Source organism: Herbiconiux sp., assembly GCF_023264855.1.
GTDB lineage: Bacteria > Actinomycetota > Actinomycetes > Actinomycetales > Microbacteriaceae > Herbiconiux.
In genome coordinates, this window is record NZ_JAHFUW010000038.1 from 1 (window position 1) to 44408 (window position 44408).

Annotated in this window: 39 protein-coding genes, 4 tRNA genes and 2 pseudogenes; 32 read left to right on the forward strand and 13 right to left on the reverse strand. The window is 68.9% G+C overall.

All coding sequences use genetic code 11. The features are described from left to right. Positions 1–682, forward strand: a pseudogene (locus Q0D75_RS14710) (ammonia channel protein); the annotation flags it as partial. A gap of 53 nt (positions 683–735) precedes the next feature. Here Q0D75_RS14710 and Q0D75_RS14715 read toward each other — a convergent pair. Further along, a complete protein-coding gene (locus Q0D75_RS14715) occupies positions 736–1506 on the reverse strand; it encodes an EI24 domain-containing protein (protein ID WP_291054896.1) in 771 nt (256 codons plus the stop codon). Between the two features lie 55 nt (positions 1507–1561). Then, a tRNA-Val gene (locus tag Q0D75_RS14720) sits at positions 1562–1634 on the reverse strand. 151 nt (positions 1635–1785) lie between these two features. On the opposite strand from Q0D75_RS14720, the gene Q0D75_RS14725 reads away from it, so the two are divergent. The 17 genes from Q0D75_RS14725 (at position 1786) to Q0D75_RS14805 (ending at position 19601) form a co-directional block, all read left to right on the forward strand. Then, positions 1786–1857: transfer RNA gene (locus Q0D75_RS14725), tRNA-Gly, on the forward strand. A gap of 51 nt (positions 1858–1908) precedes the next feature. Next, a tRNA-Cys gene (locus Q0D75_RS14730) sits at positions 1909–1982 on the forward strand. A gap of 33 nt (positions 1983–2015) precedes the next feature. Beyond that, positions 2016–2087 (forward strand) — tRNA-Val (locus Q0D75_RS14735). 73 nt (positions 2088–2160) lie between these two features. Further along, positions 2161–2664: an alpha/beta hydrolase gene (locus Q0D75_RS14740; RefSeq protein ID WP_291054898.1), complete on the forward strand. Its 504-nt coding sequence runs from the start codon at positions 2161–2163 to the stop codon at positions 2662–2664. Between the two features lie 57 nt (positions 2665–2721). Beyond that, positions 2722–4692: a threonine--tRNA ligase gene (thrS, locus tag Q0D75_RS14745; protein ID WP_291054901.1), complete on the forward strand. Its 1971-nt coding sequence runs from the start codon at positions 2722–2724 to the stop codon at positions 4690–4692. Continuing rightward, on the forward strand, positions 4692–5264 hold the full coding sequence (locus tag Q0D75_RS14750) for an HIT domain-containing protein (protein WP_291054904.1): 573 nt from the start codon (positions 4692–4694) through the stop codon (positions 5262–5264). The genes thrS and Q0D75_RS14750 overlap by 1 nt, the downstream gene beginning before the upstream one ends. A gap of 35 nt (positions 5265–5299) precedes the next feature. Continuing rightward, complete coding sequence (locus tag Q0D75_RS14755; RefSeq protein WP_291054907.1) at positions 5300–6766, forward strand: DUF3375 domain-containing protein; 1467 nt, start codon at positions 5300–5302, stop codon at positions 6764–6766. Continuing rightward, positions 6756–7418, forward strand: a complete 663-nt coding sequence (locus Q0D75_RS14760) for a DUF4194 domain-containing protein (protein ID WP_291054910.1) — start codon at positions 6756–6758, stop codon at positions 7416–7418. The genes Q0D75_RS14755 and Q0D75_RS14760 overlap by 11 nt, the downstream gene beginning before the upstream one ends. After that, positions 7415–10774 (forward strand): SbcC/MukB-like Walker B domain-containing protein, encoded by a 3360-nt coding sequence (locus Q0D75_RS14765; protein WP_291054912.1) that lies wholly within the window; start codon positions 7415–7417, stop codon positions 10772–10774. Before Q0D75_RS14760 ends, Q0D75_RS14765 begins: the two co-directional genes overlap by 4 nt. 58 nt (positions 10775–10832) lie before the next feature. Continuing rightward, complete coding sequence (locus Q0D75_RS14770) at positions 10833–11591, forward strand: YebC/PmpR family DNA-binding transcriptional regulator (RefSeq protein ID WP_291054914.1); 759 nt, start codon at positions 10833–10835, stop codon at positions 11589–11591. Between the two features lie 77 nt (positions 11592–11668). Further along, positions 11669–12289 (forward strand): crossover junction endodeoxyribonuclease RuvC, encoded by a 621-nt coding sequence (gene ruvC / locus Q0D75_RS14775; protein ID WP_291054916.1) that lies wholly within the window; start codon positions 11669–11671, stop codon positions 12287–12289. After that, a complete protein-coding gene (gene ruvA / locus Q0D75_RS14780) occupies positions 12286–12918 on the forward strand; it encodes a Holliday junction branch migration protein RuvA (protein ID WP_291054919.1) in 633 nt (210 codons plus the stop codon). Before ruvC ends, ruvA begins: the two co-directional genes overlap by 4 nt. After that, positions 12915–13964 carry a Holliday junction branch migration DNA helicase RuvB gene (ruvB, locus tag Q0D75_RS14785; RefSeq protein WP_291054921.1) on the forward strand — a complete coding sequence of 350 codons (1050 nt, stop codon included), beginning with the start codon at positions 12915–12917 and terminating at the stop codon, positions 13962–13964. Before ruvA ends, ruvB begins: the two co-directional genes overlap by 4 nt. 78 nt (positions 13965–14042) lie before the next feature. Next, the gene (gene yajC, locus Q0D75_RS14790) at positions 14043–14465 is read left to right on the forward strand and encodes a preprotein translocase subunit YajC (RefSeq protein WP_291054924.1); all 423 of its coding nucleotides are present in this window, start codon (positions 14043–14045) and stop codon (positions 14463–14465) included. Positions 14466–14535: 70 nt separating this feature from the next. Further along, positions 14536–16251, forward strand: a complete 1716-nt coding sequence (gene secD, locus Q0D75_RS14795) for a protein translocase subunit SecD (protein WP_291054927.1) — start codon at positions 14536–14538, stop codon at positions 16249–16251. Next, the gene (gene secF / locus Q0D75_RS14800) at positions 16251–17252 is read left to right on the forward strand and encodes a protein translocase subunit SecF (RefSeq protein ID WP_291054930.1); all 1002 of its coding nucleotides are present in this window, start codon (positions 16251–16253) and stop codon (positions 17250–17252) included. The genes secD and secF overlap by 1 nt, the downstream gene beginning before the upstream one ends. Positions 17253–17342: 90 nt before the next feature. Continuing rightward, entirely contained in the window at positions 17343–19601 is a 2259-nt protein-coding gene (locus Q0D75_RS14805) for a bifunctional (p)ppGpp synthetase/guanosine-3',5'-bis(diphosphate) 3'-pyrophosphohydrolase (protein WP_291054933.1), read from the forward strand. Here Q0D75_RS14805 and Q0D75_RS14810 read toward each other — a convergent pair. The 3 genes from Q0D75_RS14810 to Q0D75_RS14820 form a co-directional block, all read right to left on the reverse strand. Then, positions 19588–20184, reverse strand: a complete 597-nt coding sequence (locus Q0D75_RS14810; RefSeq protein ID WP_291054936.1) for a hypothetical protein — start codon at positions 20182–20184, stop codon at positions 19588–19590. The genes Q0D75_RS14805 and Q0D75_RS14810 overlap by 14 nt on opposite strands. A 111-nt stretch (positions 20185–20295) precedes the next feature. Then, positions 20296–21525, reverse strand: a complete 1230-nt coding sequence (locus tag Q0D75_RS14815; protein WP_291054939.1) for a DUF349 domain-containing protein — start codon at positions 21523–21525, stop codon at positions 20296–20298. Positions 21526–21618: 93 nt separating this feature from the next. Next, on the reverse strand, positions 21619–22428 hold the full coding sequence (locus Q0D75_RS14820) for a peptidylprolyl isomerase (RefSeq protein ID WP_291054941.1): 810 nt from the start codon (positions 22426–22428) through the stop codon (positions 21619–21621). Positions 22429–22489: 61 nt separating this feature from the next. Here Q0D75_RS14820 and Q0D75_RS14825 point away from each other — a divergent pair, with 61 nt between their 5' ends. From Q0D75_RS14825 to Q0D75_RS14860, 8 genes are all read left to right on the forward strand, one after another. Beyond that, the gene (locus Q0D75_RS14825; protein WP_291054944.1) at positions 22490–23899 is read left to right on the forward strand and encodes a replication-associated recombination protein A; all 1410 of its coding nucleotides are present in this window, start codon (positions 22490–22492) and stop codon (positions 23897–23899) included. A gap of 192 nt (positions 23900–24091) precedes the next feature. Beyond that, complete coding sequence (gene rpsD, locus Q0D75_RS14830; RefSeq protein ID WP_291054947.1) at positions 24092–24721, forward strand: 30S ribosomal protein S4; 630 nt, start codon at positions 24092–24094, stop codon at positions 24719–24721. 109 nt (positions 24722–24830) lie between these two features. After that, entirely contained in the window at positions 24831–25238 is a 408-nt protein-coding gene (locus Q0D75_RS14835; RefSeq protein ID WP_291054950.1) for a DUF948 domain-containing protein, read from the forward strand. 84 nt (positions 25239–25322) lie between these two features. Beyond that, positions 25323–25541, forward strand: coding sequence for a hypothetical protein (locus tag Q0D75_RS14840; protein ID WP_291054953.1), 219 nt, complete (start codon positions 25323–25325; stop codon positions 25539–25541). A 79-nt stretch (positions 25542–25620) separates the two neighbouring features. After that, entirely contained in the window at positions 25621–28287 is a 2667-nt protein-coding gene (alaS, locus tag Q0D75_RS14845) for an alanine--tRNA ligase (RefSeq protein WP_291054956.1), read from the forward strand. Between the two features lie 3 nt (positions 28288–28290). Beyond that, entirely contained in the window at positions 28291–28770 is a 480-nt protein-coding gene (ruvX, locus tag Q0D75_RS14850; RefSeq protein ID WP_291054958.1) for a Holliday junction resolvase RuvX, read from the forward strand. Further along, positions 28770–30098 carry an endolytic transglycosylase MltG gene (gene mltG, locus Q0D75_RS14855; RefSeq protein WP_291054960.1) on the forward strand — a complete coding sequence of 443 codons (1329 nt, stop codon included), beginning with the start codon at positions 28770–28772 and terminating at the stop codon, positions 30096–30098. The genes ruvX and mltG overlap by 1 nt, the downstream gene beginning before the upstream one ends. Positions 30099–30102: 4 nt before the next feature. Further along, positions 30103–30981 carry a shikimate dehydrogenase gene (locus tag Q0D75_RS14860; RefSeq protein ID WP_291054963.1) on the forward strand — a complete coding sequence of 293 codons (879 nt, stop codon included), beginning with the start codon at positions 30103–30105 and terminating at the stop codon, positions 30979–30981. Positions 30982–31012: 31 nt separating this feature from the next. Here the strand turns inward: Q0D75_RS14860 and Q0D75_RS14865 are convergent, their stop codons facing one another. The 8 genes from Q0D75_RS14865 to Q0D75_RS14900 form a co-directional block, all read right to left on the reverse strand. After that, complete coding sequence (locus Q0D75_RS14865) at positions 31013–32449, reverse strand: aldehyde dehydrogenase family protein (protein ID WP_291054966.1); 1437 nt, start codon at positions 32447–32449, stop codon at positions 31013–31015. A 27-nt stretch (positions 32450–32476) separates the two neighbouring features. Next, positions 32477–33250, reverse strand: a complete 774-nt coding sequence (locus Q0D75_RS14870; RefSeq protein WP_291054969.1) for an SDR family oxidoreductase — start codon at positions 33248–33250, stop codon at positions 32477–32479. Beyond that, positions 33250–34185, reverse strand: coding sequence for a dihydrodipicolinate synthase family protein (locus Q0D75_RS14875; protein WP_291054972.1), 936 nt, complete (start codon positions 34183–34185; stop codon positions 33250–33252). Before Q0D75_RS14875 ends, Q0D75_RS14870 begins: the two co-directional genes overlap by 1 nt. Next, positions 34182–35030, reverse strand: coding sequence for an enoyl-CoA hydratase-related protein (locus Q0D75_RS14880; protein ID WP_291054976.1), 849 nt, complete (start codon positions 35028–35030; stop codon positions 34182–34184). The genes Q0D75_RS14875 and Q0D75_RS14880 overlap by 4 nt, the downstream gene beginning before the upstream one ends. Beyond that, positions 35027–36256: a CaiB/BaiF CoA-transferase family protein gene (locus Q0D75_RS14885; protein WP_291054979.1), complete on the reverse strand. Its 1230-nt coding sequence runs from the start codon at positions 36254–36256 to the stop codon at positions 35027–35029. The genes Q0D75_RS14880 and Q0D75_RS14885 overlap by 4 nt, the downstream gene beginning before the upstream one ends. Next, positions 36253–37620, reverse strand: coding sequence for an FAD-dependent oxidoreductase (locus Q0D75_RS14890; protein WP_291054981.1), 1368 nt, complete (start codon positions 37618–37620; stop codon positions 36253–36255). The genes Q0D75_RS14885 and Q0D75_RS14890 overlap by 4 nt, the downstream gene beginning before the upstream one ends. Positions 37621–37631: 11 nt before the next feature. Beyond that, complete coding sequence (locus tag Q0D75_RS14895; RefSeq protein WP_291054984.1) at positions 37632–38930, reverse strand: MFS transporter; 1299 nt, start codon at positions 38928–38930, stop codon at positions 37632–37634. Between the two features lie 97 nt (positions 38931–39027). Further along, positions 39028–39564, reverse strand: a complete 537-nt coding sequence (locus Q0D75_RS14900) for an XRE family transcriptional regulator (RefSeq protein WP_291054987.1) — start codon at positions 39562–39564, stop codon at positions 39028–39030. A 161-nt stretch (positions 39565–39725) separates the two neighbouring features. Between Q0D75_RS14900 and Q0D75_RS14905 the strand changes: the two genes are divergently transcribed. The 6 genes and pseudogenes from Q0D75_RS14905 to Q0D75_RS14930 form a co-directional block, all read left to right on the forward strand. Beyond that, positions 39726–40850: a hypothetical protein gene (locus Q0D75_RS14905; protein ID WP_291054990.1), complete on the forward strand. Its 1125-nt coding sequence runs from the start codon at positions 39726–39728 to the stop codon at positions 40848–40850. Between the two features lie 50 nt (positions 40851–40900). Then, entirely contained in the window at positions 40901–42103 is a 1203-nt protein-coding gene (aroC, locus tag Q0D75_RS14910) for a chorismate synthase (protein WP_291054992.1), read from the forward strand. A gap of 9 nt (positions 42104–42112) precedes the next feature. Beyond that, the gene (locus Q0D75_RS14915; RefSeq protein ID WP_291054995.1) at positions 42113–42664 is read left to right on the forward strand and encodes a shikimate kinase; all 552 of its coding nucleotides are present in this window, start codon (positions 42113–42115) and stop codon (positions 42662–42664) included. After that, entirely contained in the window at positions 42661–43746 is a 1086-nt protein-coding gene (aroB, locus tag Q0D75_RS14920; protein ID WP_291054998.1) for a 3-dehydroquinate synthase, read from the forward strand. The genes Q0D75_RS14915 and aroB overlap by 4 nt, the downstream gene beginning before the upstream one ends. 10 nt (positions 43747–43756) lie before the next feature. After that, on the forward strand, positions 43757–44221 hold the full coding sequence (locus tag Q0D75_RS14925; protein WP_291055001.1) for a type II 3-dehydroquinate dehydratase: 465 nt from the start codon (positions 43757–43759) through the stop codon (positions 44219–44221). A gap of 67 nt (positions 44222–44288) precedes the next feature. Next, positions 44289–44408, forward strand: a pseudogene (locus tag Q0D75_RS14930) (elongation factor P); the annotation flags it as partial.

Genomic DNA, 44408 nt, shown 5'->3' on the forward strand with positions numbered 1-44408 from the left:
TCTGGCCCTGGTTCTCGGCAAGCGCGTCGGATTCCAGAAGGGCATCCAGAAGCCGCACAACGTGCCGCTCACCCTGCTGGGCGCCGCACTGCTGTGGTTCGGCTGGTTCGGCTTCAACGCCGGTTCCGAGGCCGCGGTCGACGGCGTCGCCGCCATCGCCTGGATCAACACCCTCGCGGCTCCCGCCGCCGGTATCCTCGGCTGGCTCATCATCGAGAAGATCAAGGACGGCAAGCCCACCTCGATCGGTGCCGCATCCGGTGCCGTCGCGGGCCTGGTCGCCATCACCCCGGCCTGTAACATCCTGACCCCGGGCTGGGCGATCGTGCTCGGCATCCTCGCCGGTGCCGTCTGCGCCCTGGCCGTCGAGCTCAAGTTCAAGCTCGGCTTCGACGACTCGCTCGACGTGGTGGGCATCCACCTGGTCGGCGGCCTCATCGGAACGCTCTACATCGGTATCTTCGGCGCCGGCATCGGCCTCATCGACACCGGCTCGCTCGAGCAGCTCTGGAAGCAGTTCGCTGCCGCCATGGTCGTGCTGATCTACTCCTTCGTGATGGCCTTCATCATCGGGTTCGTCATCCAGAAGACCATGGGCTTCCGGATCAAGAACGAAGACGAGGTGGCCGGCGTGGACACCACCGTGCACGGCGAAGAGGGCTACGTGCTCGAGACCGTCTAGGTCTCCGCACCCTCCGCGCACACGCGCCGGAGTCACACGAACACAGCGGGGCGTCATCCTTCGGGATGGCGCCCCGTTTGCGTGTTCGGCCCGATCGCGTCGCGGGCGAGGAGAGTGGCGCCCACGACGGCGCTCGGCATGGCGAGCACCGCGCCGAGCGGGATCAGGAACGTCAGGTAGCACAGGATGCCGAAGCCGAGCGTGCGGGCGCGACGCGCGCCGAGCATCCGTCGCCGGTCGCGCAGGGTCAGGCCGCGGGCGTCGAAGGCGAAGCCGGTGAGCTCGAGTGCCAGCACCCACCCGCCGAACACCGCGGCGAGCACGGGGGAGAGGATCGGGCCCAGCAGGGGGATGAGACCCACCACGAAGAGCAGCAGGGCGACTCCGAGCGTCAGCACCAGGATGCGCAGCCCGGTGCCGATCCCGCGCAGCAGGAGCCGCCAGAAGCCGCCTGACGCCTCGTCGGGCGCCTCGCCGAGGGTCTCTTCGGAGGCGCGCCAGATGCGCTCGTAGAACACGTCGCCGACCGCGAGGGTGATGGCGGTGAAGGTGAACACGACCAGTAGCACACCGGCCGCGACGAGTGCGAGGGCGGCGGAGACCCGCACGATGCTGCGCCACGGTTCGTCCCATCCGTCGGCGAACGGTGTGGCCCACTCGGCCAATCCGGGGGAGTTGACCGCGAGAACGACCAGTCCGGTCCCGTAGACAGCGGCCACGATCAGCGCCGGTACGGCTCCGAGCAGCATCAGCCGGGGCCTCGTGCCCCACATCCGCACCCCGCGCCAGAACAGCCCGGCCCCACCCAGCAGCTCACGCACCATCCCCGAAGCGTAAACGACGAAAGGCCCCCTGGAGAGGGAGCCTTTCGAAAATGCGTGGGCGATACCGGACTCGAACCGATGACCTCTTCCGTGTGAAGGAAGCGCGCTACCAACTGCGCCAATCGCCCGCTGGGGTGTGAGCCCTGAACAGTTATCGATAGTACCGGATGCCGAGGGGTGCTTCGTACACAGAAACCGTGCGACACGCCATGACCATGTCGATTTGGCTAACGCCGAATGAATCGGATAGAGTCTCTCCCGTTGCAGAAATGCAGCGGTGCGGATGTGGCGCAGTGGTAGCGCATAACCTTGCCAAGGTTAGGGTCGCGAGTTCGAATCTCGTCATCCGCTCGAGTGAAGTTACTCGTAGTGAGAATCGCCAGTTCTCACATGCACGAACTGGGTGGCGTGGCCGAGAGGCGAGGCAGCGGCCTGCAAAGCCGTCCACACGGGTTCAAATCCCGTCGCCACCTCCACTCTCGTCAAAGAATTTTGGCACCACCACCATTGGGCGATTGGCGCAGCGGTAGCGCGCTTCCCTGACACGGAAGAGGTCACTGGTTCGATCCCAGTATCGCCCACACACGAGAAAGGCCCCCGAGAATGCTCGGGGGCCTTTTCCGATTCCGTCCCCGACGAGGAAGGTGTTCAGTGATGGTTGCTTCTGCCGAAGAGGGAAACGGCCCGGCCGTGGTGCTGGTCCCGGAGCAGGGCGAGGGCATCGCTCAGCTCGCCGGGCTGGCGCACTCGATCGCCCAGGAGGATTTCCGGGTCGTGCGGATCGCGGCGGAATCCGCTCAGCACGTCGTCGAGGTGCTCGACGAGCTCGGGGTGACGGATGCCTGGATCGGCGGCCACGGGTACGGCGGTTCGATCGCGCGTGAGGTCGCGACGGCGCACCACGATCGCGTGAACGGCGTGATCCTGCTCGGGGTCGAGTCGGGCGAGACGGTTCCGGCGCTGGCCGAGGGCATCCCGGTGCTCGTCATCCAGGGTGCCGACGACGACGTCACCCCTCCGGCCAACGGCGACGCCCTGCGCGAGGCCGCCCCCGGCCTGGTGAGTGTGGTGACGATCGACGCCGCAGGTCATGGTTTCCCCTCGACCCACGCGGGTGAGACGGCCTGGGCGATCGAGGACTACCTCGACTGGGACTGATCGCATCCGCCGGTAGGCTTGAGGGGTTCTCTTTCACCTAGGCAGGAGCCCTCACCCGTGGCAACAGGATTCGATCTCTTCACCGACCGGGCCGTCGTGGCCCTGCGGGTCAACGGCGAACTGAAAGATCTTGCGACCACGGTGACCGACACGGATGCCGTCGAGCCCGTGACGATCGACAGCCCCGATGGCCTCGCCATCCTGCGCCATTCCGCTGCGCACGTGGCCGCGCAGGCCGTGCAGGCGATCAACCCGGAGGCGAAGCTCGGTATCGGCCCGCCCGTCACCGACGGCTTCTACTACGACTTCGACGTGGCCGAGCCCTTCACCCCGGAGGACATGAAGGCGATCGAGAAGGGCATGGAGCGCATCGTGCGGGCCGGCCAGCGCTTCGTGCGCCGAGTCGTCACCGAAGACGAGGCGCGCGCCGAGCTCGCGAATGAGCCGTACAAGCTCGAGCTGATCGGCCTCAAGGGCGGCAGCGCCGATGAGGGTGGCGACAACGAGTCGGTCGAGGTCGGTGGAGCCGAGCTCACCATCTACGACAACGTCGACCCGAAGACCGGCGAGACGGTCTGGAAAGACCTCTGCCGTGGCCCTCACCTGCCGAGCACGCGGATGATCGGCAACGGTTTCGCGCTCACCCGACTGGCCGCCGCCTACTGGCGCGGCTCGGAGAAGAACAAGCAGCTGCAACGGGTCTACGGCACCGCCTGGCCCACGAAAGACGAGTTGCGCGCCTACCAGGCCCGCATCGAGGAGGCCGCCAAGCGCGACCACCGCAAGCTCGGCAACGAGCTCGACCTGTTCTCCTTCCCCGACGAGATCGGATCGGGCCTCGCGGTCTTCCATCCCAAGGGCGGCATCATCCGGGCCGAGATCGAGAACTACCTGCGCGAGCAGCTGATCGCGAACGACTACGAACTGGTGAACACGCCGCACATCACCAAGGCGCACCTGTTCGAGACCAGCCAGCACCTCAACTGGTACAAAGACGGCATGTTCCCGGCGATGCACCTCGACGAGGAGCAGGATGCCGACGGCAACATCACCAAGCAGGGCCAGGACTACTACCTGAAGCCCATGAACTGCCCGATGCACAACCTGATCTTCCGGGCGCGCGGCCGCAGCTACCGCGAGTTGCCGCTGCGGCTGGCCGAATTCGGCACGGTCTACCGCTACGAGAAGAGCGGAACGCTCTCGGGGCTCACCCGAGTGCGGGGCCTCACCCAGGACGACGCCCACATCTACGTGTCCCAGAGCGAGGTGCGCGAAGAGCTCACCCGGCAGATCGACTTCATGCTCGACGTGCTGCGCGGCTACGGCCTCGACGACTTCTACCTCGAGCTGTCCACCCGCGACCCCGAGAAGTCCGTCGGCACCGACGAGATGTGGGAGACCGCCACCGAGACCCTGCGCGAGGTGGCGATCGCCTCCGGTCTCGAGCTCGTGCCCGATCCGGGGGGAGCGGCCTTCTACGGGCCGAAGATCTCGGTTCAGGCGCGCGACGCGATCGGCCGTACCTGGCAGCTCTCCACCATCCAGCTCGACTTCAACCAGCCCGAGCTGTTCGAGCTGGAGTACACGGCGCCGGATGGCACGAAGCAGCAGCCCGTGATGATCCACCGCGCGCTGCTCGGCTCGATCGAGCGGTTCTTCGCCATCCTGCTCGAGCACTACGCCGGGGCGTTCCCGGTGTGGCTGGCTCCGGTGCAGGTCGTGGCGATCCCGATCTCCGACGACCACGCCGACTACCTGAACGAGATCGTGTCGCGGCTGAGGAAGCGCGGCATCCGGGCCCAGCTCGACGACTCGTCCGACCGCATGCAGAAGAAGATCCGCACCCACACCAAAGACAAGGTGCCCGTGTTGCTGATCGCCGGCAGCGACGACCTGGCGGCCGGTTCGGTTAGCTTCCGCTTCCGCGACGGCTCGCAGGAGAACGGTGTCGCGGCCGACGAGGCGATCGAACGCATCGTGCGGAGCGTTCAGAATCATCTGCAGGTGAGCACCGCGGGGCAGCTCTGATGGAGCGCCCGATCGAGGAGTCCGGCGACTTCGCCGGGATCCCGGATGCCTTCCAGCGGCTCTGGACGCCGCACCGGATGGTCTACATCCAGGGCGGCGAGCAGCCGCACATCGACGAGTGCCCGTTCTGCCGGGCGCCCTCGCTGAGCGATGAAGAGGGGCTGATCGTGGCGCGCGGAACGCACGCCTACGTGCTGCTGAACCTCTTTCCGTACAACTCCGGTCACCTGCTGGTGTGCCCGTACCGTCATGTCGCGACCTACGATCTGGCGACGCCGGAGGAGACGCAGGAGATCGCCGAGCTGACGCAGACCGCGATGCGCGTGCTGACGACGGTGGCGCGCTGCGACGGCTTCAACATCGGGATGAACCAGGGCCGGGTCGCCGGCGCGGGAGTGGCCGGGCACCTGCACCAGCACATCGTGCCGCGCTGGATGTCGGACTCCAACTTCTTCCCGGTGATCGCCCGCACGAAGGCGCTTCCTCAGCTTCTGGGCGAGGTGCGGGCCGAGATCCAGGCGGCCTGGCCCGCTTCCGGATCGGCCCCGGCCGGCGGCGTCCCGGCTCTGTGACGGCCGGTGTCGGTGGCACCGCTTAAGTTGAGGATATGACAGGATCACGAGCCGAAGCCGCGTATTCCCGCGCGGTGACGGCCTTCACCACGCCCACACTCGACCTGCTGCACGGCCGGTTCGCCCCGTTCGTCGTGGCCGCTCTGTCGATCGTGTTCACCGCCGACCGCGCATCCGTGGCGATCGCCGACGGGCATGCGGAGCTGTCGGAGATCCTGGACGAGTTGCGGGCGGCCGGCTATGACGACGACGGTCGCAAGATCCCGGCGGGAACCGGTCGCGACGTCTGCCGCAACTGGGTGCGACTGGGGTGGCTGGTGCAGCAGATCGACGACGACGTCGAGGTCTACCGTCTGTCGGCGCACGCCGTCGAAGCGCTGGAGATCGCTGGTCGCACCGGGGCCGGCCGTACACGGGTGTCGAACTCGCGGGTGCGAACGCTGCTCGAGGCCGTGGAGCATCTCACCGACAGCGCGGAGGCCGATCCGGTGCGCCGGCTCGTCCGCCTGGGCGCCGAGCGCGATGTGCTCGACGCCGAGATCGCGCGCATCCAGGCGAGCGGATTCGCCGACCCGCTCGACGACGACGAGCTGCTAGAAGAGGCCGAGAACGTCTTGCACCTGGCCCGCGAGCTCCCCGCCGACTTCACCCGGGTGGCGGAGTCGCTCAGGGCGATGCAGCGGGATGTGGTGGCGTACCTCAGGCGCGACGAGCGACCGACGGGCGAGGTGCTGCGGGAGTACCTGCAGCGCGCGCAGGACGTCATGCAGGCGACCCCCGAGGGCCGGGCTTTCGCGGGTGCTCTGCGGCTGATCGGCGATCCGGATCGCATCGACGCGCTCACCGAGCAGCTGCACGGCCTGCTCCGGCAGCCTTTCGCGCGGCTGCTCGACAGCACCCAGCGCGCCGAGCTCGATGCCATCGGGCGACGGGTGGAGCTCGGGGTCGAGGAGGTCCTCGCGGCGCAACGCCGGGCCTCGCACGTCATCACCGGTCAGGTGAAGACGCACGATCCGCTGCGCGACCGCCAGATCGACGACCTGCTGCGCGACGTCATCGCCGGGCTGCACGCCTGGAGCGGTGCGGGTGCCGTGGAGCCCGTGCGCAGCATGCCTCTGCTGGATCTCGGGCATCTGCGCCAGGCCGTGAGCGACATCCGGCCGCCCGGGTCGCCGGCACCGCTCACCCAGGCCGTCGACGTCGAGTTCGCCGACGTCGACTCGAGAGCCTGGGGCGGGCCGCGGTACGCCGAACTCGAGGCGTACGTCGCCGGTCTCGGCGAGGTCTTCGATCTCGCCGCCGCGTTCACCGACGCCGCAGCCGACACCCGCCGCCCCGTCGACCTCCTCGGACTACTCGAGATCGCCCACCGCAACGGGATGAGCGAGAGCGCCGAGGTGTCGATGGTCGAGGCCGTGCGACCCGACGGCACCACGCGCCGATTCGCCTTCGCCGCGGTGACGGCACGCACCACGAAAGAGGACGATGAGCATGATGGATGACGACTTCGGGTCCGAACCGGCGACCGACGACCCGTTCATCTCGCCGGTGGCGATGGAAGACGATCTCGAGGAGCATTTTCCCGGTGACCGGGGAACCCTCGATCCGGAGGTGCGGCGTGTGCTCGTCCATCTGCTCCAGCGCCGGTTCCTCGCGGCCGAGCGCCACAAGGCCGAATGGAAGCTGATGCTCGATCACCAGCAGATGATCGAGTCCCGGCTGAACGACCTGTATCTGCGGCTCGTGATCGACCACTCCCGCGGGTTCGCCTACAAGCAGCAGCTGCGTTCCGACGAGGTCGACATGCCGGTCCTGCTCAAGGATGCTCCCTACTCCCGGGCGGAGACGCTCGTGCTCGTGCACCTGCGCACCGTCTACCAGCGCGAATCGGCCGCTGGCGAAGCCTCCGTCCGGGTCGACATCGAAGACGTGGAGCAGACCGTGCTGAGCTACTTCACCGAGGCCGACGGCAGCACCGCCCGGCACCAGAAGGCGATCAGGAACGCCATGGAGCGACTGGATCGCGAAGGCATCGTCGGCGAGGAGACGAGCGGGCGCTATCGGATCAGTGCTCTCGTCGAGGTCGTCCTCAGTGCGGAGACGCTCAAAGAGCTGCGGGATTGGCTGCGCGAACAGGAAGTGGTCGCACGATGACGATGATCGACACGCTCTTCGGTCTCATCCCGGCGGCGTCGCGCGGGCAGCAGTGGATCGTCGAGGATCTGCAGCTGATCAACTGGGGCGGCTACGACGGCGGCCCGCATCTGGTGCGGTTCTCGCCCGGTGCGACGCTGCTCTGTGGCGGGTCGGGCTCCGGCAAGTCGACCATGATGGACGCCTACATCGCCCTCATGATGCCCCACACCACGCCGTTCAACGGGGCCTCGAACGGCGGCGTGACCGGCCGGCCCCGCGGCGACGACCAGCGCAACATCCTGTCGTACGGCCGCGGCAAGATCGACGAGTCGCGCACCGAAGACGGCACGAAGCTGCGCGTGCTCCGCGGCGACGGCGAAGACACGTGGAGTGCGATCGCAGCCACCTGGCTCGATCACGACGGGTCGCGTTTCACGGCCATCAGGGCCTGGTACATCCCCACCGACGCGCGCACGCTCGACGACACGATCCGGGTGCGCGCCACCGTCACCGGCGCCTTCGATCTCGGCCGCCTGGAGCAGGCGGCGGCCCAGCGGCTCTCCGATGCCGCCGTTCGAGCGGCCGGCCTGGAGACGCTGGCCACCGACCGCGAGTTCTCTGCCCGGCTGCATGCGGTTCTCGGGATCGGCGCGGCCGGCTCCGGCGCGAAGGCGATCAGTCTCCTCGCCCGGATCCAGGCCGGCCAGCAGATCACGACCGTCGACGATCTGTACAAGCGTCTCGTGCTCGAGGAGCCGGAGACGATGGCCATCGCCGATGCGGTGGTCTCCCACTTCGACGAACTCGAGAGCACCCGCACGCGGATGCTCACGGCCAAGCAGCAGGTGAACGCGCTCGAGCCGATCCGGGGGATCACGGCGAAGATCGAGGCCGCGGCGGAGCGCGTGCGCCTGATCGACGAGGTCGGGGTCTTCTCCGAGCCGAGCTCGCCGGCGTCTCTCTGGAGCGCCGAGCGCCGCCTCGGCCTGCTCCGGGAGGTCGAGATCGAGCTGCGCGCTCGAGCCCGATCCCTGGAGCTCGCGGTGCGCGAGAAGCATGCTCTGATCGAGGCGGCGGATCTCGAGCGCGAGGGACTGCTCGACGTGCTGCGGCTCTCCGGCGGCGACCGGCTCGAAACCGCCCAGCGCGAGCTCCGGCTGGTGGAGCGCCGTCTCGACGAGGTTCGGCGGGAGCGTGCGAAGTTTGAAGAGGTCATCCGGGAGCTCGGCGTCGACGTGCAGTCCGCCGCGCAGTTCGAGCGCCTCGTTGCAGGAGACCTGGTGGCCCGGCCGGGTTCCGGGGTGCGCCAGGCCCGGGCCGTGTTCGCCGAGGCGGAATCCGAACGCCGGGCGGCCGACGCGGAGCGGCTGCGTGTGCAGAAGGAGCGGGACACCGCCAGCCGGATGCGGGGCAGCATCCCGCCCGCGCTCGACGAGACACGCAGGCTCCTGGCGCACGCGGCCGGGCTCGACCCCTCCGACCTCCCGTTCGTGGGCGAGCTGGTCGAGGTGCGCACCGAGTTCGAGCCGTGGCGGGAGGCGTTCAACCTCGCCCTCGGGGGATTCGCCAGAACCCTGCTGATCGATGCCTCCCAGCTCGACGCCTTCCGGGCCGCCATCAACTCGGTCCGCACGCAGGAGAGGCTGAACTACGAGGGAGTCCACACCGGGCTCGCCGAGATCACGACCCTCGACGCGAGCACGCTGCCGGGGCGCCTCGACTACCGGTCGACGCCTTTCACCGGGTGGCTCCAGCAGCGGCTCACCGATCGCTTCGGGTTCGTCTGCGTCGACGCCTCGTCGCAGCTCGGCCGGCATCAGAAGGCGCTCACGATCACCGGGCAGGTCTCGCGCGGGAGCCGGGGCGCGCACGGCGGTCAGGGGCGCGGCAACGTGCTCGGCTTCTCCAACGTGCGCCGCCTCCGCGAGCTCGACGACCACGTGCAGCGCCTGACCGACCGTCTCGACACCGCCGCGCGCGCCGCGCACGACGCCGACATCGCGCTGGACCACCTGGCGGCTCGCTCGACGGCGTTCGCGAAGATCGAAGACCTCACCTGGGAACAGATCGACGTCGACACGGTCGTGGCCGAACGCGAGCGCTGGCTCGCCGTCGAAACCGAGGTGACGGCGGCCAACCCCGAGATCGCCCACCTCACCGAGCAGGCCGAGGAGTGCAAGACCCGGGCCGCACGGCTCCGCGCCGAGGAGGCGCGACTGGCCGCCGACCTCGCTCAGAGCAAGGAGCGCTGGGGGTCCGTGACGGATGAGGTCGACGCCTGCCAGCGTGTGATCGACGACGCCGACGCCGGGGGAGTGACGCTCGGCGACGGGCACGCCTCGTTCCTCGACGACCGTTTTCTCGACGTGGCCGCCGACGGCACCTCGTCCGCGGGGGAACGGCTCGCCCACCTCGACACCGCGCTCCGCACGGCGGCGCAGCGGCTCGGCGACGATCGCCGGGCCGCCTCCGACGCCCACCAGGAACAGCGCGAGAGCATGCGCCGGCTGATGAGCGGATTCGTGGAGCGCTGGGACAGCCTGACCGTCGTGCCCGATCCCGACGAGTCGGTGGCCGAGTTCGAGAGCATCCTCGAAGCCCTGGAGACCAGCGGGCTGCACGAGCTCGAGACCGAATGGCGCGACAGCCTGCTGAAGCTGTCGGGCAACGATCTCACCAGTCTGGATTCCACCCTCGCCCGCTCGCTGCGGGAGATCAAGGACCGCATCGATCCGATCAACCGCATCATGGAGGAACTGCCCTTCTACGACGATCGCCACCGGCTGCAGATCGCGCCGCGCGAGAACCAGTCCGAGGCCCGCAAGCGCTTCCGGCGGGAGCTGCGCGAGGTGCGCGCCCTGATCGAGGCCGCCTCGACCGACACGGATCGCGAGAACGCCTACCGGCGGATGAGCCGCCTGATCGGCCGGATGCGGCGCTCGGCGCCCGACTTCGCCGAACTCATCGACGTGCGCAACCACGTGCGCGTGAGTGCGGAGCGGATCGACGCCCAGACGCGGGAGCACGTCGCGCTCTATGACCACATCGGCGAGAAGTCCGGCGGCGAGTCGCAGGAGCTGGTCGCATTCATCGTCGGCGCCGCGCTGCGCTACCAGCTCGGTGACGCGGGGGCGCCCCGGCCGCGCTACGCGCCGGTGTTCATGGACGAAGCGCTGATCAAGGCGGATGCGCACTTCACAAAGCGGGCGATCGGCGCCTGGCGCGGCCTCGGCTTCCAGCTCGTCATCGGCGCCCCGAACGACAAGTACAGCGCCATCGAGCCGCACGTCGATGTGGAGTACACCATCCTCAAAGACACTCAAGGTCGCTCCTGGGCGAAGGCCAAGGTCGGTCTCCCGGAGCCCGCGCGCTGAAACGGGCGCGGGCGGCCTTCTCGCGTAGACTTGACCGAGATTCCTGAAGGAGATTTTCGTGTCCGGACATTCCAAGTGGGCGACGACCAAGCACAAGAAGGCGATCATCGATTCGCGCCGTGCCAAGTCGTTCGCGAAGCTGATCAAGAACATCGAGGTCGCAGCCAAGATGGGCGGCGCCGACATGGCCGGTAACCCCACCCTGGTCGACGCGGTGCAGAAGGCGAAGAAGACCTCTGTTCCGATCGACAACATCAATCGCGCGGTCAAGCGCGGCGCGGGGCTCACCGGTGAGTCGATCGATTACCAGACGATCATCTACGAGGCCTACGGCCCGAACGGCATCGCGCTGCTGGTGGAGTGCCTCACCGACAACAAGAACCGTGCGGCCGCAGACGTCCGTACCGTGATGTCGCGCAACGGCGGCACCCTGGCCGACCCCGGCAGCGTGGCCTACAACTTCGCCCGCAAGGGCGTCATCACCGTCGCGCACGCCGACGGCATCACCGAGGACGACGTGCTCGCCGCCGTGCTCGACGCCGGGGCCGAAGAGGTCACCGACCGCGGTGAGTCCTTCGAGGTGCTCACCGAGCCCTCCTCGATGGTGGCCGCCCGTGCCGCCCTGCAGGAGGCCGGGATCGACTACGACTCCGCCGACGTGGAGTTCGTGGCGAGCCTGCAGGTCGAGGCCGACGCCGAGACCGCACGCAAGGTGTTCCGCCTGATCGACGCCCTCGAAGACTCCGACGACGTGCAGAACGTGTACACGAACATCGACATCACGCCCGAGGTGCAGGCCGAGCTCGAACAGGACTGAGCTCCGCACCCCACCTCATCACCCAGCACCTCACCACATCGATCAGACGCAGGCCGGCGCGAGAAAGAAGAGAGTGGATGCGAGTCCTCGGAATCGATCCTGGCCTGACCCGCTGCGGCGTGGGCATCGTCGACGTCTCGGCGACGCGCAAACCGGTGCTGGTGCACGTCTCGGTCATCACGACCGGCACGGAACTCGCGCTCGAGGAGCGCCTGCTGATCGTCTCCCGGGGGATCGAGGCGCTGCTGGACGAGCACCGGCCCGACACCGTCGCGGTCGAGCGCGTCTTCGCGCAGCACAACGTGCGCACGGTGATGGGCACGGCCCAGGTGAGCGGGATCGCGCTGCTCGCCGCCGCGCGCCGCTCACTGCCCGTGGGGCTGCACACGCCCAGCGAGGTGAAGGCCGCGATCACCGGGTACGGGCAGGCCGACAAGAAGCAGGTCGGCGCGATGGTGGCCAAGGTACTGCGGCTCGAGAGCGTTCCCAAGCCGGCGGACGCGGCCGACGCGCTGGCTCTGGCGATCTGTCACGCGTGGCGGGTTCCGCTCGGCGCGGCCGTCACCGGAGCGACCAGCGGATCGACGCTGCCGCGCACCGCGGTCGACCGTTCGGCGCTCACTCCGGCACAGGAGGCGTGGCGCGCCGCCGAGCAAGGCACAGCCCGGCGCACCGCCGCCCATAGGCTGGTTCGATGATCTCTGCGTTGCGCGGCACCGTCCTCTCCATCGCGGGAGGCACGGCCGTGATCGACGTCGGCGGCGTCGGCTACGCGGTGGCCGTCACCGGCCGGCACGCGCTGACGCTGCGTACCGGATCCGAGGCGGCTGTGCTCACCTCGCTCATCGTGCGGGAAGACAGCCTCTCGCTGTTCGGCTTCCCCGACCAGGATTCGCTCGACATCTTCACGCTCCTCATCGGCGTCACGGGCGTGGGCCCGAAGTCGGCCCTCGGCGTTCTCGCCGAACTCACGCCGGGCGAGGTCGCGCTGGCGGTCGCCCGGGAAGACGACGCCGCCTTCCGCAAGGTCACCGGCATCGGGCCGAAGACGGCCAAGCTGATCGTGCTGCAGCTCACCGGCAAGATCGCGGCGCGACCCGTCGCAGCCGGAGCATCCGTGACCGGGGCGCCCGCTGCGGCCCCCCACGTCCGCGGCAATGTGGAGCGCGCCCTCGTGGGCCTCGGCTGGCCCGAGCGCAGCGCGACCGCCGCCGTCGACGAGGTGCTCGAGACGGCGTCGCCGGTCGAGGCCGGCGACGTGCAGGCGCTGCTCCGGCTCGCTCTGGCCGTGCTCGGTCCGGCCCAGAACACCGGGAGCACGCGGTGAGCGAGCGTTACGACGGCGAGGCCCTGGTCAATCCCGAGGTCGAGTCCGAGGCCGAGGTCGCCTTCGAGGGCGCCCTCCGCCCGAAATCGCTCGCCGAGTTCGTGGGGCAGCGGAAGGTGCGCGGCCAGTTGCAGCTGCTGCTGGATGCGGCCGCCATCCAGAGCCGCACGCCCGACCACATCCTGCTGGCCGGCCCTCCCGGCCTCGGCAAGACCACGCTCGCCATGATCGTCGCCCACGAGACCGACCGTCCCCTGCGCCTCACCAGCGGTCCGGCCATCCAGCACGCCGGTGACCTCGCGGCAGTGCTCTCCTCCCTGGTGCCGGGGGAGGTGCTCTTCATCGACGAGATCCACCGGATGGCCCGCCCGGCCGAGGAGATGCTGTACCTCGCGATGGAGGACTTCCGCATCGACATCATGGTGGGCAAGGGTGCCGGGGCGACATCCATTCCCCTTGATCTCTCCCCGTTCACCCTGGTGGGAGCCACCACACGGGCCGGTCTGCTGCCGAACCCGTTGCGCGACCGTTTCGGCTTCACCGCGCACCTGGAGTTCTACGAGACCGAAGAACTCGTGCGGGTGCTGCACCGGGCCGCGCAGTTGCTCTCGGTGCAGATCGACGAAGAGTCGCTGCGTGAGATCGCCTCCCGCAGCCGGGGCACGCCCCGCATCGCCAACCGGCTGCTGCGCCGGGTGCGCGACTACGCACTGGTCACCGGGGGAGGCGCGACGCTGACCGCGGTGCGGGCAGCGCTCGAGCTCTACGACGTAGACGCCCTCGGGCTGGACAGGCTCGACCGGGCCGTCATGCAGATCCTTCTGGAGCGATTCAACGGCGGGCCGGTCGGCCTCAACACCCTCGCCGTGTCGGTCGGTGAGGAATCGGAGACCATCGAGGCCGTCGTGGAGCCCTTCCTGGTGCGCATCGGTCTGATCTCCCGAACCCCGCGCGGCCGGATCGCCACCAATGCCGGCTGGCAGCACTTCGGGATGCGACGCGATAATCCGCCCGGCGCCCCTGCGCTTTTCGGCGATGGCCTATAATTCAAGCTGGTCTACAGGAGACACCCCTAGGATGATCTCCGACCATCACCCCCACCCTCTTGGAAGGCGCCCTTTTTCATGGCTCTCGATCCGTTAACAATCATCATGCTGGTCGTTCTGGCCGTGCTGGTGATCTTCATGTTCCGCAACAGCCGCAAGCGCCAGGCGCAGGCTCGCGAACTGCAGAGCAAGGTGGCGGTGGGCGCTGAGGTCATGACCAACTTCGGCCTGTACGGCACGATCCTCGAGATGGACGAGGAAGAGAACCAGGTTCTGCTGGAGACCACCCCCGGCACCGTGCTCAAGGTGCACCGCCAGACCGTGACCCGCGTGGTCACCCCCTCGCCCCTCGAAGCCCTCGACGACGAGACCCCCGCCCTCGACGGCGAGCCCGCCTATGGCGAGCGGATCGACGAGCCCACCACCTCCCACGAAGACATCGCCCCTGCCGCTGTCGACTCCCCGGTCGAGAAGAAGACCGAGAAAAAGGGCGACGAGTAACTTCGTCCTCCTTTCCGACCCACGCTCGCCGCACCGGCGCCCGAGCGGCACAGAAAGCTGAGTAACTCAGGTGGCACAAACTACCGCGGTCAAAAAGGCGTGGAAGACGCTGATCTGGCTGGCCGTCATCTTCGCCGTCCTGGCGGGCACCATCGCCGGAGGCGTGATTTTCAGCACGGCCACCTGGACGCCGAAGCTCGCCCTCGACCTCGAGGGCGGAACGCAGATCATCCTGACCCCGAAGCTCGAGTCGGGCCAGCAGGTCTCGTCCGAGCAGCTCGACCAGGCGGTCTCGATCATCCGTCAGCGTGTCGACGCGAGCGGCGTGTCGGAGGCCGAGGTCACCACCCAGGGCGGCACGAACGTCGTGGTGTCGATCCCCGGTTCGCCGGATCAGGCCACCCTCGACCGCATCGAGTCCTCGGCCAAGCTCGACTTCCGCGCGGTGTTGCTGGCGGATGTCGCGACTCCGAGCGCCTCGACGTCGCCGGCTCCCACTGTCGATCCGAGTCTGTCGACCACGCCGACCGCGAGCCCCACCAACGGCAGCGACCTGGCCTACGTCACACCGGCTCTGCAGGCGCAGTTCGACACCTTCGACTGCGGTTCGACCGAAGCCGAAGACGCCGGCCAGGCTCCCGCCGACCAGCCACTGGTCACCTGTGACGAGAACGGCGTGAAGTACCTGCTCGGCCCGGTCGAGATCGAAGGCGCCGACATCGCCGATGCGTCCAGCGGGGTGGCTACCACCCAGCAGGGCTCGTCCACCGGCCAGTGGGTCGTCGACATCTCGTTCAACGACGAGGGAACCGCCAAGTTCGCCGACGTGACCACCCGCCTCTACGGCCTGACCGGCGTGCAGAACCAGTTCGCCATCGTGCTCGACGGCAAGGTCATCACGGCGCCGACCACCGGCGGATCCTTCACCGACGGCCGGGCCCAGATCTCCGGATCGTTCACGCAGGACTCCGCCAAGACGCTGGCCGACCAGCTGAAGTTCGGCGCACTACCGATCGGCTTCACCACGCAGTCCTCCGAGGCCATCTCGGCGACCCTCGGTTCGACCCAGCTCCTGTCGGGACTGATCGCCGGTGCGATCGGTCTGCTCCTGGTCGTCATCTACTCGCTCATCCAGTACCGCCTGCTCGGACTGGTCACCATCGCCTCGCTGATCGTGGCGGCGGCCCTGACCTATCTGCTGGTCACGCTGATGTCGTGGCGCATCGACTTCCGTCTCTCGCTCGCGGGTGTCGCCGGTCTGATCGTGGCGATCGGTATCACCGCCGACTCGTTCATCGTGTACTTCGAGCGAATACGTGACGAGCTGCGTGACGGCAAAGCCCTCACGTCGTCGGTACAGGCCGGCTGGAAGCGGGCCATCCGCACCATCACCGCCTCGGACGCGGTGAACTTCCTCGCCGCCGCCGTGCTGTACGTGCTCGCCATCGGCAACGTGCGCGGGTTCGCCTTCACCCTCGGCCTGACGACCATCGTCGACATCATCGTCGTGATCTTGTTCACGCACCCGTTGATGACGCTGCTGGCCGAGCTGCCGTTCTTCCGCGACGGCCACAAGCTCAGCGGGCTCGATCCGCGCGCTCTCGGGGCGGTCTACCGTGGTCGTGCCCAATTCCGGGCTCCGGCCGCGAGCGTCTCCTCCGCCAAGCGAGGCTCGTCGAGCCGTGAGGTCGCCAAGCGGCAGACCATCGCGGAGCGCAAGGCCGCCGAGCTCTCGGGCGCGCCGTCTGATTCGAAACGCTCCAGCGACGAGGGGAAGAACTCCTGATGGCCAGCTTCTCCCAATTCGGAAACGACCTCTACTCCGGAAAGCGCTCGATCGACTTCGTCGGCCGTCGCAAGCTCTGGTACGCCATCTCGGCGGTCCTCATCCTGATCGCCCTCGTGGGCCCCTGGTTGCGCGGCGGATACGAGTTCGGCATCGAGTTCCGCGGTGGATCCGAGTTCACTGTCTCCCAGGTGACGACCCAGGACCAGACCCTCGCCACCGACGCCGTCAACCAGACCGCTCCCGGATCGAACCCCAAGGTCACCACGCTGGCGCAGGATGCGGTGCGCGTGCAGACCGACGAGCTCGACAAGACGCAGAGTGCGGCGGTGGCCGAGGCGCTGGCCACGGCCTACGACGTGCCGGTCGCCGACGTGACCACATCGTTCATCGGCGCCACCTGGGGTGCCGACATCACCACGCAGGCCATCCGGGGTCTGATCATCTTCCTCGTGCTGGTGGCGATCTTCATGGCCATCTACTTCCGCACCTGGAAGATGGCGGCGGCGGCGCTGATCGCGCTGCTGCACGACCTCGTGATCACGGCGGGTGTGTACGGGCTCACGGGGCTTGAGATCACCCCCGCGGCGGTGATCGGCTTCTTGACCATCCTCGGCTACTCGCTGTACGACACCGTGGTGGTGTTCGACAAGATCCGGGAGAACACGGCGAGCATGGGGGAGCGCGGATCCCAGACCTTCCCCGAGATGGTGAACCTCGCGATCAACCAGACCCTGGTGCGCTCGATCAACACCTCGATCGTGGCCGCCCTGCCCGTCGCCTCGATCCTCATCATCGGATCGTTCGTGCTCGGCGCCTCGACGCTACGCGACATCTCGCTCGCGCTGCTGATCGGAATCATCGTGGGAACGTATTCCACGATCTTCGTGGCGGCTCCGCTCTACGTGCAGTTCCGTCAGAACGAAGCGAAGATGAAGAAGCACGACGCCCTGGTGCGCTCCGATCGCGAGCGCGCGGCGAAGGCCACGGTCTCTGCCTGATCCGATGCGGAGGGTCCTGCTCGCGCACAGCGCAACGCGCGCGTACGGCAGGGCCCGCCCGCTGGGGGATAATCGTGGTGGAGGCCTGACATGACCGAGACCAGCACCAACTCGACTGCGTCGCTGCGGCGACTGGTGCCGCGTCTGTTCTCGCGGGCTCAGCCCGTGGGCGCGGTCGACACGCTGATCCGCACGGTGCGGGCCAACCACCCCAAGGCCGACCTCACCATCCTCGAGCGGGCCTACGCCTCGGCCGAGCGCGCGCACGACGGTCAGAAGCGTCGCAGCGGCGAGCCGTACATCACGCACCCGGTCGCCGTGGCGCAGATCCTCGCCGAGCTCGGTCTCGGCTCGAAGGCCGTGGCCGCCGCTCTGCTGCACGACACGGTCGAAGACACCGAGTACTCGCTCGACATGCTGAGGCACGACTTCGGTGACGAGGTGGCGATGCTGGTCGACGGCGTCACCAAGCTCGACAAGGTCAAGTACGGCGACAGCGCGCAGGCCGAGACCGTGCGCAAGATGATCGTGGCGATGTCGCGCGACATCCGCGTACTCATCATCAAGCTCTGCGACCGCCTGCACAACGCGCGCACCTGGGGCTTCGTGCCCGCCGAATCGGCGCAGCGGAAGGCCAAGGAGACCCTCGAGATCTACGCGCCGCTCGCACACCGGCTGGGCATCCAGTCGATCAAGTGGGAGCTCGAAGACCTCTCGTTCGCCGTGTTGTACCCCAAGCTCTACGTGGAGATCGAGAACCTCGTGCGCCAGCGCACGCCGCAGCGCGAGGAGTACGTGCAGCAAGTCATCGACGCGGTCGGCGACGACCTGAAGTCGGGCCGCATCCGGGGCAAGGTCGTGGGCCGCCCCAAGCAGTACTACTCGATCTACCAGAAGATGATCGTGCGCGGCCGCGAGTTCGACGAGATCTACGACCTCGTCGGCATCCGTGTGCTCGTGAACACCGTGCGCGACTGCTATGCGGTGCTCGGATCGATCCATGCGCGCTGGAACCCGATCCCGGGCCGCTTCAAGGACTACATCGCAACCCCCAAGTTCAACCTGTACCAGTCGTTGCACACCACGGTGATCGGCCCCGGCGGCCGCCCCGTGGAGATCCAGATCCGCACCAACGAGATGCATCAGCGCGCCGAGTTCGGTGTGGCGGCGCACTGGAAGTACAAAGAGCGGATGAACGGCGGCAAGGCCTCCACCGCCGTGACCACCACCTCCTCCGACACCGACATGGCGTGGCTGGCCCGCATCTCCGACTGGCAGGCCGAGACGGTCGATCCCGGGGAGTTCCTCGACTCCCTGCGCTTCGAGATCGGCGCCAAAGAGGTCTACGTCTTCACCCCGAAGGGCAAGGTCGTGGGCCTTCCCGCGGGAGCGACGCCGGTCGACTTCGCCTACGCCGTGCACACCGAGGTGGGGCACCGCACGATGGGCGCCAAGGTCAACGGCCGTCTCGTGCCGCTGGACTCGACGCTCGGCTCCGGCGACGTCGTGGAGGTGTTCACCTCCAAGAACCCCGACTCCGGCCCCTCGCAGGACTGGCTGAGCTTCGTGCAGAGCCCGCGCGCCCGCAACAAGATCCGCCAGTGGTTCACGAAGGAGCGCCGCGACGAGGCCATCGAGCAGGGCCGGGATGCGATCGCCCGGGCGATGCGCAAGCAGAACCTGCCCCTGCAGAAGCTGATGAGCCAGGACTCCATCGCCGATGTGGCCTCGCAGCTGCACTACGACAACGTCTCCGGCCTGTACGCGGCCATCGGCGAGGGCCACATCTCCACCCAGTCGGTGATCGAGAAGGTGCTCGCCTCGCTGCAGACCGAGGTTGAGAGCGAAGACTCCGATCTCGACGTGTTCGTGGGCAACCGCCCCCGGGTCACCCACAGCGACTCCGGCGTTCTCGTGCGCGGGGCTCCCGACATCCTGGTGAAGCTCGCGAAGTGCTGCACCCCCGTGCCGGGTGACGACATCGTGGGCTTCGTGACCCGCGGATCCGGCGTGTCGGTGCACCAGTCGGACTGCCACAACGTGGCCTCGCTGATGAACGAGCCCGAGCGGATGATCGAGGTCGAGTGGGCTCCCTCCTCCAAGAGCGTCTTCCTGGTGCAGATCCAGGTCGAAGCCCTCGACCGCTCCGGACTGCTCTCCGACGTCACGCGCGTGCTCTCGGAGCATCACGTGAACATCCTCTCGGCCTCGGTGAACACCTCCAGCGATCGTCTCGCGCTCAGCCGCTTCGTGTTCGAGATGGGCGACACCACCCACCTCGACCGCGTTCTGAACGCCGTGCGGCGGATCGACGCCGTGTACGACGTGTACCGCGTCAGCGGCGGTTGAGCCGGGCGAAACCCGCCAAGGCCGGCTGCGTGCCGAACCCGGGCAGCTCGTCGAGCCGCCTCAGCGCTCTCTGCTTGTGCGCGAGGTGGGGGACGGCGCGGAGGCGAGCCCGGCACTCCCGCCCGTCGGCGCCTGCGGCGAGCAGCAGCGTGCGGATGCACAACGCCAGCTGCTCGTCGAACTCCGGCTCCCAGCGCAGCAGGTCGATCGCCGTGCGGAAGAACGTGGTGACGCCCAGAGGCCCCGCCCTGGCCAGCTCGGAATCGGCCAAGACGACCTGACGCACCGATCGCTCCGCACACTTCGGCGTGTGGATGCGGCTGGTCGAACGGACGCAGAGCTGCAACGGCATCGGAAAGCGGCTGGAGGCTCCGTGCAGCCAGGCCGCCGTCATCCGCTCGGCGATGAGACCGCGGGGGATGGATGGCGCCAGCGCCTCGGCGCGCAGCTGCGCCGAGGGATGCACATCGATCGAGCAGTACGCCGCGGCGAGCGGGCGCACGTCGCCGTCGAGGGCGGCCGCCCGGAGTTCGGCATCGGGAAGTGACCGGTCGTCGAGGATGAGCGGAAGCGAGGGTGTCATGCCTCGAGAATGGCCCCCACCGCCGCACGCAGAACGGGCACGGCCCGATCTGTGGAGAGATCGGGCCGTGCCCGTTGCTGTGCAGAACTCAGGCGGAGTTCAGAGGCCGGATCAACCCAGGGCGTCCAGCCACACCTTGCGGGCGTCGAGCGCCTCTTGCAGCTCGGCCGCCTTCTTCGTGTCGCCGGCGCTCGTGGCGTCGTCGATCTCGCGCTGGAGCTTGTCGATCGCCCCGGTGAGCTGGGAGGCGAGGCCCTCGGAACGCGCCTTCTTCTCGGGGTTGTTGCGGCTCCAGTAGTCTTCGTCGAGCTTGCGCACGGCGGCTTCGACACGGCGCAACCGGTCTTCGACCGGCTTGACCTGGTCGCGCGGGACCTTGCCGATGGCGTCCCAGCGCTGCTGGATCGAGATCAGCGCCTCGCGGGCCTTCGTGCGGTCGGTCTCCTTGAGCAGCGGTTCGGCCTCGTCGAGCAGGGCGAGCTTCTGGGTGAGGTTCTCGCCGTACTCCTCGTCGTCGCGCGCCACGACTTCGCTGCGAGCGGAGTAGAGCACGTCACCGGCGGCCTTGAACCTGTCCCAGAGCGCGTCGTCGTACTTCTTGCCGGCACGGCCCGTGGCCTTCCACTGCGCGAGCAGGTCGCGGTAGGCGCCGATGCCGTCGACACCGCGGTCGGCGAGGCCTTCGGCCTGGTCGACCAGCGCCTGCTTGCGCGTGCGGGCATCGCGGTGCACCTGGTCGAGCTCGGAGAAGAACGCCTTGCGCTGCGTCTCGAGCGAGGTGCGGGCCTCGCGGAATCGCTTCCACAGCTCGGTGGCCTCGGTGCGGGGCAGCCGTGGGCCCTCGTGCTGGTGCTTCTGCCAGCGGGCGAAGAGCGAGTCGATGGAGGCCGTGACCGACTTCCACTGCGCCTTCGCCGGATCGTGCGCCGCGAGGGCCTCGATCTCGGCGACGATGGCGGTGCGGTCGACGATCGCCTGCGCGACCTCGGCCTGAGCCTCGGCCGACTGCTTCTCGGTGATCTCGGAGACGGTGGAGGAGAGGGCTTCGAGCCTCTTCTGCAGCGAGGCGAGATCGCCTACGGCATTCGCGGTGAGGACGGACGAGCTCAGGGCCTTGACGGCCTTGGAGATGTCGCCGGCCGGAGCGCCGCGCTTGGCGCGCTGCTCGAGCAGGGTCACCTGGCCCGCGAGGTCGGTGTACTTGCGCTCGAAGTAGGCGATCGCCTCCTCTTTGCTGCCGTCAGGATATTGGCCGACCAGCCGCTCGCCGGACGCCTCGAGGACATAGACGGAGCCGTCTTCCTCGACTCGCCCCCACGGGTGTTGATCACTAGCGGTCACGGAACCATCCTGTCGACGATGTCTGGAGTACGGCGTCAAGCCTATTGCACGGCGCCGTCGGCGTTACAGAACTGTGATTCACCGCTCGGATGCTCACTGCACCGTCACGCTGGAGATCACGGCGGGCGCGACCGGCTTGCCGTCGGTGGCGCCACCGGTCACACCCTGGGCGATGACGCCGCTCTGCAGCGCGTCCAGCCCCGACGTGACCTGACCGAGGACGGTGTAACCGCCGGCGCTGTCGGTCGGCAGCGTGGTGTCGGCGTAGACGATGAAGAACTGGCTGCCGTTGCTGTAGCCGTTGTCACCCTGGCGCGCCATCGCGATGGTGCCCGCCGGGTAGAGGTTGTCGGCGGGGGCGTTCTCGACCGGGCCGTAGCTGTAGCCGGGGCCGCCGGTGCCGGTGCCCGTGGGGTCACCGCACTGCAGCACGAAGAGGCCGCTGGTGGTGAGGCGGTGGCAGGCCGTGCCGTCGAAGAAGCCGCTCTGCGCCTGCGAGATGAAGGCGGAGACGGCCTGTGGCGCGGCTGCCCCGTCGAGGCTGATGCCGAGCTGAGCGCCGTCGATCGTCATCGAACCCGTCCAGGTTCGGTCTTCGGCGACGGTGGAGGGCGGCACGTCGCCCGTGTTCTGGCCGGCCGCGGTGTCGTCGCCCGCGTCATCGGTGGCGGCGGGCGTGGGAGTGGCCGACGCCGAGGCCACCGGCGCGCCGGGCCCGTCGCTGAAGTAGAACAGCTGGGCGGCGGTGACGCCGCCGATCAGGACGACCACGACCACGGCCGCGATGACGTTGTCGCGGATGCGGCGACGGCCGCGCTCCGAATACGCCTTCTGCCGGGCCTGGTAGTCGCGCAAACGAGTGCGTGCCTCTCGAGCGGCGCGCTCCTGATTGCTGGGTGCCACGGGTCCTCCTGTGGTTCTCTGTCGGCCGGGCGGTGTCGGCCCATCACAGTACCCTAGACGTATGGCCTATCAGCAACCGGGACTCCGCTCCGGGGCGGTCCCACTCGCCGTGCGGATGCGCCCCCGCAGTCTCGACGAAGTGGCTGGTCAGAGGCACCTTCTACGCCCCGGTTCACCGCTCGTGAACCTCGCCAGCGACAAGGGCGGCACGAGCGGATCGGTGTCCGTCATCCTCTGGGGCCCGCCCGGCACCGGCAAGACCACACTCGCGCAGGCCATCGCGCATTCCTCGGGGCGCAAGTTCGTCGAGCTCTCGGCCGTCACCGCCGGCGTGAAAGACGTCCGCCAGGTGATGGAGGAGGCCTTCCGCAACCGCGACCTGTACGGGCTGTCGACGGTGCTCTTCCTCGACGAGATCCACCGCTTCACCAAGGCTCAGCAGGATGCGCTGCTCCCGGGGGTCGAGAACGGCTGGGTCATCCTGGTGGCGGCCACCACCGAGAACCCCTCGTTCTCGGTCATCTCCCCTCTTCTTTCCCGCTCGCTGCTGCTGACCCTCGAGCAGCTGACCGACGACGACCTGGGCGTGCTGATCGACCGGGCGGTGACGGATCCGCGCGGGCTGGCGGGCAAGGTCGCGCTCGACGACGAGGCACGCGCCGCGATCATCCGGATGTCGTCGGGCGATGCCCGTCGTGCTCTGACCGCCCTCGAGGCCTCCGCGGGCACCGTGCTCGCCGGTGCGGTGGCGCCGGTGGACGACGACGAAGACACGCTCGACCTGGTCGACGAGGACGAGGGCGAGGGCGAGGGCGAAGAACCCGCCGTGCCGCTGATCACCGCCGAGGTGCTCGAGCAGTCGGTCGACCGGGCGCTGCTGCGCTACGACCGCAACGGCGACGAGCACTACGACGTGATCAGCGCCTTCATCAAGTCGGTGCGCGGCTCCGACGTGGATGCCTCCCTGCACTATCTGGCCCGCATGTTCGAGGCGGGGGAGGATCCGCGGTTCATCTGCCGCCGGGTCATCATCCTCGCCTCCGAAGACATCGGGATCGCCGATCCGCAGGCGCTGCCGATCGCGGTGGCCGCAGCGGAGGCCGTGCAGATGATCGGCATGCCCGAAGGGCGCATCCCGCTCGCCGAGGCCGTCGTCTACCTGGCGACCGCCCCCAAGTCGAACGCGGCCTACATGGGCATCAACGCCGCGATCGCCGACGTGAAGGCCGGCAACTTCGGGCGGGTGCCCAAGCACCTGCGCGACGCGCACTACGCCGGCGCCAAGCGCCTCGGTCACGGCAAGGGCTACAAGTACCCGCACGACAGCGACGTGGGCGTGGTGAAGCAGCAGTACCTGCCCGACGAACTGACCGGGACGACCTATTACAACCCGACCGATCACGGGCACGAGCGGGAGGTGTCGGCGCGATTGCAGAAACTCCGCGACATCACGCGGGGAAAGCCGAATTAGCAGCCGTCGCTGTGCTAATCTTGCAGACGCCTAATCAGCGTCATTTCGGAGCGGCTGCCGATCGACGTTCGATGACGGGATCGTGTCCTTTAGCCGGACCGCCTGGCATATCCCTCTTACTTGGACTCCTGTGGAGTCACGCGCACTCCTGTGCGCAATCCATCTTGTAAGAATTTCTACGAAAGGACGTAAGTGGCTACCAAGTCGCGTACGCGCAGCAAGACCCGCCTCTCCCGGGCACTCGGCATCCCGCTCACCCCGAAGGCGGCCAAGTACCTCGAGAAGCGCCCCTACGCTCCCGGTGAGCACGGCCGCACCAAGCGCAAGCAGGACAGCGACTACGCTGTGCGTCTGCGCGAGAAGCAGCGCTTGCGCGCCCAGTACGGCATCCGCGAGAAGCAGCTGAAGATCGCGTTCGAAGAGGCCCGCAAGGCCAAGGGCCTGACCGGTGAGAACCTGGTCGAGCTGCTCGAGATGCGTCTGGACGCCCTCGTGCTCCGTGCCGGCTTCGCCCGCACGACCGCCCAGGCCCGTCAGATGGTCGTGCACCGTCACATCCTGGTCGACGGCCAGCTGGTCGACCGCCCCTCCTTCCGCGTGAAGCCGGGTCAGCTCATCCACGTCAAGGCGCGCTCCGAGGGCACCGAGCCCTTCCAGGTCGCCGCGGCCGGCGGTCACATCGACCTGCTACCGAAGACGCCGGGCTACCTCACGGTCGAGCTCGACAAGCTGCAGGCCCGCCTCGAGCGCCGCCCGAAGCGCGCCGAGGTCCCCGTGACCTGCGAAGTGCAGCTCGTCGTCGAGTACTACGCGGCCCGCTAAGGCGAGTCGTCACGACATACTAGAGAGCGGGTCACCCCAGGGTGGCCCGCTTTCGTCGTTCGTAGCATCCCGGGGTCCGTCCCCGCCGAACCCAATGAAGGGGTACCTCATGACGGGTGGAGACATCGCCGGCCTGATCTGCGCAGGCGTGTTCGCCGTACTGGTGGGCTTGATCGCGATTCCGCTGGTGAAGCTCGGGGGCGTGTTCGACCAGACCCGCGACTCGATCAAAGACGTCAGCGACGGCATCACGCCGATCCTCGCCGAGTCGACGGTGACGGTGCAGGAGGCGAACAAGCAGCTCGCCCGCGTCGACGTGATCACCCGCAACGTCGAGGAGGTCACGGGCAACGTGTCGTCACTGGTGGCGCTGTTCGCGGCATCCGTCGGCGGTCCGTTGATCCGCCTGGCCGGCTTCAGCGCCGCCGTGCGCGCCGGCATCCTCAGCTTCCGGGCGACCGGGGGAGACGACTCCGAATCCGGTGCGAAAAAGAAGCGCCGCCGCTCGTCGCACTAAACTCGTCACGGGCTTACTCACCAGAGGCTTTCGCCTCGACACCGGCCGGAGGCCTCGCGCCCCGACACGAACAAGGAGAACGACATGAAGAAGGTTCTGTGGTTGATCGCCGGCATCGGCATCGGATTCGTGGTGGCGCACCAGTTCAATCAGACCAAAAGCGGCAAGCAGTTCTTCAGCGAGTTCGACAAGAAGACCAAGGAATTCAGCGACTCGCTGATCGACGGCTACCGTGAGCGCGAGTCCGAGCTGCGCGCCGCGATCGCCGACGGGGCCGACAAGGTCTCCAAGCTCGCCAAGTAGTCCCTCGCACCGCCCGTCGCGTCATCACGCCGACGGGCGGTTCTGCGATCCGCCCTCGCTCAGGAAAAACCCGACACGCATGCTTACCGCTGACATCCGCTCCCGCTGGCTCGACTTCTTCGGCGATCGGGGGCACACGGTCGTGCCCTCGGCATCACTCGTGAGCGAAGACCCGTCGCTGCTGTTCACGGTGGCCGGCATGGTGCCGTTCATCCCGTACCTCTCGGGCCTCGTGCCCGCGCCGTACCCGCGTGCCACGAGCGTGCAGAAGTGCATCCGCACCCTCGACATCGAAGAGGTGGGCAAGACCACCCGGCACGGCACGTTCTTCCAGATGAACGGCAACTTCTCGTTCGGCGACTATTTCAAAGAGGGCGCCATCGGCTACGCCTGGGAGCTGCTGACCACGCCCGAGAGCGACGGCGGCCTCGGCATGGCCGAGCGCGACCTCTGGGTGACGGTCTACGAAGACGACGACGAGGCCATCGACATCTGGAAGCGCGTGGCCGGCGTGCCCGACTCGCGGATCCAGCGGTTCGGCAAAGAAGACAACTACTGGTCGACCGGCCAGCCCGGCCCCGCCGGCCCGTGCTCGGAGATCTACTTCGACCGCGGCCCGGCCTACGGCGCCGAGGGCGGCCCGGCCGCCGACGAGAACCGGTACATCGAGATCTGGAATCTCGTGTTCATGCAGTACCTGCGCGGCGAGGGCACCTCCAAGACCGAGTTCGAGATCTTGGGCGAACTGCCGCGCAAGAACATCGACACCGGCATGGGCCTGGAGCGCGTCGCTTTTCTGAAGCAGGGTGTCGAGAACCTGTACGAGATCGACCAGGTGCGCCCGGTGCTCGACCGCGCCGCGGAGATCTCCGGCCGCCGCTACGGCGCCGATCACGACGACGACGTGCGGATGCGCGTGGTCGCCGACCACGTGCGGTCCGCCCTGATGCTGATGAGCGACGGCGTGACCCCGTCGAACGAGGGTCGCGGCTACATCCTGCGCCGCCTGCTGCGCCGCACGGTTCGCTCGATGCGTCTGCTGGGTGTCGACTCGGCGACCATGCCCGAGCTGCTGAGCGCCTCGCGCGACGCCATGAAGGCCGCCTACCCCGAGGTGGAGCGCGACTACGGCCGCATCTCGCGGAGCGCCTACGCCGAGGAGGAGTCGTTCCTGCGCACCCTCACGGGCGGCACAACCATCCTCGACACCGCCGTGACGGCCACCAAGGCGGGCGGGGCATCCGTTCTCGAGGGCGGCACCGCGTTCCTGCTGCACGACACCTACGGCTTCCCGATCGACCTCACGCTCGAGATCGCCGAGGAGTCGGGCATCACCGTCGACCGCGTGGCCTTCGAATCGCTGATGGCCGAGCAGAAGCAGCGCGCCAAGGCCGATGCCAAGGCGAAGAAGCTCGGCATCACCGATCTGACGGTCTACAGCGCCTTCCGCGCGCTCGGTGAGACCGTGTTCCGCGGCTACGACGCACTCGAAGCCGAGTCGAGCATCCTGGGTCTGATCCTCGACGGCGTCTCGGTGAACTCGGCGGTGGCGGGGGAGCAGCTCGAGGTCATCACGGCCGAGACCGCCCTCTGGGCCGAGTCGGGCGGTCAGGAAGCGGATGCCGGCACCATCGTGGGCGACGGCTTCGAGCTGACCGTGCTCGACGTGCAGAAGCCCGTGAAGGGCCTCATCTCGCACCGTGTGGAGGTGACCAGCGGCCAGGTCGCCGTGGGCGATCTCGCCCGCACCGTCGTCGACGCCGACTGGCGCCGCGGCGCCACCCAGGCGCACTCGGCCACGCACCTCATCCACGCCGCCCTCCGCGAGACCCTCGGCGAGCAGGCCCACCAGGCCGGCTCGTACAACAAGGCCGGCTACATGCGCCTGGACTTCACCTGGAACCAGCCGCTCTCGGGCGAGACGCGCAGCGAGATCGAGGAGATCGCGAACCTCGCCATCCGCTCGGACTACGAGGTCGTCACCCGTGAGCTGCCGATCGACGAAGCCCGCTCGATGGGCGCCATGGCGCTGTTCGGCGAGAAGTACGGCGACGTCGTGCGGATGGTCGACATCGGCGGCCCGTTCTCGCGCGAGCTCTGCGCCGGCACGCACGTGTCGTCGAGCTCGGAGATCGGCATGATCAACCTGCAGTCGGAGTCGTCGATCGGATCGACGAATCGGCGGGTCGAGGCGCTGGTGGGCATCGAGGCGTTCCGGGAGTTCGCCACCGAGCGGGCCCTCGTGGCCCAGCTCACCTCGTCGCTGAAGACCCCGCGCGACGAGCTCGCCACGCGGGTGGCCGAACTGACCGCCAGCCTCAAGGCCGCCGAGAAGAAGATCGCGGCGTTCGAGTCGGGCGCTCTGGCGACCCGCATCCCCACGCTCGCAGCCACCGCACGTCCGTCCGGTTCCACCACGCTCGTGGCCGAAGACCTCGGTGCGCTGAACTCGGCCGACGACGTGCGGCAGCTCGTCACCGGCGTGCGCGAAGCCCTCGTGGCCGGTGGCGGCGCCTCGGCGGTCGTCGCCCTCGCGGCGAACGTCAACGACAAGCCGGTCGTGATCGTGGCCACCACCGACGGAGCCCGCGCGGCCGGGCAGAAGGCCGGTGCGCTGGTGAAGCTCGCCGCCGGTGTTCTCGGCGGCGGCGGCGGCGGCAAAGACGACCTCGCCCAGGGCGGCGGTACCGACGTGACCGCGATCCGGGCCGCCCTCGACGCCATCTCGGCAGCGGTGGCCGGCTAGCGGATGCGCACCGGCGTGCGGATCGGCATCGATGTGGGCAAAGCCCGCATCGGCGTCGCGCGCACGGATCTGCACGGCATGCTGGCGACGCCCGTGGAGACCGTGCCGCGGGCCGCCGAGGGTTCAGGCGACGCCGACCTGGCGCGCATCCGGGACATCGCCACCGAGCTCGACGCGTTCGAGTACGTGGTGGGCCTGCCGCTGTCGATGAGCGGCGGCGAGACGCCCTCGACCCAGGATGCGCGCGACTTCGCCGAACGCCTGGCGTCGACCGGCGGCCTGCCCGTGCGGATGATCGACGAGCGCCTCAGCACCGTGTCCGCCCAGGCGGCCCTCCATCGTTCCGGACGGAACACTCGCAGCTCCCGCCCCGTGATAGATCAGGTGGCCGCGGTTATACTCGTGCAGCACGCTCTGGACAGTGAGCGTTCCTCGGGAAAGCCGCCCGGCATCCTCATCGACCCGAGTCAAGGAATCAGGTAGTGACTGACCGACAGGCACCAGACGACCACCCGTTCGCCGAGTTCTTCCGCCCGGAGGAGCCGGCTCCCGCTGCCGTGCAGCCGACCTCGCGCCGGGCTGCCCGGCAGGCTGCGCCCGAAACCGTGACCCACCATCGCGCACCCAGCGGCGGTGTGCGAGGCGGTGGTGCGGGCGATGGGGGCATCGGCGGAGACGGTGGCGGCTCGGGTGGCCGTGGCGGCTCGCGTGGGAGTGGCGGAGGCGGCTCGCGCGCACCGCGTGAGCGAAAGCCCCGGCGCTGGATCCCCGGTCTGATCGTCACGGTCGTCATCCTCGGGCTGCTCGTGGCCGGAGGCGCCTTCGTGTGGAACACCTTCGGTAGCCAGATCACCGCGCTGGCGGCCGGCAAGCCCGCGGCCGACGACTACGAGGGGTCGGGAACCGGCGAGGTCACTTTCGTGATCAACGACGGCGATGTCGGCGAGACGATCGGCGACAACCTCGCGGCCGCCGACATCGTGAAGAGCTCGCGCGCGTTCTACGAACTGCTGCTGCAGGCCGACCCCGCGCCGGTCTTCCAGGCCGGCACGTTCAAGCTCGCGTCGCAGATGAGTGCGCAGGCCGCCCTCGACGCTTTGCAGAACCCCGACAACAAGGTCGACTACACCGTCGCCATCCCGGAGGGGTCGAGCGCCAAGGGCATCTACCAGGAGCTCGCCGACGTCACCGGAATGCCGCTCGCCGACTTCCAGGCCGTGGGCGCGAACTACACCGCCCTCGGAGTACCCGCCGAAGCACCGAGCATCGAGGGCTATCTCTTCCCGGCCACCTACGTCTTCCAGCCGGGCCAGACGCCCACCGACATGATCACCACGATGGTGAACCGCACCTTCGAGTCGCTGGACGCCGCCGGGGTGGCTCCCGAGGACCGGTTCCGGGTGCTGACGCTCGCCGCACTGATCCAGAAGGAGGCCGGCAGCGTCGAAGACATGTCCAAGGTCTCCCGGGTGTTCACCAACCGCCTCGCCGAGGGCATGAACATGGAGTCGGATGCGACCATCGCGTACGGCGCCGGTCACAGCCGCGTCGAGACCACCTCGGCCGAGCGGGAAGACCCGTCGAACATCTACAACACGTACCTGTACCCGGGGCTGCCCGCCGGGCCGATCTCGAACCCGGGAGACGACGCGATCAACGCGGCGCTGCATCCGGCCGACGGATCGTGGCTGTTCTTCGTGACCGTCGACCTCGACACCGGCGAGACCGTGTTCTCCGACACGATCGAGGAGCACGATGCGGCGGTGCTGCGCCTGCAGGAGTGGTGGGACGCCCACCCCGAGGTGCAATAGCGTCATGACCGCTCCGTTCTCGGCGCAGGATGTGAACCGCCTCGCCGTTCTGGGGTCGCCGATCGCGCACTCGAAGTCGCCCCTGCTGCACGAGACCGCCTACGCGGCGCTCGGACTGCCCTGGGAGTACCAGAGGCACGAGATCGACGTCGAACGGCTCGGCGGATTCGTCGCCGGGCTCGGGCGTCCGTGGCGCGGGCTCTCGCTGACGATGCCGCTCAAGGAGGCGATCGCCGGCGCCCTCGACTCGATCGACGCGGTCGCGACCGCGAGCGGGTCGGTGAACACCGTACTGATCGACTACGCCCCGGATGCGACGCGCCGGCTCTCGGGGTTCAACACCGACGTCTACGGGATGGTGACCGCCCTGCAGCGTGCCGACGTCACGGCGGGGCTCAGCGCCCTGGTGGTCGGCGGGGGAGCCACGGCGCGCTCGGCCGTCGTCGCGGCGGCCCACCTCGGCGTGGAGCACGTCGACATCGTGCTGCGCTCCCCGGCGAAGGCCGCCTCGGTCGTCGCGGCCGCTCACGCCTCGGGCCTCACCACCTCGGTGCGGGCGCTCTCCGACCCGGCGACCGCCGAACTCGAGCCGGGGGTGACGATCAGCACGCTGCCCGGCGGGGCCGGTGCATCCGCTGTCTTCGCCGGGGCGCGTGCGCCGCACACCTCCACCCTGCTCGACGTGGCCTACCACCCGTGGCCGAGCGAGTTCGGTGCGCTGTGGGACGCCGCCGGATCGACCACCGTGTCCGGCCTCGCGATGCTCGTGCACCAGGCGGTGGCGCAAATCCGCGTCTTCCTGAACGGCGACCCGCTGCTGCCCCTGCCCGACGAGGAGGCGGTCACGCGAGCGATGCTGCAGGCGGCCGGCCTGGAGAGCTGACCGCCCTCCGCGCCCAGTCGCCGGTGTACACCTAGACGCCGGTGTACACCGTCTTGCCCCAGGTGAAGAACTCGAGGGCGGTCGCGCCCTGTTCCCGGAACGTGTTCGTGGACGAGTCCTTGGTTCCCCCGAACGGAACGTTCAGATCGAGGCCGGCCGTCGGGCGATTGACCTTCACCACCCCCGCCTGCACGCGTTCGGAGAAGTCGGTCGAGCGGGCGAGGCTGTCGGTACAGATACCCGCGGTCAGGCCGTACGGCGAATCGTTGACGGCGGCGAGTCCCGCTTCGTAGTCGTCGACCGGGAGAACCGCCACGACCGGGCCGAAGACCTCGTCGGTGGCGATCGGATCGTGCTGGGGGACATCCGTGACCACCGTGGCGGTCAGCGACTGTGCGCTCGCGGTCCCGCCGGAGAGCACCCGGCCCCCGCGGGATACCGCTCCCTCGATGGCGGCGAGGTCGGTCGCCAGCTGCGACTCGCTGACCACGACGCCCATCCGGGTGCGGGCATCGAGACCGTCACCGGGGGTGAAACCCTCCGCCAGCCGGGCCAGTTCGTGCAGCAGCCGGTCGTGGATGCCGGGCGTGGCGTAGACCCGGGACGTGGCGGTGCACGCCTGCCCCGTCAGGCCGAAGCCTCCGGTCGCGATGACCTGGGCGGCGGCCTCCGGCGACGCGTCGTCGAGCACCAGCACCGCGTTCTTTCCGCCCATCTCCAGCTGCACGCGCGCTCGCCGCTCGGCGAGCACCCGGTGCAGCCCGAGGCCCACCGCGGTCGAACCGGTGAACGACAGGGCGGAGACCCGGCGGTCGGCGGCCAGCCGCGCTCCGACGACGGAGCCCCGGCCGTGCACGAGATTGAGAACGCCGGCGGGAAGACCCGCCTCGACCAGCGCCGCCACCAGGTGCGTGGCCGACATGGGGGTGAGTTCGGCGGGCTTCAGCACGACGCTGTTGCCGGCGAGCAGTGCCGGCGCGAGCTTCCAGGCCGGAATCGCGATCGGGAAGTTCCAGGGCGTGATCAGAGCGACGACGCCCAGCGGTTCCCGTCGCGTGTGGATGGTGGTTCCCGGCAACGAGCTGGGCAGAACCTGGCCGGTGGATGCCCAGCCGAGCGATCCGAAGAACCGCAGCACGTCGGTGGCACGTGCGACCTCGCCGGTGGCCTCGGCGAGGGTCTTGCCCTCCTCCCGCACCAGGTCGACGGCCACGGACTCGCGGCGGCCGTGCAGGATCTCCGCCGCCCGGAGCAGGATCGCGCCGCGGGCGGGAAGCGGCCGCCGGGCCCATTCGCTCTGCGCCTGGACGGCGGCCGCGATCGCGTCGTCGGCGGTCTCGGCCGACGACGACGGCGCGACCACGGCGACGTCGTCGGGACGCGCGGGATTGATCCGCTCGAAATCGGTACCGTCGATCCACTCGCCGTCGACGAGGTTGCGGGCTCGGGATGTCTGCAGGGTGTTCATGAGGTCTCCAAAGGAATCGGTTGGTGATCAGAGGGAGCGGACGAGGCCACCGTCGCAGCGGAGAGCCACTCCGGTGATGTACGACGCGGGCTCACTGCACAGGAAGGCGGCCGCGGCGGCGAACTCGGCGGGCCGGCCGTAACGGCCGAGGGGGATGGCTGCCCGCGACTCGGCCTGCACCGCTTCGACGGCGATGCCGCGACGCTCCGCGGCGATCTCGTCGAGCGAGGCGACCCGATCGGTGGCGATCCGGCCGGGTAGCAGGAGGTTGGCGGTGACGCCGCGGTCGGCCACCTCCGCCGCGAGCGTCTTGAGGTAGGCGGCGAGCGCCGCGCGGGCCGTGTTCGAGGCGGCCAGTCCCGCGATCGGCGCGACGACGCCGCTGGATCCGATGGCGAGGATCCGGCCCCAGCCCCGGTCGAGCATCCCGGGGAGGGCGGCGGAGATCATCTGCTGGGGCGCGGACAGGAGCCCGTCGACGGCCTCGCGGACAGCCTCGGTGGACAGCTCGGCGGCGAGCGCCGGGCGCGGACCGGGCCCGTTGGTGACGAGGATGTCGATCGGCCCGTCGGTCGAGGCGATCGTGTTCACCGACGCAGCGAGGTCATCCGTGCGGCTGAGATCGATCTTTCGCGCGACTGCACCGGGGAGCCTCTCGGCGACGGCCCGGCATCGGGCCTCGTCACGACCCGTCACGATGACCCGGGCACCCTCCTTCGCGAGGGCTTCGGCGACCGCGAGACCGAGCCCGCCGGTGGACGCGGCGACCAGAGCGACGCGATCGCGGATCCCGAGGTCCATCAGCGGTCGCCGATCAGGGTGGCCGGACGAACCGACCCGGACTGCTCGATCGCGTGCAGGTGCGCGGCGAGGAGCGCATCCAGCCCGTCCGGGAACCCGGCCGCGGGGGAGCGCACGCCGCTCTCGGCGATCAGTCCGCGACGCCGCAGCACCTCTTTGCGGATGGCCAGCGCGATCCGGGGCTGCTGCTCGAAGGTGATCAACGGCAGGAAGGGCATCAGCGCCTCGCGCGCGGCAGGGAAGCCGCCCGTTCGCCACGCATCGACACAGGAGATCAGTGCTTCCGGGTACGAGAACCCGGTCATCGCGCCGGCGGCGCCGGCCTGCAGCTCGTCGAGCAGGCCGAGGCCGCCGAGGCCGCCGAACACCGGGACGTCGACCCGGGCGTCGAGGAGTCCGACCGCCACCGCGGTCGGCGGCGACTCGGACTTCACCGCGCACACGAAGGGGCAGGATCGCACGATCGCGGCGATGGCCTCGGCGGTGGTGCTCACGCCGCTCGCGACGGGGTAGTCCTGGAGCACGATCGGCACGCCGACGGCGCTGTGCAGGGCGGTGAGGTGGTCGATGACCACGTTCGTGTCGGCGGACGGGATCTGCACCATCACAGCGGCCAGGCGCGCACCCGCGGCCGACACCGCTTCAGCCGCCTCCTGGATGGCGGGACGGGTGTACAGCGAGGTCAGCCCGATCACGAGAGGGAGAGCGGAGGACTCCACCACCGTCTCGATCACGTCGGCCCGCTCGGCGGAGCTGAGGCCGGCAGCCTCGCCGAAGACGCCGAGCACGGTCAGCCCGGTCGCGCCGATCCGGTCGTAGAACACCGCGAGGTTCGCGACCGCGTCGGTATCGACGTCCAGGGCGCTGCCGAGGAAGGGTGTAGCGAGCACGCCCCAGACTCCCGGCTCGAGGGATCCGTTCCGGTAGCGGGTCATTCCCGGGCTCCGTTCGGGTCTGCGGCAGACACGCCGGGCTGCGAGGGCGGCGCGGACGGCACCCAGGCGGGCGACCTCTTCTGCTGGAAGGCTGCGACGCCCTCGTGCTGCTCGTCGCCCTGCAGCGAGGCCGAGAGCGCAGGGACGAGCGCGGCGCGCGCCTCGGCAGCGGGGAGGTGCCCCGCCCGTGTCACCATCTGCTTCACGGCCCGAACCGACGTGGGAGCGCACGCCAGGATCTGATCGATCCAGCGATCCACCGCGGCATCCAGTCCGTCCATCGGTGCGACCTCGTTGACGAGGCCGTGCTCGTGCAGCTCCTGCGCCGAGGCCATCCGGCCGGTGAGGAGCATGCCCATGGCCACGTTGTGGGGCAGCTTCCTCGGCAGCAGCGCGATCCCGCCGTCCAGGGCCAGCCGGCCCACACGGGGTTCGGTGAGGCCCAGACGCGCGTGATCCGCCGCGACGACGATGTCCGCGCCGAGCACCATCTCCAGCCCGCCACCGAGGGCGAAGCCGTTGACGCGCGCGATCACGGGCACGTCGAGCGTTCCGCGGAGACTGAAACCGCCGAAGCCGTTGGGATCCATGTCGGCCCAGTACTCCAGGCCGGTCTTCTCGACGGCGGACTGCGACATGTCGGCTCCGACACTGAACGCCCGCTCGCCGGAGCCGGAGAGCACCACCACCCGCACCTCCGGGTCGTTCTCGATGCTCTGCCAGATCGCGTTGAGCCGCTCGGCCGTCGTGCCGTCGACGGCGTTCAGCACCGGGGGCCGATCGATCGTCACCCGGGCCACTCCTCCGACGACGTCGTAGAGGACGCCGTCCTGCAGCCCGCTCATCGGAGCACCCCATCGGCGCGCAGACGCTCGATCGTCTCGTCGTCGACCCCGTACTCGCTCAGGATCTCGGCGTTGTGCTCGCCCAGACGCGGCGCGATCCGGCGCACGGTCGCGGGAGTGGCCGACAGCCGGATGGGGGCGTTCAGCATCTTCACCGTGCCGACACCCGGATGCTCCGCCGACACGATCATGTTGTTGGCCGTGGTCTGCGGGTCGGCGAGCGTCTGCTCCAGCGACAGCACCGGGGCGTTGAGCAGCCCCTCCGCCTCAAGCCGGTCACACCAGTACTGCGTGCTGCCGGTGGCGAATCGTGCCGCGAAGATGCGGTGCAGCTCGGGTTTGGCTGCGAACTGCTGTTCCAGGGTGGCGAGGTCGGCGCGTTCACTCAGGTCGTCGTCCAGATCGAGCGCGCGGGACAGGTGGTGGAGCGGATTCGCCGTGAACCCGCCGACCAGGCAGAGCGCGCCGTCGGTGGTCTCGAACACCCCGCTCAGCGGCATCTCGGCCCAGTTGACCTCGTAGCCGCGGTTGAGCTGCATGCACGCCTCCTGCATCTGCATGTGCAGCATGGAGTCGTACATCGTGACCTCGACCTTCTGGCCCGATCCGGTGCGATCCCGGGTGCGCAGCGCCAGCAGGATGCCCTGGAACAGATGCATGCCGGTGGTGTAGTCGCACAGGGTCGTGGGATACATGCTGAGCGGGGTGTCGGGGGACTCGCGGCGCCACATCACGCCGGAGTACGCCTGGGCGATCGCATCCTGTCCGCCCTTGTGGGCGTAGGGACCCTCGGTGCCGAACCCGGTGCCCGAGGCCCAGATGAGCCCCGGATTGGCCGCGGAGAGCTCTTCGTAGCCGAAGCCCATCCGCTCCATGACCCCGTGCCGGAAGTTGCTCACCACGACGTCGGCCTCCGCGATGATGCGCCGGAGCACCGCCCGACCCTCCTCCTGCCGGGTGTCGACTGAGAGGCTGCGCTTGTTGCGGTTGATCGACAGGAAGATCGGGTTGTCCTGGCCATCCGGATCGGGAAAGGAGTTGCGGGAGATGTCGCCGAGGCCCGGTCGCTCGACCTTGATCACGTCCGCGCCGAAGTCGCCGAGTAGCTGCGTGGCGCTCGGGCCCATGTACACCTGGGTGAAGTCGACCACGGTGATGCCGGCGAGCGGCTGCTCCTCGGCGGCACCCGCGCTGCCCACCCCTGCTGCTGTGTCGGTCATGGTCATGCCGTCGCTCCTTCCAGAACCGCGTCGATGGTCGCGTTCGCCGCCGGGACGTCTCCCGGATCGGCGCCGTGCCGGCGCATGCCCGCCTGGATGTCGGTGGCATCGACCTCGCGCACGAACGTGCCGGCATCCAGTGCCAGCGCCGCGGCGATGCCGACAGCCTGGCCCATGGCCATGCACGGCGGGATCTCGCGCGAGGACTTCTGGGCCGCCGGTGTGGCCGAGTAGTGCCGCCCGGCCACCAGCAGCTGGTCGACCTCGCGGGGGAGCAGCGAGCGGTAGGGGTAGTAGTAGTCGCGGCCCCGGGCCACCGAATCGGCGAAGTGGCGGCGGGTCGTCACGTCGTCCTTGGTGACCACGTACTCGCCCTGCAGCAGCCGGGTCTGGCGCACACCCATCTGCGGTGCCGCATCGACGATGTAGCAGTCCGCGAAGCCGGGGAGGTGCTTCTTGACGTGGTCGAGGGCCTCGGCGATCCGGTCGCGGGCGGCGAACTCGGCCCGGGTCAGATCATCCGGATCCGAGCCGTCGTAGCCGGTCATGTGCGGCGCGTTGCACCAGACCACCCCCGGCAGGGGTGTTTTCAGCCACCACAGGTCCCAGGCCCCGCCGAGCAGGCGCTTGATGGTGCGGTTGATGGCCCGGGCCTCTTTGGGGTTCTCCTGCTCGAACCGCTCCGCCTCGGCGGTGTCCACGCCGCCCAGCCGGAACACGAGCGTGGTGAGGTAGCTGTCCTTGATGTGACTCGCGCCGGCCCGGGCCGCCACGTCGATGTCGCCCGTGGTGTCGATGACCACACTGCCGAGGTAGGCCCGCGGCCCGGCCTTCGTCTCGCAGACGACGCCCTTCATCACGCCCTCCTCGACGATCGGGCGGCTGAACCAGGCGTGTAGCACGAGCTCGACGCCCGCCTCTCGCACCAGATCGTTCGACACCCGCTTCCAGCCGTCGGGATCGAAGGCGGCGGCGTAGCAGATGGGCTTGGGCTGGGTGTGCGAGTGGAAGTCGAAGAGGCCGTAGCGGCCCCACTTGTTCCAGGTCTCCCGCGAGGCGTAGCGGTCCTCCTGCGGGGCGACCACCACCAGCCCCAGCCGGTCCAGCCGCTCGATGTACTCAGAGACGATCCCCGTGACGGAGATTTCGGAGCCGTTGATCATGTCGTCCAGCACCAGCACCATGCCGCCGCTGGCGAGGCCGCCGAGGTACGGGTAGCGCTCGATGAGGGTGACGGATGCACCGGATCGGGCGGCGGTGACCGCGGCGGAGACGCCGGCCGGCCCTCCGCCCACGACGACGACGTCGGAGCGCGAGGCGATCGGTGCGGTCAGGTCTGAGGGGTGCACGCGGAGGTCGTGTTCTGTCATGGTCTGATTCCTTACTTTCCGACGTAGAGTCCGTTGCGCCGACGCGCAAGGAGGTAGAGGAGCACGCTGATCGCGCTGAGCACGGCGACGTAGACCGGGAAGATCCAGCTCAGGCCGATCGACTGCAGCCAGACGAGCAGGTATGACGCGGTTCCGCCGAACAGGGCGACGCCGATTCCGTAGCCGAGGGACACGCCCGCGCCTCGCGAGGCCTTCGGCATCAGCGAGGTGGCCACGACGTTGTAGAGGGTCATGTTGACCACCAGCACGATCGAGCCGCCGAGCAGCACCAGCGCGAACCCGCCGATCCCCGGCTGGGTGTAGCCGAGCATGAGGAACACCGACGGGATCGCCAGCAGGCGTGCCACGATGAACCAGGTCGACATCGGCCGGCCGTCGACCAGCCGGCCGACCAGCCAGCTTCCGGCCACCATGATCAGGCCGAGGAGAGTGGTGAGCCCGAACACGGCCGTGGGATCCTCGCCGAAGCTACTGCGAGCCGCACTGGGAAGGCCGGTGTTCCAGGCGTAGCTGTAGGCCTGGACCGCTCCGACCACGAAGATGATCGCGAGTACCCCGAGCCAGTTGCGGCGAACACCCTGCCACACCGATTTCGTCGACGTTCGGGCCAGCTCGTCCGGCCGCATGGTCTCCGGCAGCGTGCGGCGCAGGTAGAGCACGACGAAACCGAAGAGGGCGCCGACGATGAACGGAAGCCGCCACCCCCACTCGCCCATCGCCTCGGCGCCGAGCGCCAGACTGCAGAAGAAGCTCACCAGGGAGGCCAGGAGGATGCCGACGTTGACGTACACCGACATGATGCCGGCGACCGCACCTTCACGGCCTTCCGGAGCGAGCTCGACGGCGTGGGCGGTCGAGAGCGGAGCCTCGATCCCGGTCGAGATGCCCTGCACGATGCGGCAGGCCAGCAGGATGACCCCGGCCCAGACTCCGATCTGGTCGTAGTCCGGAGTGATGGCGATGATGAGCGTCGTCACGGCGATCATCGCGATCGACAGCAGCATCACCCGCCGGCGGCCGACCCGGTCGGCCAGGGTGCCGAGGAGGATGCCTCCCAGGGGCCGGAAGGCGAATCCGACGGCGAACACCGAGAGGGCGCCGAGCGTCGCGGTGACGGGGTCGCTGGAGGGGAAGAAGCTCGGCCCGATGAAGGCCGAGAGGAGCCCGAAGATCATCCAGTCGTACCACTCGAGGGCGTTGCCGAGGCCGAGGCCGAGAAGGCCCCGACGCACGACGGGAGTGAAGCGGGTGCGATCCCGAGTCGGACGGGTGACGCCGATGTCAACCATGGAGTGCCCCTTTCTGGGCGTGCGGAAGAGCGCTCGCTGCAGCCGTCGATCGGCCTGCGGAGCGTGATGGGTGTGAGGAGGAGAGCCGGAGTACCGCTTACCAGCTCGGGGGAGTGCTCACCCAGATGGAGACGCAATCCTCGTCGTAGGGGTTCACGTACCAGTGGGCGATCTCGGAGGAGAAGTTGATCGAGTCGCCGGCGTTCACGGTGTGCTTGACGCCGTCGAGGTAGACGTCCTGCTTGCCGGACAGGATGATGCCGAACTCTTCGCCGACATGGCGGAACGGGGTGGCACTGGTGTCGTGCCCGGGCGGGCTCACGACCCAGTGCGCCTCGAGCGCGCCGTTCAGATCCGGTGTCAGCTGTTCGTAGACCGCGTCGCCGACCGCCTCGCGGGAGACCTTCTTGAGGTTCTGCCGTTCGTGCCGGCGCACCACGGGCGACCGCGTCTCCTCGCCGGTGGCGAAGAACCGGCCGACGGGGATGCTCAGACCGTGGGCGATCTGCACCAGGGTCGAGAACGACGGATTGGCGAGACCGCGCTCGATCTGGCTGACGATGGCCGAACTCACACCCGATTTCTCCGAGAGGGCGGCGAGGGTGAGTCCGCGATCCTTCCGGAGAGCCTTCACTTGAGATCCCACGGACAACAGCAGGGTCTCCACTGCGGCCGGTGAAACGGGGGTGCTGTCGGTCATCGACATCCTTCCTCGAGTTCCATTTACTTTATTGAAGAATTTCATTAAGTCAAGGATTTCTGGCTCGTTTTGCCCGAGCACGCTACCGTGGGGGCATGTCTGAGCCGATTTTCCCTACACCTGTGCACCTCGACAACGGTCTGGACGGGGGTGCTGACGGCGCCGGACCCCTCTCGCGCCGGACGGTGCTCACGGCCGCCGCCTGGAGTGCACCCGTCGTGGCCATCACGCTGGCCGCTCCTGCCGCCAGCGCCAGCGAGGCCGGCTTCGACCTGACCTTGGACCCGCTTCAGCTGGGCGACTCCCTCCCGGTGTTCAGCGCCGACTTCAGCCGCCGGTGGTTCGCCGGCGCTCCCCTCGGGATCGTCGTCGGCAACCACGGGACACTGGCATCGCCGGCCGGAGCCACGCTGACCGTCAGTGTCGACTCCCGGGTGTTCCAGCTCACCGGGATGCGCGGAGCGTTCCCCGGCGACGACACCCCCGAAGCCCTGACCATCGTGTCGAACACGGTCGACGGTAACCGCTCGACCATCACCGCCACGATCCCCTACGCCATCCCGGCGGGCACGGATTCGTACACGGGCTTCCGCATCTCCATGGACTTCGACACGGTCGCCGTCTACCCGAACGACGGCGTCCAGCCGGTGCTCGACTCCACCTGGGTGCTCGGGTCTCCCTCGGGCGACATCGACCCGGGCAACAACTCCGTCAGCTACACCGGCTACCGGGACGTCGGCCCCGCGACCGCCTGGGGCGTGCTCGCCGACGCCGTCTGGGAGCGCGTCGATTTCGCGGGCGGCACCGGCTACAGCCACCGTGCGACGAGCTTCACGCTGACCTCGACCGGGCCGACGCCGGCCGTGGCCGGCGGGGAGATCATGATCCTCACCGACCAGCGCGTCAGCACGGCCATCACGGTCGAGGACATCCAGCTGAACGGGGAGCCGGCGGGTGACGCCATCGTGTTCGATCGCGACGACTCGTATGTCGGTCAGGTGCTCTACAAGTACTACACGAACACCGTCGACCTGGTCGAAGGCGACGTCGTGACGTTCTCGCTGAGCTACACCGACGGTCTCCCGGACACCGTCCCCGAGAACCTCTCGGGCTCGCAGATCAACTTCATCGGCGTCATCCCGAACGACGACAACCGCCGCGGCACGAACATCAGCGCGGCGACGAACACTGACCGGACCGGGTTCGAAGCGACCCCCTGAGCGGTGCCGCGTGCCGGGGGGCACCTCGCGTCTGTGGGAGGATCGTAACCATGCTTCGTTGGCTCACCGCCGGCGAGTCCCACGGTCAAGAACTCATCGCGATCCTCGAGGGCCTCCCGTCCGGCATCCCCGTCACTCTCGACCACCTCCGCACCGACCTCGCGCGGCGCAAGCTCGGCTACGGCCGCGGTGCGCGCATGAAGTTCGAGCAGGACGAACTCACCATGTCGGGTGGGGTCGTGCACGGGCGCACGCTCGGCAGCCCGGTCGCGGTGCGCATCGGCAACACCGAATGGCCCAAGTGGACCGAGGTGATGGGCGTCGAGCCGCTCGACGAGGCCCTGCCCGGCCGCGGCCGCAGCGCGCCCCTGACCCGTCCCCGACCCGGCCACGCCGACCTGGTGGGCATGCAGAAGTACGACTTCGACGAGGCGCGGCCGATCCTCGAGCGCGCGAGTGCCCGCGAGACCGCCGCCCGTGTCGCCCTCGGCGCCATCGCCAAGGCCTTCCTCGGCGAGCTCGGCATCACCCTCGTGAGCCACACCCTCTCGATCGGCCCCGTGCGCGTACCCGATGGCAGCCCGCTTCCCGTGCCCTCCGACGTCGACGCGCTCGACGCCGATCCGGTGCGTTGCTGGGACAAGACCACGAGCGACCTCATGGTCGCCGAGATCGACGACGCCCACAAAGAGGGCGACACGCTCGGCGGCGTCGTCGAGGTGCTGGCCTACGGACTGCCGCCGGGACTGGGTTCGCACGTGCACTGGGACCGCCGCCTCGACTCGCAGCTGGCCGCCGCCCTGATGGGCATCCAGGCGATCAAGGGCGTGGAGGTCGGTGACGGCTTCGAGACCACCCGGCGCCGGGGATCCGCCGCCCACGACGAGCTGTACCGCGAGGGCGGCTCGATCTCGCGCTCGAGCGATCGAGCCGGCGGCACCGAGGGCGGAATGTCCACCGGTACCGTGCTGCGGGTTCGTGCCGGGATGAAGCCGATCGCGACCGTGCCTCACGCGCTGCACACGATCGACGTGGCCACCGGCGAAGAGGCGGCCGCGCACCACCAGCGCTCCGACGTCTGCGCCGTTCCGGCCGCCGGTGTCGTCGCCGAGGCGATGACCGCCCTCGTGCTGGCGAACGCCGTGCTGGAGAAGTTCGGCGGCGACTCGGTCGGCGAGACCCGCCGCAACCTCCAGTCGTACCTGGCGGCCATCCCCGAGGCACTGCGCACCGACATCGTGCGCGCCGACTAGGGCGAGCGCATGAAAATCGTGCTGATCGGCCCGCCCGCGGCCGGCAAATCGCGCATCGGCAAGCGGGTCGCCCGGCTGCTGGATGTGCCCTACGTCGACACCGACAAGCTGATCGTGGCGGCGCACGGCCCGATCGTCGACATCTTCAGCGCGCACGGCGAACCGCACTTCCGCACGCTCGAGCGCGCCGAGGTCGTCAAGGCCCTGGCCACCGACGCCGTGGTCTCCTTCGGCGGCGGAGCGGTGCTCGACCCCGACACCCAGCACGACATCGCCGGTCTGCCGGTGCTGCTGCTGACCGTTCAGCCGCACGCCGTAGCCGGACGGCTCGGCAGCGGCAAGCGGCCGCTCGTGCGCGATGTCGACTCGTGGATCGCCCTGTACGAGCAGCGCCGCGACCTCTACCGGCGGCTCGCCGACCACACCATCGACACGACCGACCGCGCCACCGACGACCTCGCCGAGGAGGTCGCCGAGTGGGCACGAGCGCAGGCCGTTGCCCGCGGCACCGCCTTCGACGCGACGACCGACCGCACCCAGCACGAGGAGAGCATCCGATGACCGACGCCCCCACCGTCATCCCGATCACGGGCGACGACGGCTACGACGTGCTGATCGGCCGCGGCATCCTCGACCGCGTGGCCGACGGCCTCCCCGCAGGCGTGAACAAGGTGCTGGTCGTGCATCCGCCCACCCTGGGCGCCCGCGCCGCCGAGCTGCGCGAGAGCCTGCTGGGCCTCGGCCGTTTCGACGTGCTGCTGGCCGAGGTTCCGGATGCCGAGGCCGGCAAACGGGTGGAGGTCGCCGCTTTCTGCTGGCAGGTGATGGGCCAGGCCGACTTCACCCGCACCGACGCCGTGATCGGCTTCGGCGGGGGAGCGGTCACCGACCTCGCCGGCTTCGTCGCCGCCACCTGGCTGCGCGGCGTGACGCTGGTTCAGGTGCCGTCGACACTGCTCGGGATGGTCGACGCCTCGGTGGGAGGCAAGACCGGCATCAATACGAACGAGGGCAAGAACCTCGTCGGGGCGTTCTACGCGCCGTCGCTGGTGGTGGCCGATCTCGATCTGCTGACCAGCCTGGCGAAGAACGAGATCCTGGCGGGCTTCGGCGAGGTCGTGAAGTGCGGTTTCATCGCCGAGCCCGAGATCCTCGACATCATCGAGGCCGACGTGGAGCGGGCGACCGATCCCGCATCGGAGGAGATGCAGAGGCTGATCGAGCTCTCGGTGGCGGTCAAGGCCCGCGTCGTCAGCGCCGACTTCAAGGAGGCAGGCCTCCGCGAGATCCTGAACTTCGGTCACACCCTGGGGCACGCGATCGAGCACGCCGAGCGCTACCAGTGGCGGCACGGCGCAGCGGTCGCCGTGGGCATGATGTTCGCCGCCGAGCTCAGCCGGCTCACCCGCGGACTCCCCGACGAGCAGGTCGACCGGATGCGCCGCATCCTGGACTCCCTGAGCCTGCCGCACAGCTACCCCGCCGGCCGCTGGCCGACGCTGCTGGCCACGATGCAGCGCGACAAGAAGACCCGCGGCGCGATGCTGCGCTTCATCGTGCTCGACGGGCTCGCCCGGCCGAGCGTGCTGCAGGGGCCGGAGACGTCGCTGCTGTTCGCCGCCTACCAAGAGATCGCGTCCTAGGAGGTACCCGATGGCATCCGTCCTCGTACTGAACGGCCCCAACCTGGGCCGGCTGGGCAGCCGTGAGCCCGACGTCTACGGGTCGCAGGATCTGGAGGCGCTCGGCGAGCTGCTGCGGGTCGACGCCGAGGCGATCCCCTCGCCCGAGCCGATCCGGATCGACCTGCGCCAGACCAACGACGAGGCCGAGTTGATCTCATGGCTCTACGAGGCCGTCGACACCAAGACGCCGGTCATCCTGAACCCGGCCGCGTTCACGCACTACTCGTACGCGCTGCGGGATGCGGCGGCGCTCGTGACCAAGGCCGGCCTGCCGCTGATCGAGGTGCACATCTCGAACCCGCACGCGCGGGAGACCTTTCGGCACACGAGCGTGATCTCGGGGGTCGCCTCGGGCGTGATCGCCGGGTTCGGCTTCACCTCGTACCGGCTCGCGCTGATCGGGCTGCTGCCCTTCCTGACGCCCGAAGCCTGACCCGGTACACTCTTTCAGGACCGAAACGCCGGTCTCACCTCATACTTCGAAACGGATCACTTCTTACATGGCTTCAACGAACGACATCAAGAACGGCACCGTGCTCGACATCGACGGTCAGCTCTGGAACGTCATCGAGTTCCAGCACGTCAAGCCGGGCAAGGGCGGCGCGTTCGTGCGCACCAAG

Coding starts and splice junctions, on each gene's coding strand:
- Q0D75_RS14865 (WP_291054966.1), bottom strand. CDS start 32,449: ATGAACACCCTGCAGACATCCCGAGCCCGCAACCTCGTCGACGGCGAG.
- Q0D75_RS14885 (WP_291054979.1), bottom strand. CDS start 36,256: ATGACCATGACCGACACAGCAGCAGGGGTGGGCAGCGCGGGTGCCGCC.
- Q0D75_RS14905 (WP_291054990.1), top strand. CDS start 39,726: ATGTCTGAGCCGATTTTCCCTACACCTGTGCACCTCGACAACGGTCTG.
- Q0D75_RS14835 (WP_291054950.1), top strand. CDS start 24,831: ATGACGGGTGGAGACATCGCCGGCCTGATCTGCGCAGGCGTGTTCGCC.
- Q0D75_RS14755 (WP_291054907.1), top strand. CDS start 5,300: ATGACAGGATCACGAGCCGAAGCCGCGTATTCCCGCGCGGTGACGGCC.
- Q0D75_RS14760 (WP_291054910.1), top strand. CDS start 6,756: ATGATGGATGACGACTTCGGGTCCGAACCGGCGACCGACGACCCGTTC.
- Q0D75_RS14895 (WP_291054984.1), bottom strand. CDS start 38,930: ATGGTTGACATCGGCGTCACCCGTCCGACTCGGGATCGCACCCGCTTC.
- Q0D75_RS14840 (WP_291054953.1), top strand. CDS start 25,323: ATGAAGAAGGTTCTGTGGTTGATCGCCGGCATCGGCATCGGATTCGTG.
- aroC (WP_291054992.1), top strand. CDS start 40,901: ATGCTTCGTTGGCTCACCGCCGGCGAGTCCCACGGTCAAGAACTCATC.
- ruvC (WP_291054916.1), top strand. CDS start 11,669: ATGCGAGTCCTCGGAATCGATCCTGGCCTGACCCGCTGCGGCGTGGGC.
- Q0D75_RS14925 (WP_291055001.1), top strand. CDS start 43,757: ATGGCATCCGTCCTCGTACTGAACGGCCCCAACCTGGGCCGGCTGGGC.
- Q0D75_RS14765 (WP_291054912.1), top strand. CDS start 7,415: ATGACGATGATCGACACGCTCTTCGGTCTCATCCCGGCGGCGTCGCGC.
- Q0D75_RS14810 (WP_291054936.1), bottom strand. CDS start 20,184: ATGACACCCTCGCTTCCGCTCATCCTCGACGACCGGTCACTTCCCGAT.
- ruvX (WP_291054958.1), top strand. CDS start 28,291: ATGCGCACCGGCGTGCGGATCGGCATCGATGTGGGCAAAGCCCGCATC.
- aroB (WP_291054998.1), top strand. CDS start 42,661: ATGACCGACGCCCCCACCGTCATCCCGATCACGGGCGACGACGGCTAC.
- Q0D75_RS14880 (WP_291054976.1), bottom strand. CDS start 35,030: ATGAGCGGGCTGCAGGACGGCGTCCTCTACGACGTCGTCGGAGGAGTG.
- Q0D75_RS14715 (WP_291054896.1), bottom strand. CDS start 1,506: ATGGTGCGTGAGCTGCTGGGTGGGGCCGGGCTGTTCTGGCGCGGGGTG.
- ruvA (WP_291054919.1), top strand. CDS start 12,286: ATGATCTCTGCGTTGCGCGGCACCGTCCTCTCCATCGCGGGAGGCACG.
- Q0D75_RS14915 (WP_291054995.1), top strand. CDS start 42,113: ATGAAAATCGTGCTGATCGGCCCGCCCGCGGCCGGCAAATCGCGCATC.
- Q0D75_RS14870 (WP_291054969.1), bottom strand. CDS start 33,250: ATGGACCTCGGGATCCGCGATCGCGTCGCTCTGGTCGCCGCGTCCACC.
- Q0D75_RS14875 (WP_291054972.1), bottom strand. CDS start 34,185: ATGACCCGCTACCGGAACGGATCCCTCGAGCCGGGAGTCTGGGGCGTG.
- Q0D75_RS14890 (WP_291054981.1), bottom strand. CDS start 37,620: ATGACAGAACACGACCTCCGCGTGCACCCCTCAGACCTGACCGCACCG.
- Q0D75_RS14825 (WP_291054944.1), top strand. CDS start 22,490: ATGGCCTATCAGCAACCGGGACTCCGCTCCGGGGCGGTCCCACTCGCC.
- Q0D75_RS14740 (WP_291054898.1), top strand. CDS start 2,161: ATGGTTGCTTCTGCCGAAGAGGGAAACGGCCCGGCCGTGGTGCTGGTC.
- yajC (WP_291054924.1), top strand. CDS start 14,043: ATGGCTCTCGATCCGTTAACAATCATCATGCTGGTCGTTCTGGCCGTG.
- Q0D75_RS14805 (WP_291054933.1), top strand. CDS start 17,343: ATGACCGAGACCAGCACCAACTCGACTGCGTCGCTGCGGCGACTGGTG.
- secF (WP_291054930.1), top strand. CDS start 16,251: ATGGCCAGCTTCTCCCAATTCGGAAACGACCTCTACTCCGGAAAGCGC.
- Q0D75_RS14750 (WP_291054904.1), top strand. CDS start 4,692: ATGGAGCGCCCGATCGAGGAGTCCGGCGACTTCGCCGGGATCCCGGAT.
- alaS (WP_291054956.1), top strand. CDS start 25,621: ATGCTTACCGCTGACATCCGCTCCCGCTGGCTCGACTTCTTCGGCGAT.
- Q0D75_RS14860 (WP_291054963.1), top strand. CDS start 30,103: ATGACCGCTCCGTTCTCGGCGCAGGATGTGAACCGCCTCGCCGTTCTG.